A 55740-nucleotide genomic window follows, 5' to 3' on the forward strand; every position below is an offset into this window, starting at 1 on the left:
ACTCGTTGCTCCTTTTTTAATTTTATTATTTTTTACAGCTCCAGCTTCCTGAATCGCCCCTCCAAATAACAATAATTTTTCCGTTAATGTTGTTTTACCGGCATCGGGATGCGATATAATTCCAAATGTTCTTCTGCGTTGTATTTCTTTTAAAAAGCTCATATTTTGTATAAATAGGTTGCAAAAGTACTATTAATTACGGCTTAATAAAAATATTCAGTTCTTAAATTGAAAGTGATAAGTTTTCAAAACAATACTTTTTATAAAAAAATAAGGCTGTTTTTAAAAACAGCCTTAAGTTGATATCGAAAAATAAATTATTGATTAATTGACCAAATAGAATATCCTTTTGGCGGACATTGAATTTTTACCCATTTATCGGCCTGAGTTGTTGGGTACCAAGTCGAATTTCCTGTAAAATCTTTAATCTGAGTATTGGCCCAATTGGTTTGAATCCATCTTTCCTGCCAAGCATCAGAATTATTGATGTAAACCACCAATCCTGGATTTCCGTTATAACCGTTTCTTCTTGCCACATATTCGTCATTATCAGAATATAAAATAGAAGTTGTACCTGTTGCTTTATTGTTATGAATCCAGATCAAGTTGTTTAATTTCGCTTTATCCAGCCATTCTTCATAATCTCTGTAGAAAATTGTTGGATAACCTTCGTGAGTTAAAATATAAGAATACGCCAGCATTTTGCTCCAAATTTCATCTGTATCATGATTCGTTACAAAAGTCACCGCTTTATACGGATTTCTTTTCCACATCATATCATCATTCAAAAGCGCCAGATTATTGCCATCAAAAGCATCATTCATTTTATAATAACATGCAAAGTCAAAAACAGAGCTGTTTGCAGCATTTGCCCAGTCATTTAATATATTTACGTTTGAATCCCATAATTCTCCAACCGAAAATCCGCCTACATTAGCGTTCCATGAATTTACAACCCACGCGCCAAATCCTTTTACGTAGTCAAATCTCCAGCCGTCAAACTTCATGGTATTTTTGTAATATTTACCAACTCCGTCAGTTCTCAGCCAAAGCCAGTCCTGAACATGAGGGTTTGCATGGCATAAATCAGGGAAACCGCCAAAAGATCCTTCATCGTTATTTCCGTAGCTGTTTTTATAGAAGTCATTATAATTACGTGTAAATTTTCCAGAAGCAACACCGCTGAAATTTGTCCACGTGCTAGTGCCTGTATATGGATTTGCTTCAGATTGACCGCCGCTGTTATGATTAATTACGATATCGGCATACACTTTTATGTTTTCGGTGTGAGCAGACGTTATTAGGCTTACTAATTCTGCTTTAGAACCAAAACGGGTTTCGGTACTACCATTTTGATTGTAATCTCCAAAATCAAAATAATCCGTTGGATCATATCCCATAGAAAATGCTCCATTTTGAGCTTTAGAAGCGGGTGGAAGCCAGATAGAGCCAATTCCGGCATTTCCCCAGGCAGTCACTTTTCCTTTTACGGTATTCCACCAATTTCCGCCCGCAGGAACATCCCAATAAAAAGCCTGCATCATTACGCCTCCGCCCGGATTGTCTACATATTTTCCTGTAGGGGAAGATAAAGAAGCGCCGGTGCTAAAAGGTTTTCCATCGTGGTGAGTCACGTTGATAATTTTAAATTGCTGACTTTCTGCTTTAGCGTCAACATCATTCGTTTCATTTGTACAAGAATACAAAAAGGTTGTAATTGCAGTAAGAAAAAATAATCTTACAATAGGTTTTTTCATAATAGATTGTGGTTAAGGTTAAATTAATAAAGTTTGAAATTGTTAATTTTAGCACTTTAAAAACAAGATATTCTTATTTTTTGCAGCTATAAATTATTAATAACGCATCTAAAGTAGGAGTTTTTAGATTCGATTTGTTTTTGTAGGAAAATAGTTTTACAACGAAAACGTTGTAGTGTTTAAAACTTTTTTTTAGAGGCTTGAAAATCAGCTAGAATTGTTTTGACTCTTTTGGAGTTAACAGCTTTTTAAAAAAGAAAAAGATTGGAGAATTAAACTTCTTATCGTGAATTTAAATACGATCCACATAATTTTTTGTTAATACTATGGCTGATAGTTGTATTATGTAATTGAATTGTTATTTTTGTTCGTTTTATAAAAGAAAACAGAAGTTCATTATTTAGTTTTTCAGAATCGCTTTTGAAAATAAATAATAGCCAGTTAAATTTTAGAATACAGATCTTTACATCCAAAAATTAAATTTAAAATAATGTCATTAAAAAAATTGCAACTAAAAACAATTGATTATAAGGTAGTCTTAACAATGTGTTTTTTATTTTTTTTCAACTCAATAATTTCAGCACAGGAAATTATTAAGGATGTTGTAGCCGAAAAGCCGGTAGATACTGTACGCGGAAAACAAAAAATTGACGGTATCATTGCTACGGTTGGAGATTATATTGTTTTAGATTCTGATATTGATAAAGGTTATTTAGAGATTGCAAGTCAGGGTGGTAATATTAAAGATATTACAAGATGCCAAATGCTTGGTAAACTTTTAGAAGATAAATTATACGCACATCAGGCCATTCAGGATAGTATTATTGTAAGTGATGCTGAAGTTAGAGGAATGATGGAAGAGCGTTTGAATTATATGATTCAACAAGTTGGAGATATCAATAAAGTAGTTGAATACTATAAAAAAAGTTCTGTAGAAGAATTTAAAACGTATTTTGCTGACATCTTAAAAGAGCAAAAATTAGCCTCAGAAATGAGAGATAAAATTGTAAAAGATGTAGAAATTACTCCAGAAGAAGTTCGTAATTTCTTTAAAAAAATCCCTAAAGATGAATTGCCGACTTTTGGAGCTGAAATGGAAGTAGCACAGATTGTTACTGAACCTAAAGTTTCTAATGAAGACAAACAAAAAGTAAAAGATAGATTAAACGCTATTCGACAAGATGTTTTAGAAGGTTCAAGTTTTGCTACAAAAGCAGTTTTGTACTCTCAGGATCCGGGATCTGCGCCAAATGGAGGTTATTATAAAATGACACGTAAAACGCCTTTCGTAAAAGAATTTAAAGACGTAGCATTTAGTTTGCAGGAAGGTGAAATTTCGCAGCCATTTGAAACTACTTTTGGTTTCCACATTATAATGGTTGACAAAATAAAAGGACAGGAAGTTGAATTAAGACATATTTTAATTGCTCCTGTAGTTTCTGAAAGTGCTTTGAAAGAAGCTAAAGAAAGAGCGGCAAATATTAGAGAGAAAATCGTAAGCAAGCAAATTACTTTTGCAGAGGCTGCAAGAACAGAATCTGACGAAAAAGAAACTAGAGCAAACGGAGGAACTTTAATAAATCCAAATACTCAGGATACTCGTTTTGAATTAACTAAAATGGATCCAACTTTATATGGTCAGGTTTCTAATTTAAAAGATGATGAAGTTTCTCAGCCACTTTTAAATACGGATGATAAAGGTAAAAAAACGTATAAACTGATTACTGTTACCAACAGAATCGACGAACATACTGCTGACTATGCTAAGGATTACACGAAAATTAAAGAATTAGCATTAAAAGAAAAACAAATCAACGCAATTGCAAAATGGTTTGATACTAAAATTAAAGATACGTACATTAAAATCATTGGAGAGTACAGAGATTGTACGTTTGCTAATAACTGGTTGAAAAAATAATTTTTATTAAATAAAGAAAAAGAGTTAGTTTTATGAATTCATTTAACTAACTCTTTTTAATTTAAAATATATTCATAAATGTCTGACGTAACAGCAATTCATAACTTAGTTCAGAAACGCAACGAATTAAAAAACGAAATAGCAAAAATCATTGTAGGGCAGGATGCCGTTGTTGACCAAATTTTACTTTGTATATTTTCTGGAGGACACGCTCTTTTAATAGGAGTTCCTGGTTTGGCAAAAACCTTAATGATTAATACTTTATCTCAAGCTTTAGGTTTAGATTTTAAAAGAATTCAGTTTACACCGGATTTAATGCCTTCGGATATTTTAGGAAGTGAAATTTTAGATGAAAACAGACAATTTAAATTCATAAAAGGGCCAATTTTTTCTAATATCATTTTGGCTGATGAGATCAACAGAACGCCTCCGAAAACACAGGCAGCTTTATTGGAAGCCATGCAGGAACGTTCGGTTACAATTGCAGGACAAAATTACAAATTAGATTTGCCTTATTTTGTACTGGCAACACAAAACCCAATTGAGCAGGAAGGAACTTATCCTTTACCGGAAGCGCAATTAGACCGTTTTATGTTTGCTATTAAATTAGAATATCCAACTTTTGAAGAAGAAGTAAAAGTCGTAAAACAAACTACATCTGATAATAAAGTAGAAATTAACCCATTATTTACAGCGCAGGAAATTATTGATTTCCAGCATTTAATCAGAAGAATTCCTGTTGCCGATAATGTTATTGAATATGCAGTAACTTTAGTAAGTAAAACACGTCCTGATAATGCTTTGTCAAACGATTTTGTAAAAAATTATCTGGATTGGGGAGCAGGGCCAAGAGCTTCGCAAAACTTGATTTTGGCTGCAAAAGCTCACGCAGCTTTCAACGGTAAATTCTCGCCGGATATTGAAGATGTAAAAGCAGTGGCAACCGGAATTTTACGCCACAGAATTATTAAAAACTACAAAGCAGACGCTGAAGGAATAACGGAAGAAGTTATTATTAAAAAGCTGATGTAAGATATATCTAAAAAGCCTGATTTTTAATCAGGCTTTTTTTTATTTCAATTCTTTAATACTCGTTTCGTTTATCAACCGTACCGTTTTGTTGTGAAAAAGTTTTAGCAGTAAAACTTCTGTAAGCGACGTGTATTTTTTATTGTCATATTCGTACCACCAATAAGAGAAATATCTAATATTATTCTTTTCTAATTTTGTGAGCCATATTTTTTCATTACTTCTCATGATTTCTTTAGACTCAATGATTTTATATCCGTTTCCTGTCCAGCAAATTAAAGGCTTGTGAATAGGTGTTTTGATATAAATTAAGGTTTCTGGCGCTGCAATCTTAAAAACTTCATTATTGACCCAAACTCCTTTTTTAATATTATAATTAGGACTGAGATTTTCTAACAGCGAATAATTTTGTTCCTTTTTAATTTCTAAACTCGTAATAAACAATATTCCGGCAGCAATTATCATTGGTAAAAGTTTTGGAAAAAAGGAATTGCCGGCTATGCTTTCTTTTTTGGGATTAAAGAATCGTATTAGAAATAAAAGAGGAACAATTTGATAAAATACAAAACACATAATTCCAATAGTGTGATGCAGTATATTTTCTTCAGTACAATTGAATAAAACTAAAGTAATGATTCTGAAATAATTTGAAATAATATTCAGAACTACTATTACACAGCAAAATAATAAAATTTCCAGAATGTTGAAATACTTTTGGTTTTTACGTTCTTCTAAAGTCAATAAAAAAGCACCAAATAATAATCCCGTTTTAAACATCGATAACCCCATACAAGCGGTATCGATAGAAATTTTTGCATTATTGATATAGAAATTAACGCCTTCAATTTTAGTTATCGGAATGAATTTTTTTAATGTTAAATACACTCCGTAACAAAGCGCTTGTTTTATTTCGACAGTTAAATAGTTGAATAACTGATCAAAAATTGACGAAAACAAAAAGAGACAGATAAAAGCGATAAAAGAAAACTTTTGGGTAAAGCTGTAATAAACAAAACAGGCAAACAACAAAAGTGCATGAAAATGCAAAGACTTTGTATGCAGTCTGAAACTTATAAATTCTAATAAAAAAATTAATCCAAGCAGCGGATAACTAATCTTTAAAGCAGTTTTTCTTCCTGCGTAAAGAAATAGTAAAATAGAAAATATAACGCCAAAAAAATTATTGTCTAATCCTGTTGATACAATACTATAGTTTAGAACTATGAGCATAATTGTAGCAAGAATAGCGATTAATTTGGCGTGTGACTGCAGTAAAACTTTCATTAAGCTTTTTGTTTTTTGTTTCTTTGATAGTAAAATAAAAGTGTAGTCAGTCCAATAATAATCATTACCCATTCGTGAGGTTCCGGAACCGCACCGTCATTTTTAATTGAAGCGTTGCCAAGAGTATCCACATTTTTCTCAATTCCGTTATTTTCATAATCGGCATCCGTTTCCAAAACAATTAAAGACGAAATTGGTGTTACCACATTGGCATCTTTGGCAAGGGGTACGTATTTATTTGCGGCTAAAGTATCATTCTGAATTTTAACTTGTTCTTCTAAAACTTTTCCAAAAGCATACATTCTGTAAATATGATTTGGGCCATTACTTTTAGAAATACTGTCTTTGGCCGTTTCCTGAATCGAAATGTTTGCAGGTTCAATATTAACTGAGTTTTCATCGGTTTTGTACAATACAAACTGATTTTGATTTATCATTTGTAAACTCTTTTGAAGAGAAGCCTGATAATAGTCAAGATATTTTTGCTCTTTCACAGTCTGCCAAAACGGATTAATTTCTCCGGAAATATTAATCACTTTTAAATTTTGCTGTTTGGTTCCTGTTTTTATTTTGTTTAAATATTGAGACTCATTTAGTTCTTCAAAATTGGCCGAAAATGCACCAGATTTAGTAATAATCAAACTGTTTTTAGTAATCTTATAAAGCGGCAATAATGAATAATGAAGGTTTTTAAATTCCCATTGAATTTCTTTGAAGTTCTCTTTAGTTATTTCCTTTTTTTCTTTGTCGCTGTATGCATAAATTGATTTTTGTGGTAAGTTGACAAATGATTCTATCTCGTTTAATGTCCAGCTGCTGTTTAAATCTAAAATAATTTCTGAAGCAGTAAATGGAACATTCACTTTTTGGATTTCTTTTACTTTATAGGTCTTATCTTTCCATGTAAATGAACTCGAATTGATTTTATTTAAAGGTATGGCAGCTTCCCAGTCATCTAATCCTTTTGATTCGTTAACATAAAAATTATTTTTAAACTCAAAGTCTTTGCTTGTTCTGACTTTTGCATCGCCTGTAATCTGAATTCGGGAAAGAGTAGAAGCATTTGAAATATTTGGGCCTTTTATCGAAAGACTTTGATATTTCATTTCATTATTACCCGCTTGTAAAGGAGTAGTAAAACCACATTTAAAAGTTCGGGGTTTTTCGTAATTTACAGGAAAAACACGAACCACAATTTTGTTTCCTTCTTTCCATTGCATCAACGAGGGGTCACGGCTTTCTATTCCAACAATTTGTTTATAAGCTGCCTGAGCTTTTTCTTTGGTCGTTAAAACACCTTTACGTTCAATGCCGTTTACCCATAAAGAAAGTGAAGTGGCAACAGAACCTTCAGGAAGCTGAAAATAGTAAATTGCTTCCTTGTCTTGCCAGGATTCTTTTTCGCAGGCAATATTCATCGTAATTTCGGTGTAGGCTAATCTTGCTTCAGGATAAATTTTTACATCTTCTTTAATGTCTTTGGTAAACAAATCTTCGCCGCTCCATAATTGTTCTTCTGTTTCTAATCTTTTGTCAAAATTTGATTTCAGAATATTAATTCGGTCATCAGTACTTAAATTAAGTTCGTTGCAAAAAGCATAAGCAATGTTTATAAACGGGTTGTGAACTTTTCTCTCATTATACTTAGAACTTCCAAATGAATCCAGGCCTCTAAAACTAAAGAAATCATCACTGCTTTTGTAAACAATGCCTTTTTTAAGTAAAATTTCATTGAAAAAATTAGGCTCTAAATGCTGTGAAATCTTAATATAAGCTGGTAAATCATCATTATAATCAAATGATTTTGCAATTTCGTTTTGGCTGATTCTTTCACTTTCAATATTCAGTCGATAAGTAAAAACAAACAAAGCTATTAATACGCTTAAAATACCAGAGGCAAAAGAAATAAAGTATTGTCTGTCTTCCTCAAACAACTTTACTAATCGTATTAAATGTCCTATTGAAATTATTGCCGGAACTAAGCCGTAAAATCCTATTCCTAAAACTATAATTCCAATTACTGAAAGTAATGTAATAGGTAAGAGATATAAAGCGTAATATAGTATTAATGAATAAGATAATCCATTAATAAAGAAAAGAGCCAGGGCAGTATTGCTTTTGTTTTGTGTAGAATAGATAAAGAAATTTGAAATGCAAAAAGTCAAAGTAATGAGGTAAACCCAAACTGGCAGATCTTCAAAAATAGAGAAGAAAACGTTAAGACAAAAACATCCAATAAGCCAGTTTAAAAACAAAAAAGGAAGTAAATGAACATATTTTTCTCTTTTTCTTAAAAGAAAAAAAGAGAGTGTAACGCAGTAAGTAAATTCAAATATTAGACTTATTACGCATAAAGGCTCTGCACCGCGCGAGTCGAAAGCGGAACAAATTAATATAATGCAGAGTAAAAACAAGCAAAGTGATGAAACAACTAAGCTCATTATGACTCCTTCATTTTGAATGTATTCTTTAAATAACTGTAATTTGTTTTTCATAGAGTTTTATTTTTAAAAGAACTTTGAATTACAAAGTTAATAGAAAAATTGAATTACAATTGTTTTGTGCAATTTTTTTTAAGGTGAAATTTGATAAAACTTTAACTCGGGAAAAAGACTAAAAACAGACGTCAAAAATCGCAACTATAACGTTATAATTGTTTATTTAGAAAGATTCTTTGTGAAAATAGAGGTAAAATCTCACTTACTTTATAACGCCAAATTTCGACTTTGTTAAAGAAAAGATTTTAAAATATCAATAATTCATTTTTTTAATACAAAATTAATATTTTGACAAAAACAAGCAGTGAAAATCGTTTTTTAACAATAATAATTTTTGAAAAGGCGACTTCTATTATATTATTTTTAATTATCCGCATTAATGATTAAATTTGCGAACAAAAAAATAAATCTGCCTTAATTATGAATATTTATAAGGATTATATCCAAGAGATTGAAGAACGTAAAAATCAGGGACTTCACCCAAAACCAATCGATAGCGCTGAATTATTAAGCGAAATTATTGCACAAATTAAAGATTTAGATAACGAGTATAGAGAAGATTCTCTTAAATTTTTCATTTACAATACTTTACCGGGAACAACAAGTGCTGCTGGTGAAAAAGCAAAGTTTTTAAAAGAAATTATTCTTGGGCAAGCTGTAGTAAAAGAAATTACACCAGCTTTTGCTTTTGAATTATTATCACATATGAAAGGCGGACCTTCTATAGAGGTTTTGCTTGATTTAGCTTTAGGAAATGACGCTGCTATTGCAAAAGAAGCAGCTAAAGTTCTTAAAACACAAGTTTTCCTTTATGAAGCAGATACAGACCGTTTAATAGAGGCATTCAAAAATAATAATGCAGTTGCAAAAGAAATCCTTGAAAGTTATGCTCAGGCTGAGTTTTTTACAAAACTTCCAGAAGTAGCAGATACAATTAAAGTGGTTACTTTTATTGCTGGTGAAGGTGATATCTCAACAGATTTACTTTCTCCGGGTAATCAGGCGCACTCTCGTTCAGATCGTGAATTACATGGTCAATGTATGATTACACCTCAGGCGCAGCAAGAAATTAAAGCTTTACAAGCACAACATCCTGATGCAAGTGTGATGTTGATTGCTGAAAAAGGAACTATGGGAGTAGGATCTTCTAGAATGTCAGGTGTAAACAACGTGGCACTTTGGACAGGAAAACAAGCGAGTCCATATATTCCATTCGTTAATATCGCGCCAATTGTTGGTGGAACAAACGGAATTTCTCCAATTTTCCTAACAACTGTTGATGTTACCGGTGGTATTGGTTTAGACCTTAAAAACTGGGTTAAAAAGGTTGATGCAAATGGTAACGTTTTACGTAATGAAAACGACGAACCAATTTTAGAGCAAACTTATTCTGTTGAAACAGGTACAGTTTTAACAATCAATATTAAAGAGAAAAAACTTTATAATGGCGATCAAGAATTAATTGATATTTCTAAGGCATTTACGCCTCAAAAAATGGAATTCATTAAAGCTGGTGGTTCATATGCTATTGTGTTTGGTAAAAAACTTCAAACATTAGCAGCTAAAATTTTAAATGTTGAAGCTCCTCTTGTTTTTGCTCCATCAAAAGAAATTTCTATTGAAGGACAAGGTCTTACAGCTGTAGAAAAAATATTTAACAGAAACGCTGTTGGTGTGCCTGCAGGTAAAGTATTACACGCTGGTTCTGATGTTCGTGTAGAAGTTAATATCGTAGGTTCACAAGATACTACAGGTCTTATGACTGCTCAGGAATTAGAATCTATGGCTGCTACAGTAATTTCACCAATCGTTGACGGTGCATACCAATCAGGTTGTCACACAGCTTCGGTTTGGGATAAAAAAGCGCAGGCAAACATTCCAAAATTGATGAAATTCATGAACGATTTTGGTTTGATCACAGCTCGTGACCCAAAAGGTGTTTATCATGCAATGACAGACGTTATCCATAAAGTACTTAATGATATTACTATTGATGAGTGGGCTATCATCATTGGTGGTGATTCTCATACAAGAATGTCAAAAGGTGTTGCTTTTGGTGCTGACTCAGGAACTGTTGCTCTTGCTCTTGCTACTGGTGAGGCTTCAATGCCAATTCCAGAATCTGTAAAAGTGACATTCAAAGGAGATATGAAAGGTTACATGGATTTCCGTGATGTGGTTCATGCTACACAAGCGCAAATGCTTCACCAATTTGGTGGAGAAAATGTTTTCCAAGGTAGAATTATTGAGGTTCACATTGGAACACTTACTGCGGATCAGGCCTTTACATTTACAGACTGGACTGCAGAGATGAAAGCTAAAGCTTCTATCTGTATTTCTGAAGATGATACTTTAATCGAATCATTGGAAATTGCAAAAGGCAGAATCCAGATCATGATCGATAAAGGTATGGATAATGAGAAACGTGTTCTTCAAGGATTAATCAACAAAGCTGATAAGAGAATTACAGAGATTAAATCTGCTGAGAAACCAGCTTTAACTCCAGATGCAAATGCTAAATATTATGCTGAAGTTGTAGTTGATTTGGATCAAATTTCTGAGCCAATGATTGCCGATCCAGACGTAAACAACGTTGACGTTTCTAAAAGATATACTCACGATACTATCAGACCTCTTTCTTTTTACGGAGGAGTGAAAAAAGTAGATCTTGGATTTATCGGATCTTGTATGGTTCACAAAGGAGATATGAAAATCCTTGCTCAAATGTTGAAAAACGTAGAAGCACAAAACGGTAAAGTTGAATTCAATGCACCGCTAGTTGTTGCGCCGCCTACCTATAATATAGTAGATGAGCTTAAAGCTGAAGGTGACTGGGAAGTTTTACAAAAATACTCAGGTTTCGAATTCGACGATAATGCTCCAAAAGGTGCAGCACGTACAGAATATGAAAACATGCTATACTTAGAGCGTCCAGGTTGTAACTTATGTATGGGTAATCAGGAAAAAGCAACAAAAGGAGATACAGTAATGGCAACTTCAACTCGTCTTTTCCAAGGAAGAGTAGTAGAAGATGCTGATGGTAAAAAAGGAGAATCATTACTTTCTTCAACTCCGGTTGTAGTTTTATCTACAATTTTAGGTAGAACCCCAACATTAGCTGAATATACAACAGCTGTAGACGGTATTAACTTGACTAAGTTTGCGCCTTCAAATAAATCGTTAGTAATGTAATCTTACGATTATTAATATTTCAAAAGCCCGAGTGATAAACTCGGGCTTTTTCTTTTCTGGCACTTCTATTTTTTGTAACTTGTCATGTTCAAAATAAAAAAAAACAAAAACAATTATAACTTATGGCTTTTGATATTGAAATGATTAAAAAAGTGTATGAGAACATGCCAGGTCGTGTTGACAAAGCACGCGAGATTGTTGGTCGTCCACTTACTTTAACGGAGAAAATTTTATACAATCACCTTTGGGATGGAGATCCAACTAAGGCGTTTGGAAGAGGAGTTGATTATGTTGATTTTGCACCAGACCGTGTTGCATGTCAGGATGCAACGGCTCAAATGGCATTATTGCAATTTATGCACGCTGGAAAATCTAAAGTAGCTGTACCTACAACAGTTCACTGCGATCACTTGATTCAGGCAAAAATAGACGCTGCAACCGATTTGGCCAGAGCAAAAACACAAAGTAACGAAGTTTTCGATTTCTTATCGTCGGTTTCTAATAAATACGGAATTGGTTTCTGGAAACCGGGAGCCGGAATTATTCACCAGGTAGTACTTGAAAACTACGCTTTCCCTGGAGGAATGATGATTGGAACCGATTCTCACACTGTAAATGCAGGTGGTTTAGGAATGGTAGCCATTGGTGTTGGTGGAGCCGATGCCGTAGACGTAATGTCTGGTATGGCTTGGGAACTTAAATTTCCTAAACTAATTGGAGTTAAATTAACTGGTAAATTATCAGGATGGACAGCTCCAAAAGATGTTATTCTTAAAGTTGCAGGTATTCTTACTGTAAAAGGGGGAACTGGTGCAATCGTTGAATATTTTGGAGAAGGTGCAACTTCGATGTCATGTACTGGTAAAGGAACTATTTGTAATATGGGAGCAGAAATTGGAGCTACAACTTCAACTTTTGGTTATGACGATTCTATGAGTCGTTACCTGCGTTCTACAAACAGAGCAGATGTTGCTGATGCTGCAGATAAAGTAGCTTCATACTTAACAGGAGATACGGAAGTTTATGCAAACCCAGAGAAATATTTTGATCAGGTTATCGAAATCAATTTATCTCAATTAGAGCCACATTTAAACGGTCCTTTTACTCCAGATTTAGCTACTCCAATTTCTAAAATGAAAGAAGAAGCAATCAAAAACAACTGGCCATTACAAATTCAGGTTGGTTTAATAGGATCTTGTACCAACTCTTCTTACGAAGATATTTCTCGTGCAGCATCTTTAGCAAGACAGGTTGCCGCTAAAAACTTAAAAACAAAAGCCGAATTTACAATTACTCCGGGTTCTGAAGTAGTTCGTTCTACAATAGAAAGAGACGGATTTATTGATACATTCCATAAAATTGGAGCAACTGTTTTTGCCAACGCCTGCGGACCATGTATTGGTATGTGGGATAGAGAAGGGGCAGAAAAAGAAGAAAGAAATACAATCGTTCACTCTTTCAACCGTAACTTCTCAAAACGTGCAGATGGTAACCCTAATACATTAGCTTTCGTAGGTTCTCCAGAATTGGTAACTGCAATGGCGATTGCTGGTGATTTAGGATTCAACCCATTAACGGATACATTAATCAACGAAGATGGCGAAGAAGTAATGCTTGATGCTCCAACAGGAGACGAGTTGCCTGCCAAAGGTTTTTATGCTGAAGATCCAGGTTTTCAGGCTCCGGCAGCAGATGGTTCAAGTGTTCAGGTTGTAGTAAATCCTGCTTCAGAGCGTTTGCAATTATTAGCTCCGTTTGATGCCTGGGATGGAAAAAACATTACAGGTGCTAAATTATTAATCAAAGCATTCGGAAAATGTACAACGGATCATATTTCTATGGCTGGACCATGGTTGCGTTTCCGCGGACACTTAGATAATATTTCTAACAACATGTTAATTGGAGCTGTAAATGCTTATAACCAAAAAACTAACTCGGTTAAAAATCAATTGACAGGAGAATACGATGCTGTTCCTGCTGTTGCACGTGCTTACAAAGCAGCTGGAGTTCCATCTATCGTTGTGGGAGATCACAACTATGGTGAAGGTTCATCTCGTGAGCATGCGGCTATGGAACCTCGTTTCTTAGGGGTGAAAGCAGTATTAGTAAAATCTTTCGCTCGTATCCACGAAACAAACCTTAAAAAACAAGGTCTTTTAGGATTAACTTTTGCAAACGAAGCAGATTACGATAAAATTCAAGAAAACGATACTATCAACTTTACTGATTTAACGGAGTTTGCTCCGGGAAAACCATTAACATTAGAATTCGTTCATGCAGATGGTACAAAAGATATTATCTTGGCCAATCATACTTACAACGCCGGACAAATTGGATGGTTCGTTGCAGGTTCTGCATTAAACTTAATTGCAGCTGGGAAAGCTTAATCTTAAAGATTAATTATATACCAAAAACGCTCTGTGAAAACAGGGCGTTTTTTTATTTGTATTAAAGAAGATAAGCTAATTAATTAGTTTTAACCAAATCCGATTCCTGAAGTAAAGTTTTAACACGATTTGGTTTTGTATTTTCAAATTCCTCAATTGAAATACTATAGGTTTTATCAGATGGTGTTTTAGAATAATCATTATAAGTGTAGCCACCAATGATGTACAATTTATCATTGTAAAAATGCATGGCGCTAAATTTTAAAGGAAGATCAACGAGATATTCTTTTAATACTTTTGATTTTGTATCATAGACATACATTTTTTGATCTTCAAAAAAATAGATGACTTTATTAGAAGAAGTAATAGCAGGTCTTTCCAGATTCGAAAAAAGATGGCCTTCTGCCTGCCATTTTTCGGTAACTAAATCAAAAGTCTCAACTTCTGATAAAGGTTTTCCATTATTTCCTCCAATTAAAAATATCTTATCATCAATCACAATTCCATTTACTTCTTTAGCGGATGACATATTAGAAAGCTCATACCAATATCCTGTTGTAATGTTGTATAAATGCACTTTATTAGTGAAGTCTTTTTTGCCGCTTTCAGTCATTTTTACTGATCCGCCCATTACAATGATGTTGTCCTTATAAATAAAAGAAGCAAAATCAGATGCCTGATGTGGATTTGTATTATCAACTTTAATAGTTTGATTAGCAAGATTTAAAACCTCAATTTTGTCTTGCAAATATTCAAATTTTCCATTCACAGAAATTCTTTTTCCGCCTAATGCATAAATTGAATTGTCATATAAATGAATATTGTGATGCGCTCTTTTTGTGAATTTAATTGGCGAAATCTCCCAGATATCATTCTTGATGTCGTAAGCAGCAAAATCTCCTTTGTAAAATAGAAAAGTAGCATTTCGTCTCAATTCATCCTGAAGATCTTTTAATGTAGGTTCTACTTTTTCTGCAGCGAGTTTTTTCCAGGAATCAGATTCACGGGATCCATTTCCGCCCATAACATAAATTTTACCGTCTTTTAAGAATGATCCAAAAGAGAAAATAGGGTTTTTGAGTGGAGCTAATGACTCATAGCTTAATTTTGATTTTAGCTTTAACTCATGATTAGCTTTAATTGTTAATTCAGATAAATCTTCTGTCTTTTGTTTTAAAATAACTTTGAAATTTATTTTTCTAAGTTCATTTAAGGTGATTTTTGTTGTCTTGTAACTAATGTGAGAAAATTGCAGAGTGTCATTTTCAGGGAAATTAATTTCGGATTTTAAACTAAACTGCCCTTTATCATTAGTTAAAGCTGTTATGCTTTTAGATAAATAGGAAATGTTTACATCTTGAATGGGTTGATTATTGGCAGAAACAACAATTCCTTTTAATTCTTGTGCAATTGAAAATATCGGAAATAGAAGAAAAATAAAAAGTAGTTTTTTCACAAGTTTTAAGGTTAAGTTATTTTCAGTTTTTACAAATTTTATGAATATTCTTAAAAAACTGCGGTTCAAAAAGTTGGCTCAATTTTTATGCCGAGCTTGTTAATTTGAAGTAAATTAGTTGTTAAAAAAGGTTTGTTTTTTAGTTTAAAAAGTTAAATTCGCCTTTTAGGTAATATATTCGCGCTTTTTTGAGTTTGAATATTATCTAAACTTAAAAAAGGAGTAATAAACTTTAATAGGTAAATATGGTTTTTAGATTAATTATAGTATTGTTTTTTTTCAGTGTTGGCGCTTTTTCTCAGGAAAAATTTATCAAACATAAAATCTCAAAAGGAGAAAATCTTACTGTAATTGCTAAAAAATACGGATTAAAAGCTAAAGATATTAAAGAAGCAAATCCAGATGCACCTAAAGTTTTAAAACTCAACTCGATTTTATTAATTCCGAATAAAAACGCAAAACCTTCACAAAATACTCCTCAAACAATTGCTAATAATACCCCTGGTTCACATGAAGTTTTGCAAAAAGAAACACTTTGGGGAATATCAAAAAAATACAATGTTTCTGTCGATGATTTGAAAAAAGCAAATCCTACATTAGAAACAGAAGGGTTAAAAATAGGTCAGCAAATTATAATTCCATCAAATACTAATTTAGCAGTTTCTGAGAGTACAGTAAAAAATCCTGAAGTTGAGAAACCAGAGATAGTTTCTTCTACAGATGTTGATCTGGTTGTTGAGGTACAGCCAAAAGAAACAAAATACGCAATAGCTAAGAAATACGGAATAACGGTAAAAGAATTAGAGCGTCAAAATCCGTTTATAAAAGGAAAACTTCCAGTAGGATACGTTTTAAAAATAAGGACAACCAAAGAAAAAGCAGATGCTGCTGGTTCTATAGCTTCACTAACGCCTCAATTAGAAAATCCGACGACTGAAACTACAACTCAAGTTGCAGATAATACAGTAATTAAAAAAGATTCCACTTTTGTTTATAATGGTAATCACTCTGATTTAATTGACCAATTAATTCTAAATGCAACAGAAAATATCGGAACCCGTTATCGTTCTGGCGGAACTACAAAAGCAGGTTTTGATTGTTCTGGTTTAATGTTCTGCACCTTCGGAAATTTTGATATAAAACTACCAAGAAGCTCCATCGAGCAATCTCGCATCGGAACAAAAGTAGCTACTACAGAAGCGCAAAAAGGAGATTTAATTTTCTTTAAAACCAACGGAAGACGCCAGATTAATCATGTTGGAATGGTAGTTGAAAATACTGATGGCGAAATCAAATTTGTGCATTCTTCAACACATGGAGGCGTTATGATCTCTTCAACTAAAGAAGCGTATTATCAAAGAGCCTTTTCGCAAATAAATCGTATTCTAGAATAAAAATTTACTGGTAAGTTGTTTTTTTAACTCTTCGATCGGAAAAGGTTTATTTAAAAAATCCTTCACATATATATTATCTTTTATACGCTTAATTTCTTCCTGATCTAGAGTTGAAGACATTACGAAAATCTGAATTTCATTTTTGATTTCTTCGTTTAGTGTTTCGAATATATCCAGAAATTCAAAGCCATTCATTATCGGCATCTGAATATCTAATAAGATAATTAAGGAATGGCAGATTTTTTTATTTTTAATAATCCACTGCAGGCCCTCAAGTCCATTATTGGCAACAAAAACCTGATCTATATCCAGAACTTTTTTCAGCAGTTTTCTGGTAACAAGCTGATCAATCAAATTATCATCAATTAATAGAAATAAAGGTTTAAGCTCCATATGAAGTTGGTATTGTTACAATGAATTTGCTTCCAATATTGCTTTCAGAAAATACCGAAATATTTCCTTTAATGTTTTCTACAGCTTCTTTAACGATGTAAAGCCCTAATCCTGAACCTTTGTTTTTGTTTGTTCCAAAATACATTTCAAAAATATAATCCTTGCAGTCGTCATTAATCCCAATTCCATTATCAGAAACTTCAATTTTATTAAAACCTTCATGGATATAAGTTTTAATCGAAATAAACATTTCCTGTTTGGTATTATCAGCATACTTGATAGCGTTAGAAAGTAAATTGCTGATAATGATTTTTAAACGCAGGCCGTCACTTTCAATTTGGTCAACTAATAATTCCTGTGTAAAAGTTATTTTGCTGGCATTTTCAATATGCATCAATTGTGAAATGGCTTCATTAAAAATCTCCTGTAAGCTTACAGGTTCCATAATAATTTGTTTCCTTTTATTTTTAGAATAGTCAATAATATCACTGATAAATTGATCCTGCTTAGCAAGACTCTGATACATCAAACGCAGATAATCTTTTATTTGATCAACATCATCTTCCAGCTGTGTAATTTCAATCAAGCCTTTTAAAGAAGTTATAGGAGACCTTAAATCATGTGAAGCGCTGTATACAAAACGGTCTAACTCGTTATTGGCTAAAATTAGATTTTCATTTTTAACCTCAATTTCTTTTTTTGAAACAATTAAACGTTTTACCATTATCGAATAATAAGAGCAAACACTTAAAATGATTATTAAAGTAAAAATAATATTAGTAATGATAAGCAGGTTTTTGATTTTACGAGTTCCTTCTCCCAGCGTACTGGAAAAATTTCGTTCGTTAATGGTAAGTTTAGCGCTAATGCTGCTTATTTGATGAAGAAATTTTATTTGATCAGCAGCAGTTAAAGTGTTATGCTGGATTTTAGCATTAACTTGGGTGCCAATGATAAAAAGTTTCTCGATTAAGGCATCACCTTGCTCCCATTCGTGAATGGCCTTTGCTAAAAATGGAACATTTTTAAAATTTACAAACAACCAAACAAGGTCGTCTAAATCATCCTTATGATTTCGACCAATTGTAAAACCCTGCCTTGCTACTTTATTGTCGCCGGCCTTTAAAAGTGTTTTTCTGGCAATTCCGTCGCCTTGAGGTACTTTTAGTTCTTCTAAATATAATTTATATTGATTTGGATCTTTATTGTATAGATAGGTAATAAGATGGAGCGAAGCATCTTTTTGTCCTTTAGAGTAATGAGATTCTCCGTTTACATATGCTCTGTTAGCAGATAATATTTTAATCGTAAAAAAGTTGATGCAGATTAATAATGCACATGAAATAAAAACGATCAAAATTAAAATAAAAACATTAGGCAGACGAAAGCTCTTTAAAGATCGAATCTTGTCTATGATTTTCATATTAGTAGGTTAATATTAATATCCGGTCTATATCAAGCTTGTATGATTTTCTCTTTTTAGAATAGTATTGAGGCTGACTATTTTAAAGATTAAAAATAAACAATTGTTAATAAAAATACTTAAATTTTAAGACTTATTGAGTCTTTAACCAAATTTAGTAAAAAATATGTATCTTTTTACAAGCGGTTGTTTTTTTCTTATTTATTTTTATATTTTAAATTTAAATAATTGATAATTAAAATTTTATGTTTGTTTTAAATAATTGTAAATTTAAAGACATCATTTGATTATTACTTTATTTGATGAAAAATGTTATAGTAAAGAATGATTTTTTGTTTAATGTAAAAAAAGCTGTAAAATAGCTGTAAAATAGTATGTAGCTTAAATTATGAATATTAAAATTCGAATTCATGCCAAAAATGCCCGCAGCCATTTTTACATTCGGTATTTCTTCTTTCTGTATCTGTTATTTTAAAAATCCAGAGCATGGATGTTATCGTTTTTTTATTTTCAGATTCAGGAAGAAGAACTAATTTTTGTAATGCAATTTTTGTTGGATAAGTTTTAAGAAGTACAATTGGGGTATAAGTTGGCTTTAACGGAATAGTATTTATTGCAAGTTGATAAGCTTCTGAATTGTAATCGGTTTTGCTTGGAATAGCATTAATAATATAATTATTCAAAGTGATAAAAAGACTGTGAAAGTCATATTCATTATTATCTAACAGAAGATCTAATCCTACTTTGAAATCAATTTTATCTTGTGCAATTCGATTGATTAGTTTTTCTCTAGAATTCAAATCCACGGTGCAGTTTTATTTAAGTTTTGAATGCTTTAATTTATTATTTTTTTGCTGAATTTGTGTTTAAATCCCCGATTATAAGGTATAATTCTATTTAATTTCGACAATTTTTTCAGAAAAAAAAGAAAAATATTTTTGCACAGACAGTGATTCTTTTATTTTGGTTAATGTTTCAGATTTTATTTCGGAAGTGTAACTATCGCCTAAAAAACCAATTTTATCATAAGATACTAAAATTGAAATCAGATCAAGGAATGACTCAAAATCTTTTGAAATATAATTTACTACTTCAAAACTTTCTCCATCTAATAAAGCAATTTCGTTGGTTTCTTTTATTACAATTAATAACTCAGAATCACGAAAACCAATACTGACGAAATCTTTATGATCTTCATGATTTTTTAGTGTAAAACCAAAGAAAGAAAAATTTTTGAAATTTACATTTGTATTGAATTGCTCCAATAAAACTGTATTATCTAGGAATACTGCATTGGGTTTTATTGAGATTGAAAAATCAGAACTTATTTGTTCAGCATAGTCCTGATCAAAACCCTTTTTTAGAAAATCTTCGATTGTAGGGCAAACGTTTTTAATAGCGTCGATTTTGGTTTTAATGTAAGGCTCATAATGTGATTTAATATTAAAATAAAATTAATCTATAAAAAATGTTTACATTTTAAAAAGCAATATTTAGTAGCTAAAGTATTAATATTATTTTAATTTAAAGGAATACTATTATAAAACCAGACCTGATAAAATAATTGCTTCAGAAATGATTAATTATTATGTAGTTTTCAGATTGTTTTTATTACTATCTGCAGACTTAATTCAAATTTATACTCAAGAACTGATCCTGTTATAAATTTTTAATAATCTAAAATTTATAACAGAAAATCTAAAATTTCAGAAAAAAGTATATCTTTAACCAACCCAAAAACCAAAAAAATGCAAGAAGAAAACCAAGAACACTTTAAAAGAGAACTAGGATTATTAGACGGAACCATGCTTGTAGTGGGTTCTATGATTGGATCTGGAATATTTATTGTAAGTGCCGATATCGCCAGACAAGTGGGATCTGCCGGATGGCTTACTTTAATTTGGCTAATTTCTGGATTAATTACCATTATTGCAGCCGTAAGTTATGGCGAATTAAGTGCTATGTTTCCAAAAGCCGGAGGACAATATGTGTACTTAAAAGAAGCTTACAACAAATTAATTGCCTTTTTATACGGCTGGAGTTTTTTCGCCGTAATTCAAACCGGAACAATCGCAGCGGTTGGAGTAGCTTTCTCAAAATTTGCTGCTTATTTATACGAACCATTGAGTGATGAAAATATACTTTATGAAATTGGTTCATTCAAACTAAATGCAGCGCAGTTAGTATCGATTTTTACTATTATTTTACTGACTTATATTAATAGTCGCGGAGTTAAAAACGGAAAAATTCTTCAAACCGTTCTTACGATTATCAAAATTTTATCATTGCTTGGATTAATTGTTTTTGGATTAACGCTTGCAGCAAAAGCTTCGGTTTGGGATGCCAACTGGGCTGATGCATGGAATACACGTTCGTTTAATAAAGAAACGGGTTCTTGGCTGCCAATAGGCGGAACAGCTTTAATTACAGGAATTTCTGCCGCAATGGTTGGATCTTTGTTTTCAAGTGATGCCTGGAACGGTGTTACTTTTATTGCCGGAGAAATTAAAAACCCAAAACGTAATGTAGGTTTCAGTTTATTTCTGGGAACTTTTATTGTAACGATTATTTATGTTTTAACCAATATCATGTATTTGGCAGTAATTCCGTTAGACGAAATTGCAACAGCAAAATCGGATCGTGTGGCAGTTGTGGCTTCACAATATATTTTCGGAAATATTGGAACGTTGATTATCGCAATCATGATTATGATTTCAACTTTTGCCTGCAACAACGGATTAATTATGGCGGGTGCGAGAGTTTATTATACAATGGCAAAAGATGGTTTGTTCTTTAAAAAAGCGGCTGTTCTAAACGAATCCAGCGTTCCTGCATGGGCGCTTTGGGCACAATGTATCTGGGCTTCTGCTTTATGTTTGACTGGGAAATACGGCGATTTATTAGATTTCGTAATTATTATTGTTTTGATTTTCTATATTCTGACAATCTACGGAATTTTCATTTTGCGTAAAAAGATGCCGGATGCAGAAAGACCTTATAAAGCTTTTGGATATCCATTTTTACCAATGTTATATATTATAATAGCAGCGGCGATTTGTGTTTCATTATTAATCACAAAGTTCTCAACTTGTGGTTGGGGAGTTTTAATTATGCTAACAGGAATTCCGGTTTACTACTTAACAAAACCAAAAGAGTAAAAATTTGTTTCAAGTTTCAAATTGAAAACTTTAATAATACCAAAGCGCCTTGATAATCTCAAGGCGCTTTTTTGTGCAACAAATTTATAACCAAAAATAAAATAAAATTCCTCAAAAAAAATATGAATATGTCCACCGTTCTAATGGATTAAACGGGTTTACGCTGTTTTATTAAAACTATGCGATTGAATTAAAATAACCAGTAAAAACTCGGTTAATCCGTTAGACCCGTGGGCAAAAACTTTGTAAAGCGAGTTTATTTAACAGAATAAGGAAGTGAAAGATTTCCGCTGGCAACGGTATAAACTTTGTAAACGCCCAGCATTGGTTTTTTCCCTTCTCCTTCATGTGAACCTCCGGCACCAGTGCTGACTTCCATATAACAGCTTACAGCATCAAACTTGAAATTTGTTTTGTTATTGATCCTAAAATTGGGAACAATTACTTTTATTGAATTTCCTTTAGAAACGATATTAAAACCGGGACTGTCCATATACATTGCCATTCCGGGATTTGTTGGAGGTAAAATGACATTAGGATCACCTTTTGTAAATTCCTTAACCGAAAGCCCGCCCGCAACACGTTTATCTTCAACCAAAAGAACCCAGTGAGCATGCCAAACCAAACCGTCGTTAAGATAATTTCCGTCCAGATTTTCATCCCAAAGCGGAGTATCTTCAAAATCAGGATGTGAAGTCAGGGCAAGTGCTACAATTCCTTCGGCTTGACCGAAACCAATATCAGATGATTTTAAAGTGGTTGGAAAAACGTAAGCCAAAACAGGTGCTCCGTTTAATTGCCCAACAGGTTTAGGCATTGTTTTTCCGGCAGTTCCTTCAACCTTAATATCCCAAACCGTAATACCTAAATCTGCTTTATGAGTAATTGTGGCCGATTTTATCTTAAAGTCACTATTATTGTAAGTTCCGCATTTGTCACAGGCTTTTGAAACAGTGTAATTAAAAAAAATGAAGCATAAAATAAAAATTGATTTTTTCATAATTCATGTGGTTTAATGTTAATTGATTTGTAAGAAAACAATACATATGCCACACGAAAAATGCCCGAAAAACAAAGAGTTTCAGGCATTTTATGTTTTTAATAAGCTGTTATATTTCGAGAATCAAATTCTATTTCTTGAAATTTCGCTGCTTAATAGATTTTAGATAATCTCACGAAGCCACAAAAGTTTATTTTTCTTTTTGGTTTGGTATTTTATGTATTAAGAATCAAAGTTCTTTTAAATCGTTATTGATTCTTTCTTCTGTAGGTCTTAAGAAAATAAGATATATAATAATAAGGATTCCGAATAATACGAAATCAGGTTTTAAAAATAAGATTAAAAAAGCAGCGCCCTCTAAAATCGCCCATCGCATTATCGATGCTGTCTGATAAATGGGTAATTTGTCTTCGGTTTTTAGTTTTGGATCAATTTGTTTTAATTGTGATTTAAATAAAAAAGTGCTCAAAACAAAAGCTAAAACAGGAATAAAAACATACACCAATGATGATGAATCAATATTGGGAATATTTAGTTTTTCAACAGAAAGTTCGCCTAAAAAGAAATAAGCGACAATTGTTCCTGCACAAACGGCGAGGTGAATAATTTGAAGGGTTTTGATTTTTTCGGTCATGATTTGGTTTTTTATGCAAGGTAAAACTAAATCGAATACAAATAGAAAACTTTATGTTTTCGTGTTTTTGATGGAAAAACACAGCAAATAAAAACAAAAAAGACACTACATAATGCAGTGCCTTTATACGTAAAAATCTATGAGTGTTATAAATTATATAACAACAGCTTCAGTAGATGATTTTATAGTTGAATTAATAATAGATATTGTAAGCGGGTCTGATTCCCCAGAGAAAAAAGCATCTAAAATTTCCTGAAATATAGGATTCGTATTTTCGGCCATTGAAAAAAGCGTCATCGAAGAACGTAATTTTCTAGCGTCTAAATCACCAAAAATTCCGTCAGCTGATTTCCTTTTAAAAGTCAGTAAGATTTCAGAAATTTCAATAAGATGTTTTCCTAAAATAGGATGCTCCAAAAATTCTGAAGCTTCTTTTAGATCGGCAATCGCATAAAGATTTGAAGTATCACTAGTACCCAATCCTTTAATCTGAGGAAAAATAAACCACATCCAGTGTGTTTCTTTTTTTCCTTTTTTGATCTCAGCAAGGGCAGTAAGATAAAGTTTATTTTGCGCATCTAAGAAACGCGATAAATCATTGTTTGAATAAGCCATTTTGGTATTATATTTTAAAAAAGGGTTGCAAAACTAGTAAAAAAGAAAGGGTCTGCCTAATAAAACCTTCATACAATCAGTATTTTAACTTTTTTCGACAGAATTTTCCTCATCGTTATTAAATGGTGAAAAAACTCATTTTGAATTGATTATAAATCATACACTACGTTTGGTTTGTCTAAAAGTAAGGTTGATTCTGGGTAAAACATTCCGTGCTGTTTTAGGAACCTGATGCTGCCAAAAACTATTTGTTGTTCCTGCCATCAGTAAAAAAGATCCATGATGCAGCGGGATTTCGACCTGCGGAATTTCTTTGTTGAATTTATGGCGAAGCCTGAAAATTCTGGTTTCTCCAAAAGTCACCGAAGCAATAACCGGGTTTGGCCCCGTATTGTGTTCTTTATCGCTGTGCCAGCCCACGCCGTCATTTCCATCTCTGTATAAATTAAGTAAAACGGTATTAAAATCCAGCTGTGTTTCTTTTTCTACACGGCCTCTAATCTTTAGTAATTCATAATTCCAGTCAGGACCTTTTTGATCTGCTCCGGGATTATCCTTGTCTTCATACCAGGCGATCATTCTGGGAACCGTATAAGTTTTATCGTAAATTTCCATTTCGTACTCTCTCCATTTCGTTTTGCGAAGCAGTCTTTCATAAAAACGATCAGATTCTTCTTTGGTGAAGAAATTATCAATTAAAATCAATTCAGAATCAGGGATGTCAAATACTTTTTTTCCTGCCAAACCTGCGGTAAATAATTCGGTGTCGTTAAATAATGTCATTTTCCATTTATTTTTTGTCAATTTCAATCCAAACAGGAGCATGATCACTTGTTTTTTCCCAACCTCGCACATGACGGTCAACGCCGCCCGAACGTAATGCTGAAGCTATTTGCGGACTCAGTAAAAAATGATCAATTCTTAAACCGGCATCTCGTTCGTAAGCATTTCTGAAATAATCCCAAAAAGTGTAAATTTTCTCGTCAGGATATAATTTCCGAATCGCATCTGTCCAACCTTGCGAAACTATATCTGCAAAAGCTTTTCGAACTTCTGGCCTGAAAAGCGCATCGTTAACCCATTTTTCTGGTTTATAGACATCTAATTCTGTTGGCATAACATTAAAATCACCAATTAGAATTACAGGGATTTTTAAATCCAATAATGTTTGTGCACGTTCAGTTAAACGATCAAACCATTTTAATTTATAGTCAAATTTAGGTCCCGGCAGAGGATTTCCGTTTGGAAGATACAGGCAGGCAATCACGATTCCATTAATCAAAGCTTCGATATAACGACTTTGTACATCTTCATCATCTCCCGGAAGAATCCTCGTTACTTCCTCAATTTCCATATTTCTGGCAAGAATTGCAACGCCGTTCCATTGCTTTTGTCCGTGCCAAATCGCATTGTAACCGGCATCATTAATCGCTTTAAGTGGAAAATTATCCTGTGGCGCTTTTAATTCCTGAATGCAGACAATATCTGGAGCAGTTTCATCAAGCCAGCGTAATAATACAGGCAGGCGTCCGTTGATTCCGTTTACATTATATGTTGCTATTTTCATGGTACATTTAATTAGTTGTATTATTAAATTTACTGATTATTAAGCATTTAATCTAGATTGATTTAATATTCTTATTTCAGGAACTGTTTGTTAAAGAACACTTTACCCGGATGTTTTTCTGCGTAAGCAAAAATCAAATGTTCAATATATTGATTACTTTTATAAGGTTCAGTATAATTTTTTACTTCTAAAGGATCATGAATTGAAATATCTGACGGAATATATCCCATACCATGAAAATGTCCGTTTTCAATCCAAATGCAGCTTCTTTCGTCTTTAGATCTTCCTTTGTCAATAATCGCAAAAGTGGGTCTGTTGGTTAATAAAAAATCAATGGCATTATCAACTTGTTCGTTGTGAAGTACAACATCAGGTAAATCTTTTACTTCATTATTTTGAAAAAGCTCTCCTTCTTCTGGTCTTGTATATTTACAGAATCTATGATCGATTTCAAATTGTTCTGCCAGACTTCGCAATAAATTTATTCCATCATATTGGCTGTTAAATTCATGAATGCAGATTTGAAATTTGCTTACTTTTCCAATGGCGAGATATTTATAACCGTTTCGGGCTTCGTATTGGTAGATTCCAAATTTCGCTTCAAAGCGTTTTAAAGCTCTGTTGTAAGTTGGCCAGAGTTTTTTGATTTCGGTACATTCTAATAAAAGCGCCATTAATTCTGTACCGCAGATTTCGAAGGAAATTCCGTGAATATCCCTTAAAAAGTGCTGCCTTTGCGGATTAATATTGTTACCGCTGAAATGCGAAGCCACACGTTTTTTTACATTAATTGCTTTTCCAACATAAATCACTTTTTTCTGTTGATTATAAAAATAATATACACCAGGTTTTTCAGGTAAATTATTAAAATCATCAGGCGGAAGATTCGGCGGTAAACGCTGATCTTGTGCCGTTTTTTTGATCATTTTATCGATTTCTCCCGCATCGTCCCATTCCAGTAAAAGCGAAAATAAAATAGCAGTTGCATCTGCGTCTCCGCCCGCGCGGTGTCTGTTTTCTAAACCTATGTTTAAGGAATTGCAGAGATTTCCTAAACTGTAAGAACCTAAACCGGGTTTAATTTTTCTGGCCGCACGAACGGTACAAAGTTTTTTTGCCGACCATTTAAACCCTGCTTTTTCAAGTTGATGATGAACAAATGAATAATCGAAGTTGACATTATGGGCAACAAAAACACGATCAGTAAGCATTTCTAATACTTTCTCTGAAATATCGTCGAAAATAGGTGCATTAGCCACCATTTCATTATTAATACCGGTTAATCCAAAAATAGAAGGAGGAATGTCCTGCTCCGGATTTACAAGTGTTTCATAACGATCAAGTACATTTTTACCATCATGAATAATAATGGCAATTTCTGTAATGCGGCTGCCACTGGCGTTCCCGCCTGTGGTTTCAATATCGACTATGGCATATTCCGTATTTTTCATCTTTATATAACGTAAAACCGATTGTTTTTCTGTTGTTTATATTTAAACTTTAACCGTAATAACATCTTTGAGCAAAGTAGAAAATTTGGGAGATAATCTGTTCTGCTTCATTTTCCATTGCCGCCCCAAAGACTGCACACCGAATTTAATTTTATTGTTACCATAATTTTGGTTCATTTTATCAATCACACTCATTAAAGGCTGATGTTTAGGGTTTGAAGTTTCAAATAAATTAAGCTGTGTTTCACTATTTGGCGTTAAGCCCATTACAATTACACCTGCTTTTTTATAACGATAGCCTTTTTTAAAAATAGCTTTAAACCCCTTTTGTGCAGCCTCATTAAGTTCTATTGTCGAATTGGTCGGGAAATCTGTAGAGATGGTAATACTTCGTGAATATTGTGATTCTTCATTCTTTATAAAACTAGTCTGGATAAAAACGGTTACCATATTGCAATGACATTCCTGACGTCTTAATTTCTCTGCGCAAGAAGCTGTAAATGTGCTGATCCGTTCCGATATTTCTTCAAAAGTAGTATACCTTTTTTCAAAAGATCTCGTAGTAGCAATCATTTTACGGTCTGCGGCTTCTTCTAAATCCAAAGTTGGTTTTCCTTCTAATTCATGTTTTAACCGAAGTCCCACCACAGACATTTCTTTTCTTACCCAAGCATCGGGAAGCAGGATAAAATCATAAGCTGTAATTATTTTTTTTAATTTAAGACGTTTTGCATGTTTTCTTCCAATTCCCCAAACGTCTTCAATTTTAGTCCACTTTAATGCTTTAATTCTTTTTTCTTCAGAATCAATACAATAAACGCCCTGCGTACGATCTGCAAATTTTCGGGCAATTTTATTCGCTACTTTAGCCAAAGCTTTCGTAGGCGCAAAACCTATACTAACCGGAATTCCTGTTCCTTGCGTGACTTCTTTCCGCATTTTTAAGCCCAGCGTATTCAGGTCAAATAAATCGTAACCCGAAAATTTCAGGAAAGCTTCATCAATACTGTAAATCTCGATTTCGGGCGTATACATTTGAAGCAGGTTCATTACCCGATTGCTCATATCGCCGTACAACGGATAATTAGAAGAATAAACAAAAATGTTTTTTTCTTTAAAAACAGATTCATACTTAAAAGCCGGGATAGCCATTGGTATTCCCAAAGCTTTAGCTTCATCAGAACGCGAAATAACACAACCATCATTATTAGAGAGAATAACAATAGGTTTTCCTCTTAAATGCGGTTCAAATACTCTTTGGCAAGAAGCATAAAAATTGTTACAATCGACTAAAGCAAACATTTTCTAAATGTGTTTTTTATTTTATTTCTATTTCTATTTTGTCACCCTGAGCGAAGTCGAAGGGCTTCATCTTATAAAGGTCTTCGACTTCGCTCAGACTGACAATTGATTTCGCTCACACTGACAATGAACTTAAAAAGTTTTAATACAATGAACCACAATTCCCCAAATCACAAAATTATTTTCCGGGGTTACTTTTATAGGCTGATAATCTTCATTTTCGGCAATAAGCCAAATAATGTCTTTTTCTATTTTGATACGTTTTACAGTAAATTCCCCATCGATTTGGCAGACAGCAATTTTATTATTTTGAGGTTCCAGACTTTTATCAATAATCAATAAATCGCCATCATTGATACCAACATTTTTCATAGAATGTCCTTTAACTCTGGCAAAATAAGTAGTGTATTTATGTTTGATGAATTCTTTGTTGAGATCAATCGATAATTCGATAAAGTCATCAGCAGGCGAAGGAAAGCCCGCGCTGATACCAACGTCAAAAAAAGGTAGTTTTACTTTTGAACTTACATCCGGAATGTACAATTCTATTGATTTTGTGGTATTTATATTGCTCAATTTCATGATCACTTCAAAAAAATGTTTTTTTGTATAAAGCAAAATTAGTACAGTTGATAACATTTTTTTATATATTTGCTGTTCCAAATTATAACAAATTAATTATGTCCTTATTTTCAGATAACATCAGAGCATTGAGGGTTAAGCATAAAATATCGCAGGAGAAATTAGCTGAGAACCTTAGCATTACCAGAGGAAGATACGTTAAATACGAAGATGGAACTTCGGAAGCACCGTATGATATTTTAAAGAAAATTGCCTTATATTTTCATATGAGTATTGACTTGATATTATCTGTCGATATACGCAAAATTGATGTGCAAAATTTGATAAAACTGGAAGGCAATCGACTTATTTTACCCATTCAAGTCGATAGTTTTGGAGAAAACTTTATTGAAATTGTCTCTCAAAAAGCAAAAGCAGGTTATCTAAACGGGTATGCTGATCCGGAATATATTGAAAGTTTACAGCAGATTACACTTCCTTTTTTAGGACCGGGAAAACATCGCGGATTTCCTGTTGAAGGTGATTCAATGCCTCCACACGAAGATGGTTCTATTATTATTGGCCGTTATGTAGAAAAGCTGGGAGAGGTGATGGATGGTAAAACCTATATTCTTATCACTAAGAATGAAGGAATGGTATATAAGCGTCTCAATAAAAACAAAAAGAACGCCTTGGTTTTAGAATCGGATAATAGTTTTTATCCAAATTATGAAGTGAAAGCTTCTGATATTTTGGAGATTTGGGAATACGAATGTAATATCGGCCGTTCGGATAAAAAACAAGAAATAACAGAAACTGGAGCAATGAAGGATTTGCTTTTAGAATTAAAAAGAGAAGTTAGGGAGATTAAGAATAATACTTCGAATACGTAAATTTTTTTCGCCACGAAGGTACTAAGACACAAAGCTATTCAAAAATCTTTCAAATTCTTTAAATAAACTTTGTGTCTTAGTTCCTTCGTGGCAAGACAAAAAAACTAAACCTTCAAGGAAAACCAAAACGTGCTTCCTAAGCCTAAATTGCTTTCTACACCAACGCTTCCGTTTTGTGCCTCAATAAATTCTTTACTAATTGCCAAACCCAATCCTGTTCCGGATTTCTGACTTCCCGGAACCTGAAAATATTTATCAAAAACTTTGTCTTTATATCTTGTGTCAATTCCTTTTCCGGTGTCAATAACCTGAAATACGATTTGATTATTTTCTTTTTTTAATTTGATGAAAATCGTGCTTTTTTCAGAAGAATATCTTATCGCATTCGATAAATAATTAATCAAAACCCAGCCTGTTTTTTCACTGTCGGCTTTTACGTTTTGCAGGGTTTCATCAGCATCAATTAAAAGGTTTATTTGTTTTTGATCAGCTTGGACTTTTACAGCTTCGACAGCATAATTTACAATTTCATGCGGATTACTTTTTTCGATATTCAGCTGAATATTTCCGGTTTCTAATTGCGATAAATTAAGCAATTCGCCTGTAATTTTTAATAATCGCTGACTGTCATCTTTTATGCTTTCGACCAATTGTTTCTGGTCGTCGTTCATATCGCCTGTTTTCCCATTTTCAAGTAACTGTAGACTTAATTTTATAGACGCAATAGGAGTTTTTAATTCGTGGGAAACTGTGGCAATAAAGTTGGTTTTGGCAAAATCCAATTCTTTAAAAAGCGTAATATTTCGCAGAATAATAACATCGCCAATATTGATTTCTTTTTCTTCTCCCGTTGGAATTATGGTAATATTTAGAATTTCTTTTTCGAAATAACTTTCTTTTCCGTGCGCATAAATTTTAAGTGGCTGTTTTTTAGGAGAATCGGAATCTTCTTTTAAAATTAAAGAACGAATCAAATCATTTGACAAGGCTAGAGTAGAAGCTGATTTACCAATAACATCTTCCAGTTTCAGACCAACAATTTTTAGCGCTTCATCATTAGCAAACAAAACAATTCCTTCGTTGTCCAGACCAATAATAGGATCGTGCATATTATTAATTAAAGTTTCCAGTCGTTTCTTTTCGAAAAAAAGTTTGTATAGATTACTATCGCTGTATTCCTGAAGTTTCTGCGCCATCGTATTAAACGATTTTGCCAAATCTCCATATTCATTATGATTGGTAAAATGAACGCGTTCTGAATAGTTTTTGTTGGCAATTTCCTTAATACTCAGCGTCAATTCCTTAATCGGATTGGCTATATTATTTGGGAGATTGACCAGCAAATTAAAAGCAATCAAAAAGCATAAACTTCCCACAATGGCAATCCATAAATTAGCATTTTCAGCAGTTAGTTTTGCAATGTCGCTTTTCTGTTTTATCGCATCCAGATTCAGTTTCATAATAGCAAAAATATCCTGTCTGATTTTTGTTTTTATGCCTTCGTTTGCTCCGTTTTTTTCTAAAAGCATAAAACTTTTTTCCAGGTTTGCTGTTGCTTCTTTTTCTCCAGGTTCGGTAACATTTTTTGTTTGTTTTTCAAGATATTCCTTGAAAACATGAATCTTACTATCAGGAGTTGCTTTAATTTCATCCAAAGACAAAATCATATTTCGCGAATATTCCAGCGTATTATAATTCGCTTTCAGAATATTCTCTGTATCTGCTTTTATCAAAAAAACAGAATAACCACTAACTAACGAAAGTATAATGATCATTAAAAATAACAATCCAACTCCCAGATTCAATTTGGTTTTAATTCTCATGGCGTTTATTTAAAAACAAGTTTTTTTATTTGAACCATTAAGATATTAAGGAAATTAAGCTTTGAACTTAATGAAACTTACAAAGAGAGAATTAAGCAGAGCCTTTATTTTCTTAATATCTTAATGGTTAGAAAAATTACGACAGTATTACAAGATCAACATTTGACAACGACAGTTTGTTTAGCAAACGCCTAAAAATTGTTGTAGACAAAATTACTTTAAATAAATTCAAATGCGGTTTTCCGATGCAGACTGTTGTAATTTGTTTTTCTTCTACGGCTGCCAAAATTGCATCGGCAATATTTTTGTTTTCCAATTTAATAACTTCTGCGCCTAATTGTACGGCGAGTTTAAAATTATTAATTAAATGTCTTTGTTTGTCTAGAGCAATTTTTGTGCTGCTTTCCTGTGGCGTTTCTACATACAAAACATACCAGGATCCGTTGTAATAACTTGCGAGGCGTGCTGCTTTTCTAATTACAATTTTAGCCGTTTTATCATTACTGCTAATGCAGGCCAAAAGTTTCTCATGTCGCAAAGCATGAAGATTCGGAACTTCATTTTCAACTTTTCGAACGACCTGACTCGCTACTTCTTTCAAAGCCAATTCTCGAAGTTGTAAAATCTGTTCCGATTTAAAAAAGTTCGTTAAAGCCGTCTGAATTTTATCTGGAGTATAAATTTTTCCTTCCTTCAGACGCGCAATCAAATCTTCAGATGTCAAATCGATATTCACGACTTCATCCGCCAATCGCAAAACATTATCCGGAATACGTTCCTGAACATCAATGTTGGTAATTCTTTTTACAGATGAATTTAAACTTTCAATATGCTGAATATTGACAGCCGAAATGACATTAATTCCAGCTTCCAGAATTTCTAAAACATCCTGCCAGCGTTTTTCGTTTTTGCTTCCTTCAACGTTCGTATGCGCCAATTCATCTACAATAACCACTTCTGGTCTAAGGTTGATTATAGCCTGAACATCCAATTCTTCTAATTCTTTTCCTTTATAGAAAATGGTTCTCCTTGGAATTATAGGCAAACCTGCTAATAATTCATGCGTTTCCTTTCGCATGTGCGTTTCGATGTAGCCAATTTTTACATCGATTCCGTTTTTCAATAACGAATGCGCTTCCTGAAGCATACGAAAAGTTTTCCCCACACCGGCACTCATTCCAATGTAGATTTTAAACTTTCCCTTTCGTGATTTCTGAATTAAATCGAGAAAGTGCTGTGCGTTATTATTTTCGTTTTCCATAATTTTTGCCACGAAGGCGCTAAATCACAAAGTTTTTTTTAAGCCACAGATTTCACAGATTAGAAGGATTTTTTTCGCCACGAATTACACAGATTTTCACAAATTTTTATTTAATATAATTCGTGGAAATTTGTGTAATTCGTGGCAAATAAATCTACACAAAGACATTAAAAAATCCTTTTAATCTGTGAAATCTGTGGCAAGAAATATTCTCCTAGAAACTAATCGCCAAGGAAGTCGTTACAAACGTATTCGTATCCGTTGGAAGATTATCTTTATTTGTGAAAATTTCATCTTTACTTGAAAGATTTCTAGCTTCAATTCTAAATATAACATTATCAGTAACTAAGTAATCAAAGTTAGCTGAAAATCCGTAAGTTTTAAAACCATTTGGCGTTTCAGTTGCGATAATCACACCTTTTTCGTCGCTATAATATTCACCGCGCGCTGCAAGCTGAATTTTATCTGTTGGTTTGTATTGCAGAATCAAAACTGGCGAAAACCAAGTATCGTATTTGTTACTATTTTTAGCCGATTGCTGAGATCCAACATCAAAACCAGCCGTTACGTTTGTTTTCTCCGTTACTTTAAACTGTCCGTAAAAGTTGTTAAAATGACGCCATTTTTTGTCAATATCTGGCTGTTCATTTCCAACATAAGTACTCCAATTCAAAGTAACCCGATCAGATGGTTTGTAGGTAACCTGAGTTCCAAAAGCAGGCGTTTGATTTCCTTCTACTTTCTCAATTCTTTGCCAGCCATTTAAGTACATACCAGCGATATACCATTCTCCAGATTCAGATGTGTAACCAATTTTAACTCCTGCTTCATAATAAGGAGAATTCTCAGCCAGAATACTTCTTGATAGAGTCTGGCAGTCTTTTCCGATGGCACTTTCAAAACCAATGTGAGCAGGCATAATCCCTGCATCAATCCATAAATTATGGCTTTTCGAAATTTTCACGCCCACATTTGCCTCGTATATATTTTTCAGCAAACCTTGTTCTGCCGACATATTATATTCAGCATACGTTCCGGCCATTAAGGCAAAGTTTCCACGAACATTTTCTTTCGTATAATTTACTTTTGCCAAACCCAAATTAATGTTAACTTCATTGCTTTTATTAAAGTTGTAAAAAAAGCTAGGACGAGTATGATTCTCAGGTTTCCCGAAATCATAACTATAATAAGTTTCTACATATCCTGAAAACGTCAGCGGACTTTTAGATTCTTCTTGTGCATGTAAATTGCTAAAACCAAAAGCGATTAAAGCGGTAAGTAATATTTTTTTCATTTTTGTGGTATTCAATTATTTATTAGTAGATTTTTTAGGAGCTAATCCCGCTATCCGTTTCAATCTTTTGTGTCTCGTTAAAGAAACGAGACACAAAAGGATTTCCACTACTATCGGGGCTAGGGCATTTGGAGTAAAAAGGCGTTTTGTATTTTAATAGGTTTTTATATCCTAACAGGTTTCCAAAACCTGTTAGGTATTATTGTAAGTGTAGTTTTTCAATTCCAATTCTCGCCATTTTTTGTAATCCCGAGAAACGAGGGATCTCCGCAAGTAGCTCGACAAAGATTGGCGATTATGTGGACGAAGTTTCGAGTGTGATCCTTCGTTCCTCAGGATGACAAACTGTGTGGTTACTCTGTTTATAATACCTAACAGGTTTTGGAAACCTGTTAGGATAAAAACCTTAGAAACTTAGCGACTCAGAACTTCAGAACCTTGTTTTATCGAAGCACATCCAAAGCCGCATTCAATTCCAAAACATTCACCGTTTCAGGTCCAACAACAGCAGAATTAATTTTAGATTCAACCAAAGATTTTACTTTCGCTTCGTCTAGTTTTCTTTCTTTAGCAATTCGTTTTACCTGAATCAAAGCGCCTTGCGGAGAAATATTTGGATCCAAACCACTTCCTGAAGCCGTAACCATATCTGACGGAATATCAGATTTTTTCAAGTACGGATGAACCAATAAAAGCGTATCAATTCTTTTTTGAACTAAAGCCAAATAATCAGCATTACTTGGCCCTTTGTTGCTTCCGGCACTTCCGGCGGCATTATAATCAACAGCTGAAGGTCTTCCCCAGAAATAATTCGACTTATCGAATTTTTGACCAATTTTTTGATAACCAACAACTTTTCCGTTAACCGAAATCGTTTCTCCTTTTCCTTGGTTTGGAGCCAATTGTGCGATTCCGTAAATCGCTAAAGGATAAATAACCGCAAACAAAATCAAAGTAAGTACGGTAAGTTTTAATAGTGAAAATAGATTTTTCATTTTTTTTATTTTTAGAGGTTCTAAGGAGCTAAGATTTTAAGGGACTAAGAAAAAACTTAGCACCTTAGCATCTCAGAACCTTAGCAACTTTTTTTACATAAAGAGAGCAACAATTAGATCAATAACTTTAATTCCGATAAAAGGAACAATTAGACCGCCAAGACCATAAATCAAAAGATTTCTTTTTAAAATGGCACTTGCTCCAATTGGTCGATAATCAACACCTTTCAGCGCAAGCGGAATCAATATCGGAATGATAATCGCGTTGAAAATTACAGCCGATAAAATTGCACTTTCAGGACTATGCAAATGCATAATATTTAAACCTTGCAGCGCAGGAATCGCAGTAATAAAAAGAGCAGGAACAATAGCAAAATATTTCGCAACGTCATTTGCAATAGAAAAAGTAGTTAAAGTACCTCGAGTCATTAAAAGCTGTTTTCCAATTTCAACAATCTCAATTAGTTTCGTTGGATCATTGTCAAGATCGACCATGTTTCCTGCTTCTTTTGCCGCTTGAGTTCCGCTGTTCATGGCAACTCCAACATTGGCTTGGGCAAGGGCAGGAGCATCATTTGTTCCGTCACCCATCATTGCTACTAAACGCCCTTCAGCTTGTTCTTTTCTAATGTAATTCATTTTATCCTCAGGCTTAGCTTCGGCAATAAAATCATCAACACCGGCTGCTTCGGCAATAAATTTAGCCGTAAGCGGATTATCTCCTGTAACCATAACCGTTTTGATTCCCATTCTGCGTAAGCGCTCAAAACGTTCTTTCATTCCGGTTTTGATAATATCCTGAAGTTCGATAACACCTTGCACTTCATTGTTTTTGATTACTACTAATGGAGTTCCTCCGTTAGACGAAATGGTAATGACTTGTTGAGCAGTATCTTCTGGAAAAGAATTTCCGGCTTGCTGTGCAATGTTTTTTGCAGCATCTTGTGCGCCTTTTCGAATATTAGTTCCGTCTTTTAATACGACTCCAGAAGTTCTGGTTTCGGCAGTAAATTTTATAGTGTGTGAAATGTTATCTGTAAAATGTGAAATGTCTTCCTGTATTTTACCATTTAAATTGATCGTTTTGCTCAACTCAATAATACTTTTCCCTTCCGGAGTATCATCAGCAAGTGAACTTAAAACAGCCGATTTTACAAAATCATCAAAAGAAATTCCTTTTGTTGGATAAAAATTGGTTGCTTTTCTGTTTCCAATTGTAATCGTTCCTGTTTTATCCAAAAGCAGTACATCAATATCTCCGGCAGTTTCAACCGCTTTACCCGATTTTGTAATTACGTTAGCACGCAACGCTCTGTCCATCCCCGCAATACCAATCGCAGAAAGCAGACCTCCAATTGTAGTAGGAATCAAACAAACGAACAAAGCGATGAAAGCCGCGATCGTGATGGGTGCGTTGGCATAGTCGGCAAACGGTTTTAGCGTAACGCACACAATTACGAAGATTAAAGTAAATGCGGCTAATAAAATGGTTAAGGCAATTTCGTTTGGTGTTTTCTGACGGCTTGCACCTTCAACCAAAGCAATCATTTTATCTAAAAAGCTTTCGCCTGGTTCAGAAGTTACTTTTACTTTAATTTTATCAGATAACACTTTGGTTCCTCCGGTAACCGAAGATTTATCTCCGCCAGCTTCCCGAATTACAGGAGCACTTTCTCCGGTAATGGCACTTTCGTCGATTGTAGCCAGACCTTCGATAATTTCACCATCGGCTGCAATTAAATCGCCAGCTTCGCAAACAAAAATATCGTCTTTTTTTAATGCCGAAGAACTAATGTTTTTTATTTCTCCGTTTGGAAGAATTTGTCTTGCGGGAGTTTCTTCTCTTGTTTTTCGCAAACTATCGGCTTGTGCTTTTCCTCTTGCTTCAGCAATTGCTTCGGCGAAATTGGCAAATAAAAGCGTTGCAAGTAAAATGAAAAATACAATTAGGTTATATGTAAAACTTCCTTGATCGGTTGCGCCCATTAATATTGAAATGCAGACAGCAAACATAATTGCGGTTCCAATTTCTACGGTAAACATTACCGGATTTTTGATCATCATTTTTGGATTAAGCTTCACAAAAGACTGCACTAAGGCTTCTTTTACCTGTTTACTTTCAAACAATGATGTGGATTTATTAGTTGTCATTTTTTATATTATTTTAAAGTAAAGAATTCTGCCAATGGACCTAAAGCCAACGCTGGGAAGAATGATAAAGCAGCGATAATTGCGATTACGGCAAAAGTCATGATTCCGAAAATTGATGTGTCGGTTTTTAAAGTTCCTGCACTTTCCGGAATGTATTTTTTACCTGCCAATAAACCTGCAATTGCCAATGGCCCAATGATTGGAATAAAACGGCTTAGCAGTAATACAATTCCTGTAGTAATATTCCAGAACGGATTATTATCTCCCAAACCTTCAAAACCAGAACCGTTGTTAGCAGCACTCGAAGTGTATTCGTATAGCATTTCTGAGAATCCGTGATTTCCGGGATTGTTTAACCAGCCTGTTGCGTTTCCGTTAAACCAATAACCCATTGCAGTATCATGCGCAGCAAAATAAGATGCTAAAGCAGTTCCTGCTAATATTAATAAAGGGTGAAGAATAGCTATAAAAGCAGCAATTTTAACTTCCCGCGCTTCGATTTTCTTACCTAAAAATTCAGGAGTTCGACCAACCATTAATCCGGAGATAAATACAGCCAGAATAATGAAAACATAGTAGTTCAAAATACCAACACCGCATCCGCCGTAAAAGGCATTTACCATCATAGATAATAATTGCATAGCACCAGAAATTGGCATAGAACTATCATGCATACTATTTACAGAACCTGTAGAAATTACCGTTGTAGCAATACTCCAGAATCCTGACATTGCGGGTCCAAACCGAACTTCTTTTCCTTCCATCGCTCCAGTTGTTTGTGCGATGCCCATTTTTTCGATGGCAGGATTTCCGTTGATTTCACTCATAACTGTTGGAACAACCAGAAGTAGAAATCCGATCGTCATTACACCAAATATGATATTTGATAATTTTCTTTTGTTGAGGTAAAATCCAAGAGCGAAAATCATGGCAAACGGAATAATCATTTGTGCCCAAAGCTCAACTCCATTCGTAAAGTAAGTTGGATTTTCTAATGGATGTGCTGAGTTGGCTCCAAAAAAACCACCACCATTTGTACCAATATGTTTAATGGCAATAAATGCAGCAGCTGGTCCGCGAGAAACTTCTACATGATCACCTTGAAGCGTTGTAATAGCATCTTTTCCTTCAAAAGTCATTGGAGTACCGCTAAATACTAGTGCAATAGCTACAATTGCTGAAAGTGGTAATAAAATACGAGTACAGCTTTTGATGAAATAATTGTAAAAATTACCTAATTGTTCTGTCGTTCTTTCTTTCATTGCTGTAAAAATCATTGCAGCAGCAGCCATACCGATACCTGCAGAAACAAATTGAAGGAACATCAAGACGATTTGTGAAAGGTAAGAAACCCCGCTTTCGCCTGAATAATGCTGTAAGTTACAATTGACTAAAAATGAAATAGCAGTATTAAATGCCAAATCAGGCGTCATAGAAGGGTTGTTATCCGGGTTAAGAGGTAAAGAACCCTGAAACAATAAGACAAAAAAGCAAAGAAAGAACCAAACCATATTAATACTTAAAAGTGCTTTTAAGTGTTGTTTCCAGTTCATTTCTTCAGTGGAATTGATACCACTGATTTTAAAGATAAATTTTTCAATTGGATTGAAAATCGGGTCAAGAAGTGTTTTATCTCCTAAGAAAACTTTAGCAATATATTTCCCTAAAGGAATCGCTAAAACAATGGTTAGGATAAAAATACCAATGACGCCTAATAATTCTGTGTTCATATATTTAATATTAGATTGTTGATTTTAGATTTTAGATTTCTTTGAGACAATCTTAAATTCTAAAAATTCATATTTTAAAATTTTTCAGGTTTGATTAATACATAAACCAAATACACGAAAACGGCGATTGAAATAATAAATAGTGCAGTCATGATTTAGATTTTTTCAAAAAATTCAACAGAAAGGAAACAAATGGTAAACAGCACTACGGCCAGCCCGAGTAAAAGAAAAGTGATCATAGGATTTATTTTAGATTTTAGAGTTCAGATTTTAGATATGTTGGAGCGATTAAACGATTAAATAGTTAACCAATTAAACGCCAGAGGCATTAACCTGTTTGATATATTCCGCTTTAAGTGTTTGTGGAAAAAGATGTGAAATATTGCAGTGACGTACTTCCATAAAAGAAGAAACCGAAAAAACATACACATTAGAAATGGCGTTTTTAGTTTCGATGCTTCCGGTTATAAACAAACGTTCGGCAAGAGCCAGACATTTCTTTGCTCTCACAATATTGCCTGAAATAATTGATTTTTTGGTGATTTCGGCAAACCGTTCAGCTTGTTTGTAGATTGAGGTAACTTGAGTTTTCATTTGGAATGAATTTTTAATGTTCTCTCTCCCTATGCCAAAATATGTTCCGAAAAAGTCAAGTTACAGCTAAAGTGCTGTCAATAAAAGGAAAGTAGTTTTGTGCCAAAAAATAGGCATAAAAAAAGCCTATCAAAATGATAAGCTTTTATTGAAATGATAAGGTTAATTATTAATTGTTAATTATTAATTGTGAATTGTTAATGGTAAATTGTAATTTTCTTGTAATTTGAATTTGCCATTGATATTGTTATTGAATTTGATATTCTTCCAACTTTCGATACAAAGTCGCAATTCCAATTTCTAATAATCGAGCCGTTTCTGCTTTATTTCCTTTGGTATAATTTAAAACTTTTTGAATATGTAGTTTCTCAACACTCTGCATAGAAAAAGCCGACATTGGTTTTGAGTTATTTTCAGCTTGATGCTGCATTTCGTAAGGCAGAACATCTGATGTTAGAGTATCGTCATTACTCAAAATAACCGATCTTTCGATGATATTTTTAAGTTCGCGGATGTTTCCCGGCCAGGAATAATTTTCTAATTTTTGAAGAAAATCATCTGAGATATGTAATGTTTTTTTATTCGTTTTTTCAGAAAACTGTTTAACGAAATGATTCGTCAATACGGCAATATCTTTTATTCTTTCTCTTAATGAAGGCAGTTTAATTTCGAAGATATTCAAACGAAAATACAAATCAGAACGGAAACGATGTTCGTCGCTTTCTGTTTTTAAATCTCGGTTTGTAGCCGCAATTAATCTGAAATTTGATTTTTTTGGAGTTGTGTCGCCAACTGGAATATATTCGCTGGTTTCTAAAACACGTAATAATTTCGCCTGAAGATCAATTGGCATTTCACCAATTTCATCCAGAAACAAAGTTCCGCCATTGGCTTCTTCAATAAAACCTTTTTTATCTTTTAAAGCTCCGGTAAATGCACCTTGTTTATGACCAAAAAGTTCGCTTTCTAGAATTTCTTTACTAAAAGTGCTACAGTTAAGAGCAACAAAAGATTTGCCTACGCGATTGCTGTTTTCGTGAATCGCCTGTGCGAAAACTTCTTTTCCGGTTCCTGTTTCTCCTGTAAGCAAAACAGTCGAATCTGTTTTAGCTACTTTTTGTGCAAGATCAATAACCTGTTCAATCCCTTTCGATTTTCCTATAATAGTGCTGAAAGAATATTTATCGTTGATGCGTTTTTCAAGTTGCTGTACTTTTTTCTGTAAATGCACTTTTTCAACCGCTTTATAAAGTAGCGGAATAATCTTGTCGTTGTCGTCGCCTTTTACAATATAATCGAAAGCACCATTTTTCATCGCCTGAACGCCGTCTGGAATATTTCCAAAAGCTGTTAATAGAATAACTTCTGTAAGTGGAAAACTTCCTTTTATGTTTTGAAGAAAATCAACGCCATTTCCGTCAGGCAATTTCACATCACATAAAACAACATCAATATCCGTTTGTTCGAGTTTCTTAAAACCTGATTTTAAATCTTTGGCTTCGATAACTTCAAATCCTTCCGATTTTATAATACGAGCCAGCAGACTTCTCAGTTTTTCTTCGTCGTCTATAATTAAAATTTTGTGTGTCATTTGCAGATAAGCTAAAACCGAATTGGTATTTTGAGGTACAAATTTAGGTTTTAAATCACTTTCCTTTTTTGATTCAACGGAAATTCTTGCGAAAATTCAATTTTCAAAATCGTTCCGTTATTATTTTCCATTGTTAATTTTCCGTCAAGATCATCCGTTAAACCTTTTATCAAACTCATTCCGAAAGAGTTTGCTTTTTTATTGCTGAGGTTCAAATCAAAACCAATTCCGTTATCAGAAATAGTCAATATATATTGATTTTCAGCTTTGGTTTCAAGCGTTATATAAATCATTCCGGTTCGATCTTCGGGAAAAGCATATTTAATAGAATTCGTAATCGCTTCATTTAAAATCAATCCCAACGGAACAGCGTGCGCAACATCTAATTCCAGCGGATCGATTTTTACTTCAAAGCGAATTCTCTGTCCAAGCGAAAAAGAATCTCGTAAATATTCGACTAATTCTTTAATATAATTTGGCATATTGATTGTCGAAATATTTTCAGAATTGTATAATTTTTGATGAATCAAAGACATCGAATGAATTCTGTGCTGGCTGTTTTTTATAGCGGATAAAGCCATATCATTTTCCAAATAAGCCGATTGTGAATTGAGCAGACTAATTACAGTTTGAAGATTGTTTTTTACACGATGGTGGATTTCTTTCAACAGCCATTCTTTCTCATCCAGTAAATGTTTCAGATTGATATTTTTCTGGTTGATTTCTTTTTCCTTGATTTCAAGTTTGGCGTGATTTCGTTGTTTTAAACGATATCGGTTAAACAATAATGCAATTACAACCAGTAACAATACTAAACTCCATATAGAAACACTATTTAAAAGTTTTGATTTTCGCAATTCGCTTTTTTGTAATTTATCCTGATCATTTAAAAGTTTAATTTTTTGTTCCTTATTGGCCGTTTCATATTGAATTTTGAGTTCGTCAATTTGTTTGTTTTTATCTACTCCATGAACTGAATCCATTATTTTTTTATAATCTTTAAAACGTTCTAGCGCACCTTTAAAATCACCATTGATCGAGTCTGTTTTGTACCGTAAAAGTTGTAATGCATGCGAATCGTATTTGTCATTGTTTTTTAAAAGCGCGGCAGCTTTATCAGAATAAAATTTAGCTTCCTGAGGCTTATTTATTTTGATATAAAAAAGAGCTATTATAATATATTCGTGAACAACTTCCCTAAAAGTTTCCGGACCATTTAACTGCTGTGCATAATAAGCGGTTTCTTTAAAGTATTTTTCAGCTTTAACAAAATCCTTTATTTCGTCATAAGAATTGGCTTTAACATACGCAACAGACATTTTATCAAAAGTACTTTTAGGAGGATGTTTTTCTGTCATTGAATTAATATAAACAATCGCTTCTTTAGTTTTTCCTTTTAGAGATAAAGCTGCTACAGCACTATAAAAACTTTTGTACCAAGTGCCGGTATCAATAGTATGCTGGCCTATTTCGATACTCTTTTTGTACAATTCCAAGGCTTCTTCGTGATGGCCATAATGATTATATACATCTCCCAAACGCATATAAAAAATGTCACCAAAAGTATAATCCTTTTCAGCATCCATTCTTTTTACACTTTTTAGGGCATAATATAATGCGTTTGGGATATTGTGCATCGCCATTTCAATATAAGCAATTGTTGTTTCCGCAAATTGCTCATGTGTAAAACCAATTTTTCGTAAATCAGCTAAATTTTGATACAATCTTTTTTTAGCTTCATTTACTTTATTTGTCCAAAAATAGATTGTCGTGATTTTGGTGTAATTCTCTATTCTCTTTTCTTCTAAACCTAAAGAAGCATAAAGCGAAACGGCTTCTTGCAGTATTTTTTCTTTTTCGGGATCAAGATTGAATAAAAGAGTTCCGTAAGCATCTAAAGCTTCGGCAAGACCTAATTTGTCATTTTGTTTTCGGCATTCATCTATAACCTGCAAAAATATTTTTTTTCCTTCTGCCGGATTATTGGCCTGATAATAATATTTGCCTAATAGCAGTAAACTTTGATGCTGCCATTTTTTTATTTTACTTTGATTACTTGCCAAAACTGCTTTATCAATATAAAGTTTTGCGTTTTGTAAATCCTGTGGTTTTGTTCCCGGTTTAAAAAGATAAAAACTCCCTAATTGAAGTAATAATTTAATTTGGTCTTCACCTTTTGATTTAGCCAAAAGCTTTAGTACAGAAGTGATGTTTCCTTTATCTATGAACTCACTTCCAATTAATTTTGTGCCATCATTAAAACCTTCAGTATAGCTTAATGAAACAGGCAATTTGTAAGCTTTGCAGGCAACAACTACAGCGCTGTCAACATCTATTGCACCTTGATTGGCATTAAATAAATATGTGGAACAGCTTTGTATTAATAGTCTTTTTTTAGCAAGATCATATTTAGCAACGGCAGGGGCTATTTGTGCAAATAATGAATTGGTAATTAACAAAATCAAATAGAAAGTATGCGGTCGTTTCATAATTTGTTAAAAATTAGTTTTTTGGATTGGTTTTAGTAAACAAATATAGAAATAAAGAAGTGTGGTTTTTTTGAAAAATATCAAGAAAATTCACATTAAATGTGATTTTTTTGATTTAATTTTTTCAAAACACTGAAATTACTGGCGATATTTAACTAATTTTATGCCAATGAATTATGAGATTATAATATAAATAATACTACATTTATGGGAACCTTGTCTGATAAAAGCCCTCAATCTGACGAAAATGAATATCAAAAACAAATTTTAATTGTTGAGGATCAATTTATCGAAGCACATGATTTACAGTTGATTCTCGAAAAAGCAAACTATAAAGTTATCGGAATTGTACGTTCTGTTGATCAGGCTTTGGATGTAATTCAGACCCAGAAACCAGATTTGGTATTTTTGGATATTATGCTCAAAGGAGATAAAAACGGAATAGATCTGGCGCATATTTTAAAGGAAAAAAATATCGGTTTTATATTTATTTCTGCAAATTCAAGTAAGAGAATTTTAGATCAGGCCAAAACTACACATCCGTATGGATTTATTGTAAAGCCATTTCGGGAACAGGATATTTTAACAACGCTTGAAATTGCTTTTTACAGACAAAAATACAGTCTTGAATCTCAGTTAATGCAGCAGTTAGATTTAAAGAGTGAGATTTCAGAATTAATCAATTCAAACCTAAAACTCGAAGATGCTTTACTATCTTTTGCTAAAATAATTCAAACATTTATTTGTTTTGATTACCTGGAAGTTGGATTTGTAAATGCAGAACAATATTCGAACCTTGGAATCATCCGAAAAAATATCGATCAATATCAAATCATCAGCGTACAGAAGCTTTCGCAAATTGCCGATATATCGATAAGAGAATTAAATGAAACCTATATAAAATCTCAAATAGACATAAAACCAATTATTTACAGCGAAGAATCGTTGATTAATAATTTTCAGGCCGCACCCATAAAAGGAATTATTTCGCATAATTTCGGAATCAAATCTTATCTGGTTTTTCCACTTTCAATTGCAGCCTCACAGCGTTTTTGTTTCACTTTCTACAGCCGTAATTTCAATGTTTATTCAAATGAAAACCTGAAATTATTATCCAATCTGGAAAATACATTTTCACAATTTATTTCCCGTTTTTATTCTGCAGAAAAAATAATTGTTGAACCAAAAGAAATTCCGCAGAAAAAAGAAAAAACAGAAAACATTAAATCCGGTTTTGAAGGCATCATTGGAAACAGTTCACAAATGGTAACGGTTTTTAACTACATCAAAAAAGTAGCGCCATCAGATACTTCCGTTTTAATTTTAGGCGAAAGCGGTACCGGAAAAGAAAAAATTGCCAAAAGCATTCACGATTTATCGCCAAGAAAAGACAAACCATTAATTATTATAAACTGTGGTGCCATTCCTGAAAACCTTGCCGAATCTTTACTTTTCGGGCATGAAAAAGGTGCTTTTACGGGAGCTTTAGAAAAGCGAATCGGGAAGTTTGAATTAGCAAACGGCGGAACAATTTTTCTGGACGAAATAGGAGAGATGCCGCTAGAACTTCAGGTAAAATTATTGCGTGTTTTACAAGAACGTGAAATAGAACGTGTCGGCGGATTGATGCCTATAAAAATCGATGTTCGTATAATTGCAGCAACGAATAAAAACCTTGAAGAAGAAGTCGCTGCCGGACGTTTTAGAATGGATTTGTATTACCGACTTCATGTTTTTCCAATAATGGTTCCATCATTAAAAAAGAGAAAAGAAGATATTCCTGAACTGGCAGATTATTTTATAAAAGTTTACAGCGAAAGAATGAATCGAAAAGTACCAACACTTTCCGATAATGCCTTACAGCAAATAACAAATTACGACTGGCCGGGAAATATCAGAGAATTGGAACATTTGATACAGCGTACTTTATTGCTTACAGAAGGAAATACAATTAAAACAATTGAATTTTCGCCTTCATCCAAAATACACGCACAGCAAAATACCGATTCATTTTCGATTAAAACCATTTTAGAAAATGAACGCGATTACATTTTATATATTCTTAAAAAATGTAACGGAAAAATCTCAGGCGCCGGCGGTGCTGCAGAAATTCTGGATATTCATCCGTCAACTTTAAACTCAAAAATCAAAAAATTAGAAATTAAGCGGGAAATAAGTTAATATTTTTAGCACCGAAAATTGCTCGCAAAGTCGCAAAAATTTAATCTTTAAAAGAAAAACTTAGTGACTTGGCGACTTTGCGAGATTCAAAGACAAAGAATAAAATAAATTTAAGTAACCTTCTCAATCCATTTTGCCACAGATTCTGCAACTTCCTGCCATTCGTTCTGAAGAATTACAAAATGATTTTTGTTTTTAAATTCTTTGTAACAAGTTATAGAATATAGATTTCTATGCTTTCTGTAATTCCAATAAACCAATTTTGGAGAAATAATTTGATCTTCAGAACAGGAAATAAAAAACAGTGGAACGTGTTTTTTCCTGAAATTGATTTTTGCATTTTTTGAAAATAAATTCCGCAAAGCTTTTTTAGATTCGGGAATTATAAACTTCTCATATTCATTTTTTTGTTCTTCGATAGGAGCAATGTTGAAAAATGCTGCTTTCCAATTTTCGAAGGTTAAAATGAAAGTTTTTTTTAAAGAAAAAATACCGAATGAAAAAGGTATAATATTTTTATAAAAGGGAAACTTTAAAGTCGTAAAGCCTTTTGGCGGAAAAGAATTGATGCAGATCCCTGCTTCGGCTAAATCTTTCTGAACCAATAATTGTACTAAAAGCCCGCCATAAGAATGTCCCACTAAAATAGGTTTCTCGGGAAGTTTCTCAATAATTTCGGTATAATAACACAAAAGATCAAATAAACTAATCGATCCAATTTTTACACATGGATTTTGTTTCCTTAAATTTAAGGCCGAATCATTTTTATGAAGCCAGGGCGGAGCTACAACTTTGTATCCTTTATTTTCAAAAAAAGCAATCCATTCTTCCCAATAAAAATGGCTCACAAAAGCTCCCGAAATAAACACAATCGTTTTTGTATTAGATAGATACATAGCAGGATTTTTTAGTTGTATTTTAAAATACAATCTGCATGCCCTTTTGCGAAGTATTGATTATAAAGGATTTCCTGCTATTTTGAATTATGGAGAACTATTATATTTCGTTAAATACCTTTAATGTGTTGAAATATCATTCTTTTTAAATGTTTGAAAGTTATTAGAATCGGCTAAAATTAGACGCTGATTTTACGAAGTGAATCCGTTTTATCCGCGTTCAATTATTACACTCAACAATTATCAATTTATTTTAAAGTATATGTATCTTTAGAATCTCTAATTCTAACTTTAAAATGAAAATACCACATTCCCGAATAAAATCTTTTTTATTCATTTTTGTTCTCCTGATTAATTCAGTTTCACTTTGTTTCGCAAATGATTTTAATACTAAAACAGATTCCTTAAAAGCGAAAATTATTTCCTTTAAAATCAAATTAAAATCAGACAATAAAGTCACAATAAAACCTGCTTCTTTAAAATTCAACAAACATTTCGCCTACAGTTTTACACTTGATGATGGATATCGATCTGCTTATTTAACCGCTTTTCCGTTATTGAATGGCGGAAAAATAAGCAATCCGGATAAAAACGAATGGAAAATCGATCAGGGCGGAGACGGAACAACTTCAAAAGGTCTTTTTTATTCAGACGGATTAGGAAATAAAATTCCGTTTAAATTGGCTTTGGCAGTTAACGGCGGCGCAATTCGTGATTTACCGGCAAACCGCGGACATCTTTCGTGGCCGGAAATTAAAGAAATGTACAATGCTGGCTGGGATATTTTGAATCATGGTTTTCACCACGCAACAAAACACGGCACAAATTATTTGACTGAAGTAACCGAAAATACAACCTCAATAAAACAAAACCTTGATTTTACCATGTCGCATTTTGTGGTTCCGGGCGGAGAAGGTGATGAGAAATATTATTTGGAATATGAAAAAGAGGCACTTAATAACGGACATTTTTCGGTAGCGTCTTATTATGGTGTTGGTCCTGTTTTTAATGTTGATTCAAAAGTAAATCTAGATAAAATGATTACAGCCAGAACTTTTGTGCAGAGTTCAAAAGATACAATCGGTTTTAAAACAATGGATCGCTATTTAAAAACTTTAGATTCAATTGTAAAAGAACCCAATAAAATTTGGTTTAACGAATTTACACACGGAACAGGAAATACAAACTTGTGGAATCTAAGCATGCGTTTTCCTGATTTTAAATACTATATGACAGCGCTTGCCAATAAATACGGCGTAAAAGGAAACGATTCCATTTGGATGGCGTCGTGGCAGGAAGTTTACGAATATATTTGGTTAAGAGACAGAATTAAAGTTGATTACAAACAAAATAATAAAGAAATTGATGTTAAAATTGAACTGCCTGAAATTCCAGAAAATTTTAGATATCAAGATATTTCATTAGCAATAGATACTTCTTCAAAATTTGAAATCGAATCAAATAAAGATTTAAAAATTAAAGACGACGGAAAAACAACTCACAAACAGATTTTAATTCAGCTGAGGTAAAAGTTTTTTGCCACAGATTAAAAAGATTATTTGGATTATTTATTTTGAGGATAAACTTTAGGGCAAGCAAAAAATCATTTTAATCCTTTTAATCTGTGGTAAAAAAATATTAGTGGAAATTCGTGGAATTCGTGGCAAAAAAACTAATCAATTTCTTTCTCGTTGTCCTTTATAAAAGTATCAATATTCATTAAATAGGGATCAATAACAATGCGTTGAGGTTTTGTTTTGAGTTTAACTTTGCCTTCAATTTTATTGTTTTTGATATCAAAAGGATAAAGAGACAACTTTCCGTTTTCATCATAAATACCAATATCTATAGTGGCATCGTTTGCAATTTGTTTTCTTTCTCCAGTTGCATTTTCTCTAAATTTTTCAGAAACCGCTTTAAAAGAAACCTCATAAAAACCATTTTGTTTAATACTTAAAACCGATTCTATTTTTGAAGAATAAGTAATAATCTGCTTAAACATTTCATCTAATTTAGCATGCAGTTTTTGATCTGTCACAGCATAAATCTCTTTTAATAAATCTTCAGAATCAGGAAACGGGTTTGGATATTTATAATGATTCAGGAAATTTTTCAAAGCAAGATTTACTTTTTCTTCACCAATTAAAACCCGAAGCTGATGCATTACCAACATTCCTTTATCATAAGGTAAATGCGAAGTTTCGTAATTTGTTTTATACAAAGGCGTTTCAGGATCATAACTTCGGCTGCTCAAATATAAATCGAGATGAATTTTTAAAGTTTCGAGTGCTTTTTCCAAACCATGTTCTTTTTCATAAAACATCAATTCCGTGTATTGCGCCAAAGTTTCGGTTAAAATCCAGCTTCCTTCTTTTTGTTCCGGACTTATTTGTGAATTTCCCCACCATTCATGCGACAATTCATGAGCCGTTAATTGATTAATTACATCTTCCTTATCCTTGTTGTTAAGGTTGCTGTAGAATCCGAAATTCTCTTTCATAAAAACTGTCGACGGATAAGAAGTTGCAGCAAATCCATCGGCGAAAGCAGAAACTTCGGCATAACGAATTGTTTTGTATGGATACTTTCCAAAATTATTTTGGCAGTAATCTAAAGTATTTTTTACATCCTGAATTAGTTTTTTAATGTTTCTCGAATGTCTTTTATCATAAAAAACTTCAATCGAAATACCTTTATAATTCGTTTTTTGAATTCCATATTCGGCAGAAGAAAAAGCAAATCGAAACGGAATCTTTCCATTAGATTTATAATGAAAATAATTGCGGTCGTCTTTTTTCCAATTCCCAATTAAATCTCCAACGCCAATCGCCGTTTGATTTTTAGAAGTCGAAACCACAGCATCATAATCAACAAAATCATATTTAATTTCCGATTTGTCTTCTAGTTTTTTAAGAGGCGCCTGCGGTTTCAAATGTCTTTTTGCCCGTTCTTTTTTACTGCTGATTTCATTCGATTCCTGATAACCAAAAAGCGGAAAGTAACGGCTTATTCGCATAAACGAACCATTTTCGATTATAGAATTAAAAGCAGTATGTCCTTTAAATGGCGACCACGAAGACTCAAAAGAAAAATTCATTTTTATTTTCTGCTGAGGTTCTAAAGGTTTTTCTAATCGATACCAATAATGATGAAATGCCGAAACATCGTTCAAGTTTTTAGAATTCGGAATTTCAACAGAAGTCAACTTTGAATTTCTATCTATATATAGGAGTAAACTATCAATAGGTTTTTCAGAATTATTAATCAATTCATAAGTGCCTTTTACTTCATAACGATTTTCCTCAGGAAATAAATCGACTTTACTTTTTACAGAAATAATCGTGGGCTGGGCAAGATTGGTATATTTTTTAAATTGAGTTTCATATTTTTCGCTCCAGTTATTCTGATCTTCTTCGGTCAAATATGGATATTCAATATTCGTTTTATAAAAAAGATAACTTCCAAAACCAATAAAAAGAATAATTCCCAATGCAAAAGTCATTTTCTGACTGCCATTAAATGAATTTCTTCGAAAGGTTTTTAGGATTGAAGCATTTCTTTTCCACAAAATCCCAGTCAAAGTAAGAAGCAGTAAAGCCAATCCGAAATTGTATAACATCGAAATATGAAACGGAAAAGTATATTTTCCGAAACCATTCAAGTCAAAATACTCTCTTTTAAAAGCATCTCCAAATCGAAGTAAAGGATGAGAAATTCCCAATTGCTCTCCAATTCCGGTGCAAAATAGAAGACATATAAAAGAAGCAACGGAAAGTCCGATATATTTATTTTTAATAAAAGTCTGAATCGCAATTACCAAAATCGAGATCAACAATAGCGGAAAACCGAGATAATAAAACAAAGAAAGATAAAGACCAATTTCGATTGGAGCATTTGCATTCGCAATCTGAAATATACATCCAATCAAAATACTAATGCTGATTATGATTAGTGGGATAATAAAAAGTGCCGTCAATTTCGAAAGTAAAACGACAAATTGAGAATACGGTGCAGTATTTTCGAGCATTTCAAATCTCGAATTTTCGCTTCGGTTTACTAATTCACTGCTGTAAAAAAGGAGAATTAGAATCAGAATAAACGGCAGACGATCCATTATCGTGGAAATCATTAAAGCCGTATCTGTAATTTTTTCAGCTAATCGGATTCCGCCATCAATTTCATCCGAAATTTCGATTGCCAATAATCCCGAAAACAAAAGAACAATCAATAAAAACGGAATTCCTTTTAGAACTAAAAAAATATCCAGCTTGATATTGCTTTTAAAAACAGCAAAATTATGTCTGAAAGTTTTGAATTCGATGTTTTTTGGAATTTCCGAAGAAAGAATTTTTGTTTCTTTTGAAATAGTTTTTGAAGTTTTAACCTTTTTAGTTTTTGTTTTTCGGAAGGAAAACAATCGATAGGAAACAAAAAGTAAAAGCAAGGAAACCGAAATCCACAATAATCGGTTAAATAAAAAGTTTCCCGAAAGTGAAACTAATTCAGTATTTTTTTCAATCGAAGTCCAATATCTCGTTTGTTCTAAAAAAGCCGCCAACCCAAACGGATCTATTTTTGCTGCCAAAGACATGGCTTTCGCCGAAGACGGAGAAGCATTTGCAAAGATGGGAGAATTAGAAAAAATGGAACCCGCTATATATAAGATGTAAATTAATAAACCCCCAACATAAATAAAAAGTTTACTTCGCGTAAGCCACGCCAAAGCGGTCAATATAGAAAGGCACAGAAAAATATTCGGAATCACAATTACAAAATAAGGCCAGAGATAATTTATAATTTCAAAAGGACCAATCTCGCTTTTAGAAAGCCACGACATTTGGTGTCCAACGATCATTCCGACAATAAACATACCAAAAGAAACTACGGCGATTGCAAATGCAGTAATAAATTTAGGCGCCAAATAATGAAACTTAGAAATAGGAGAGGAGAAAATAATCGAATCAAATTTCGTTTCATATTCCTTTAAAAAACCCTGTGCGACTTGAAGTGTAATCGAAAATATCGTCATCAGCGAAATCAGACCAATCGCATAAGTCAATACATACGGACTATTTTTGTAAGCACCTGAAAAAGAAAAGTTCGCAAAAGCACTCACAAAAAATCCTAAAACCAAATAAATAATAAACGTGGCATAAAAAGTCCAGCTTCTGGTGTTGTTATGCCATTCAAATTGAATTAATTTAGAAAGCATAACACTAATTTTTAAGTTGATTTTGAGCTAAAACACTAAAATAAACATCGCTCAAATCTGGCGATATCAATTCAAAACCAGAATCTGGCCGTACATCCGAAAAAACATGAATATTGATTTTCCCTGAATTTAAGTTGGACGAAATGATATTAAAGTTCGATTGATGATCCTTCAGTTCTGCTTTCTCAATCGCCTTCATCCAGATTTTACCTTTTAAAGAATCGATTGCTTCATTTGGTTTTCCTTCCAAAATCAATTTTCCGTTAGAGATAATTGCCATCTTAGGGCATAAATCGCGAACGTCTTCTACAATATGAGTTGATAGAACTACAATAATGCTTTCGCCAATTTCACTCAGTAAATTATTAAATCGGTTTCTTTCTTCCGGATCAAGTCCCGCAGTGGGTTCATCGACAATAATAATTTTCGGATTTCCCAGTAAAGCCTGAGCAATTCCAAACCTTTGACGCATACCTCCGGAAAAAGAATGAACCGCTTTATCTTTATGCTGTAACAAATTCGTCTGCTGTAATAAATACAAAATTTGATCGTGACGTTCCTTTTTATCAACGATTCCTTTTAAAACCGCCAGATGATCGAGCAGGCGATAAGCCGAAATTTTAGGATAAACGCCAAATTCCTGAGGCAGATAACCCAGATTTTGCCTAATAAACATTGGGTTTTCCAGAATATTAATTCCGTTAAATTCAATAATTCCCGCAGTAGGTTCCTGCAAAGCGGCAATAGTCCGCATTAAAGTCGATTTTCCTGCACCGTTTGGGCCAAGTAAACCAAACATTCCGTTTGTAATTTCAAGCGATAAATCGTCAATCGCTTTTGTACCGTTCTCATACGTTTTGCTGAGATTTTTGATTGATAAACTGTTCATTTTTTGATTGATTTTGATGATTGAATTAAACTATAATTTGAAAAATTTAGGCAATAGAATACCTGTCGGCTTCAAAAACCGATTTATTTATGAGTGAAATAAGATTTAAAAGAAAGCTATTCTGCCACGTATTCTAAAATATCCCCGGGCTGACAATCCAATATTTTACAAATAGCTTCGAGAGTATCAAACCGAATTCCTTTTGCTTTTCCAGTTTTTAGAATCGATAAATTGGCAGGCGTAATATCTAGTTTTTCTGCCAACTCTTTACTCTGCATCTTGCGTTTAGCAAGCATTACATCAACATTTACAATTATTGGCATAGTTATATAAATAAGTCTTGTTCGTTCTGAAGGTTTAAACCTTGTTTAAAAATGGCCGCTAAAAAGTAAGCAAAAACACCCAGCATTCCGTGTAACAGAATAAATAGCGAAACTTCATTATCCAGCGGAACAAAAAAGAAAGCCACAAATATTACAATACTCGGGATTAATAAATTGGATAAATAGAAACGCCTTAAATGAGAAATTCCATTTTGCGTAAATAATTTAGGCTGAAAAAATACTTTAAAAACATTACTGCTCAATAAAAAGAAAAGCCCATACAAACTCAGCGGTGCCAAAAAATCAAAAAGAATATACGGCAGATTGTAATCGCCTAACATTATTGGATGAGTAGTAAACGGATAACAAACCTGAAAATACTTTCCACTATCTTTAAATGTCAAAAACAATCCTGTTGTTAAAGTAAAAACAGAATATCCGGCCAAAAAGAAATAAACCACAGACAAAAAACGGGTAAAATAAAATAATATTCTAGATACAATATGAGTTGTCTTCATATAATGAAAAGTTAGGTTGATATTGCAAATGTATAATTAATTATCGTAAAACAATAATTAATTATTAAAATTTACATTTTTCGAGATACTTACAAATATTATAAATCTATTAACATTAGAAAACAAAAGGCATCCGTATAAATGAGTTAATTTTGTAGACTAGCATTTTTTTATATGAAAAACCCAATTTCAGTCTCATTATTAGACCTCGCTATCATCACTCAGGATAGCAACGCTTCAGAAACATTTCAAAAAACAAAAGATATAGCGCAATTAGCAGATACTTTAGGATACAAGCGATTTTGGCTTGCTGAACATCATAATATGGCACACGTTGCGAGTACAGCAACAGTGGTTTTAATTGGGTATGTAGCAAGTCAAACTAAAAATATCCGCGTAGGTTCTGGCGGAATCATGCTTCCGAATCATTCTCCTTTAGTAGTTGCCGAACAATTTGGAACTTTGGAAACCCTTTATCCAAACCGAATCGATTTAGGTTTAGGAAGAGCACCAGGAACAGATCAACCAACTGCAGAAGCAATCAGAAAAGACTTTTTTGAGCAAGCACAGCGTTTTCCGCAAAATGTAAGTAAGCTTCAAGAATATTTTTCAAGCGAAAATGAAACAGGAAAAGTACGCGCGTTCCCAGCCGAAGGCTTAAAAGTGCCAATTTGGATTCTAGGTTCAAGTATGGACAGTGCAGCTTTGGCAGCAGCTTACGGATTACCTTATGCGTTCGCCGGACACTTTGCACCAAAGCTAATGATTCAGGCATTTGAATTTTATCGTCAAAATTTCCAGGCTTCAGAGTTTCTAGATAAACCAAAAACAATGGCCTGTGTCAATATCATTGCCGCTGATACAAATAAGGAAGCAGAACTATTGTCTACAAGTTTGTATCAAATGTTCCTGAACTTAATTAGAAACGATCGCAAAGGTTTGCAGCCACCCGTTCCGTCGTTAGATGATATTATGAACGAACAAGAACGTTTCCATGTCAATCAAATGACAGCCGGAACCTTCACAGGAAACAAAGAACAATTAAAAACTGATTTGAAAAAGTTTATCGACTACGCCAGAATCGACGAACTAATGGTAACAAGCCCAATCTTCGATCATCAGGCAAAACTAAAAAGCATTCAAATCACAAAAGAAGCAATCGACAGCCTAAACGAAAGTATACATATATAAGTATACATATATATAAGAGTGTAGATTTCATTCTCATAACCCGACAGGTTTCAAAAACCTGTCGGGTTTATTTTTTATACATATATGTATAGAATAAATTAAAGATCCAATTCTCCGTAGAAACGCACAGCAGTGTGTCTACGTCACGTATAAAGAAAATTTAATTCATGATACTATATTATATAGTAATGTCCAGCTGAGCGAAGTCGAAGCCTTTTTAAGATTGGAATTTGGAATTTAAAAGATTTGGAATTTGTTTTTAATAAGGAGCTTAATCCCGCTATCCGTTTCAATCTTTTATTTTGAACCCCAAAATAAAAGGATTTCCACTTCTATCGGGGCTAGGAGATCAGTTTTTCAGAAGAAAATTTCCGAAGGAAAAGACGTTTCCAGAAGAAAAACCACAGAAAAAACCAGACTTCGGGCCTTAGTGCCTTCGCGGCAGAATCAGGCACAGCGAAGCCAAACCGCCAAAATCCCCAATAAAGATAAAACCACGAAAAAAACTTTACCTTGTAAAAAGCAAGATACCAGTGACTTATAAAAAAGATGGAAAAAATATAAAAAAAAGGCTTGTAAATGTAAATAAAGGTGCTACTTTTGCACCCGCAACAACGAAAGAGGTTCACTGAAAGACTGGCAGGAAAAGAAATCAAAACTGAAAAATTTTTCAGAAAAAAGATTAGAAAA

The 55740-nt window shown here is 33.3% G+C and carries 42 protein-coding genes (1 of these 42 only partly in view); 10 read left to right on the plus strand and 32 right to left on the minus strand.

Annotated elements, in window-relative coordinates; translation table 11 throughout:
• Positions 1 to 162, minus strand: the start of a protein-coding gene (locus J2Y38_RS20685) for a peptide chain release factor 3 (protein ID WP_053472300.1). The gene continues 1431 nt to the left of window position 1, outside the view; only the first 162 of its 1593 coding nucleotides appear in the window; it begins with the start codon at positions 160 to 162; its stop codon lies beyond the left edge, outside the window.
• A 155-nt stretch (positions 163 to 317) separates the two neighbouring features.
• Positions 318 to 1757: an alpha-amylase gene (locus J2Y38_RS20690; protein WP_309846381.1), complete on the minus strand. Its 1440-nt coding sequence runs from the start codon at positions 1755 to 1757 to the stop codon at positions 318 to 320.
• Positions 1758 to 2247: 490 nt separating this feature from the next.
• Here J2Y38_RS20690 and J2Y38_RS20695 point away from each other — a divergent pair, with 490 nt between their 5' ends.
• On the plus strand, positions 2248 to 3675 hold the full coding sequence (locus J2Y38_RS20695) for a peptidylprolyl isomerase (protein ID WP_309846383.1): 1428 nt from the start codon (positions 2248 to 2250) through the stop codon (positions 3673 to 3675).
• 78 nt (positions 3676 to 3753) lie between these two features.
• The gene (locus tag J2Y38_RS20700) at positions 3754 to 4707 is read left to right on the plus strand and encodes a MoxR family ATPase (RefSeq protein ID WP_309846385.1); all 954 of its coding nucleotides are present in this window, start codon (positions 3754 to 3756) and stop codon (positions 4705 to 4707) included.
• Between the two features lie 39 nt (positions 4708 to 4746).
• Here the strand turns inward: J2Y38_RS20700 and xrtN are convergent, their stop codons facing one another.
• Positions 4747 to 5988 (minus strand): exosortase N, encoded by a 1242-nt coding sequence (xrtN, locus tag J2Y38_RS20705; RefSeq protein ID WP_309846389.1) that lies wholly within the window; start codon positions 5986 to 5988, stop codon positions 4747 to 4749.
• On the minus strand, positions 5988 to 8483 hold the full coding sequence (locus tag J2Y38_RS20710) for an XrtN system VIT domain-containing protein (RefSeq protein WP_309846390.1): 2496 nt from the start codon (positions 8481 to 8483) through the stop codon (positions 5988 to 5990). The genes xrtN and J2Y38_RS20710 overlap by 1 nt, the downstream gene beginning before the upstream one ends.
• Positions 8484 to 8906: 423 nt before the next feature.
• Between J2Y38_RS20710 and J2Y38_RS20715 the strand changes: the two genes are divergently transcribed.
• A complete protein-coding gene (locus J2Y38_RS20715) occupies positions 8907 to 11678 on the plus strand; it encodes a bifunctional aconitate hydratase 2/2-methylisocitrate dehydratase (protein ID WP_309846392.1) in 2772 nt (923 codons plus the stop codon).
• Positions 11679 to 11800: 122 nt separating this feature from the next.
• Complete coding sequence (locus J2Y38_RS20720) at positions 11801 to 14065, plus strand: aconitate hydratase (protein ID WP_309846393.1); 2265 nt, start codon at positions 11801 to 11803, stop codon at positions 14063 to 14065.
• A 79-nt stretch (positions 14066 to 14144) separates the two neighbouring features.
• Here the strand turns inward: J2Y38_RS20720 and J2Y38_RS20725 are convergent, their stop codons facing one another.
• Positions 14145 to 15521 (minus strand): carboxypeptidase-like regulatory domain-containing protein, encoded by a 1377-nt coding sequence (locus J2Y38_RS20725; protein WP_309846395.1) that lies wholly within the window; start codon positions 15519 to 15521, stop codon positions 14145 to 14147.
• A 245-nt stretch (positions 15522 to 15766) separates the two neighbouring features.
• Between J2Y38_RS20725 and J2Y38_RS20730 the strand changes: the two genes are divergently transcribed.
• Positions 15767 to 16915: an NlpC/P60 family protein gene (locus J2Y38_RS20730; RefSeq protein ID WP_309846397.1), complete on the plus strand. Its 1149-nt coding sequence runs from the start codon at positions 15767 to 15769 to the stop codon at positions 16913 to 16915.
• Here J2Y38_RS20730 and J2Y38_RS20735 read toward each other — a convergent pair.
• The 4 genes from J2Y38_RS20735 to J2Y38_RS20750 all read right to left on the minus strand — a co-directional run bounded on the left by J2Y38_RS20735 (position 16907) and on the right by J2Y38_RS20750 (position 19996).
• Positions 16907 to 17308, minus strand: coding sequence for a response regulator (locus J2Y38_RS20735; RefSeq protein ID WP_309846400.1), 402 nt, complete (start codon positions 17306 to 17308; stop codon positions 16907 to 16909). The two genes, J2Y38_RS20730 and J2Y38_RS20735, sit on opposite strands and share 9 nt — an antisense overlap.
• Positions 17298 to 18731, minus strand: coding sequence for a HAMP domain-containing sensor histidine kinase (locus J2Y38_RS20740; protein ID WP_309846401.1), 1434 nt, complete (start codon positions 18729 to 18731; stop codon positions 17298 to 17300). Before J2Y38_RS20740 ends, J2Y38_RS20735 begins: the two co-directional genes overlap by 11 nt.
• A gap of 395 nt (positions 18732 to 19126) precedes the next feature.
• Positions 19127 to 19531 carry a DUF5958 family protein gene (locus tag J2Y38_RS20745; protein ID WP_309846403.1) on the minus strand — a complete coding sequence of 135 codons (405 nt, stop codon included), beginning with the start codon at positions 19529 to 19531 and terminating at the stop codon, positions 19127 to 19129.
• 93 nt (positions 19532 to 19624) lie between these two features.
• Positions 19625 to 19996 (minus strand): hypothetical protein, encoded by a 372-nt coding sequence (locus tag J2Y38_RS20750; protein WP_309846408.1) that lies wholly within the window; start codon positions 19994 to 19996, stop codon positions 19625 to 19627.
• Between the two features lie 483 nt (positions 19997 to 20479).
• On the opposite strand from J2Y38_RS20750, the gene J2Y38_RS20755 reads away from it, so the two are divergent.
• Positions 20480 to 21889 carry an amino acid permease gene (locus tag J2Y38_RS20755; protein WP_309846410.1) on the plus strand — a complete coding sequence of 470 codons (1410 nt, stop codon included), beginning with the start codon at positions 20480 to 20482 and terminating at the stop codon, positions 21887 to 21889.
• 256 nt (positions 21890 to 22145) lie between these two features.
• On the opposite strand, the gene J2Y38_RS20760 is transcribed toward J2Y38_RS20755, so the two are convergent.
• The 8 genes from J2Y38_RS20760 to J2Y38_RS20795 all read right to left on the minus strand — a co-directional run bounded on the left by J2Y38_RS20760 (position 22146) and on the right by J2Y38_RS20795 (position 29040).
• Entirely contained in the window at positions 22146 to 22889 is a 744-nt protein-coding gene (locus J2Y38_RS20760) for a hypothetical protein (protein ID WP_309846412.1), read from the minus strand.
• A 229-nt stretch (positions 22890 to 23118) separates the two neighbouring features.
• The gene (locus J2Y38_RS20765; RefSeq protein WP_309846413.1) at positions 23119 to 23523 is read right to left on the minus strand and encodes an MFS transporter; all 405 of its coding nucleotides are present in this window, start codon (positions 23521 to 23523) and stop codon (positions 23119 to 23121) included.
• 153 nt (positions 23524 to 23676) lie between these two features.
• A complete protein-coding gene (locus J2Y38_RS20770) occupies positions 23677 to 24138 on the minus strand; it encodes a DUF1810 domain-containing protein (RefSeq protein ID WP_309846414.1) in 462 nt (153 codons plus the stop codon).
• A 156-nt stretch (positions 24139 to 24294) separates the two neighbouring features.
• On the minus strand, positions 24295 to 24921 hold the full coding sequence (locus J2Y38_RS20775) for an alpha-ketoglutarate-dependent dioxygenase AlkB (protein WP_309846416.1): 627 nt from the start codon (positions 24919 to 24921) through the stop codon (positions 24295 to 24297).
• Between the two features lie 7 nt (positions 24922 to 24928).
• The gene (xth, locus tag J2Y38_RS20780; protein WP_309846417.1) at positions 24929 to 25705 is read right to left on the minus strand and encodes an exodeoxyribonuclease III; all 777 of its coding nucleotides are present in this window, start codon (positions 25703 to 25705) and stop codon (positions 24929 to 24931) included.
• A gap of 71 nt (positions 25706 to 25776) precedes the next feature.
• Complete coding sequence (locus J2Y38_RS20785; RefSeq protein WP_309846419.1) at positions 25777 to 27156, minus strand: exonuclease domain-containing protein; 1380 nt, start codon at positions 27154 to 27156, stop codon at positions 25777 to 25779.
• A gap of 42 nt (positions 27157 to 27198) precedes the next feature.
• A complete protein-coding gene (locus J2Y38_RS20790; RefSeq protein ID WP_309846421.1) occupies positions 27199 to 28458 on the minus strand; it encodes a Y-family DNA polymerase in 1260 nt (419 codons plus the stop codon).
• 132 nt (positions 28459 to 28590) lie between these two features.
• On the minus strand, positions 28591 to 29040 hold the full coding sequence (locus J2Y38_RS20795) for a LexA family transcriptional regulator (protein ID WP_256637470.1): 450 nt from the start codon (positions 29038 to 29040) through the stop codon (positions 28591 to 28593).
• A 98-nt stretch (positions 29041 to 29138) separates the two neighbouring features.
• Between J2Y38_RS20795 and J2Y38_RS20800 the strand changes: the two genes are divergently transcribed.
• The gene (locus J2Y38_RS20800) at positions 29139 to 29912 is read left to right on the plus strand and encodes a LexA family transcriptional regulator (RefSeq protein WP_053472327.1); all 774 of its coding nucleotides are present in this window, start codon (positions 29139 to 29141) and stop codon (positions 29910 to 29912) included.
• 104 nt (positions 29913 to 30016) lie between these two features.
• Here the strand turns inward: J2Y38_RS20800 and J2Y38_RS20805 are convergent, their stop codons facing one another.
• From J2Y38_RS20805 to J2Y38_RS20850, 10 genes are all read right to left on the minus strand, one after another.
• Entirely contained in the window at positions 30017 to 31735 is a 1719-nt protein-coding gene (locus J2Y38_RS20805; protein WP_309846424.1) for an ATP-binding protein, read from the minus strand.
• A gap of 136 nt (positions 31736 to 31871) precedes the next feature.
• Entirely contained in the window at positions 31872 to 32996 is a 1125-nt protein-coding gene (locus tag J2Y38_RS20810) for a sensor protein KdpD (protein ID WP_309846427.1), read from the minus strand.
• A gap of 214 nt (positions 32997 to 33210) precedes the next feature.
• Positions 33211 to 34290: a porin gene (locus J2Y38_RS20815; protein ID WP_309846429.1), complete on the minus strand. Its 1080-nt coding sequence runs from the start codon at positions 34288 to 34290 to the stop codon at positions 33211 to 33213.
• Positions 34291 to 34733: 443 nt separating this feature from the next.
• Positions 34734 to 35285, minus strand: coding sequence for a K(+)-transporting ATPase subunit C (locus J2Y38_RS20820; protein WP_309846432.1), 552 nt, complete (start codon positions 35283 to 35285; stop codon positions 34734 to 34736).
• A gap of 93 nt (positions 35286 to 35378) precedes the next feature.
• A complete protein-coding gene (kdpB, locus tag J2Y38_RS20825; RefSeq protein ID WP_309846434.1) occupies positions 35379 to 37436 on the minus strand; it encodes a potassium-transporting ATPase subunit KdpB in 2058 nt (685 codons plus the stop codon).
• Positions 37437 to 37444: 8 nt separating this feature from the next.
• The gene (gene kdpA, locus J2Y38_RS20830) at positions 37445 to 39166 is read right to left on the minus strand and encodes a potassium-transporting ATPase subunit KdpA (protein WP_309846436.1); all 1722 of its coding nucleotides are present in this window, start codon (positions 39164 to 39166) and stop codon (positions 37445 to 37447) included.
• A 74-nt stretch (positions 39167 to 39240) separates the two neighbouring features.
• Positions 39241 to 39318 (minus strand): K(+)-transporting ATPase subunit F, encoded by a 78-nt coding sequence (gene kdpF, locus J2Y38_RS20835; protein WP_081909388.1) that lies wholly within the window; start codon positions 39316 to 39318, stop codon positions 39241 to 39243.
• Positions 39319 to 39478: 160 nt separating this feature from the next.
• Complete coding sequence (locus J2Y38_RS20840) at positions 39479 to 39760, minus strand: hypothetical protein (protein ID WP_071636641.1); 282 nt, start codon at positions 39758 to 39760, stop codon at positions 39479 to 39481.
• A gap of 247 nt (positions 39761 to 40007) precedes the next feature.
• Complete coding sequence (locus tag J2Y38_RS20845) at positions 40008 to 41351, minus strand: sigma-54 dependent transcriptional regulator (protein ID WP_309846438.1); 1344 nt, start codon at positions 41349 to 41351, stop codon at positions 40008 to 40010.
• Positions 41352 to 41401: 50 nt separating this feature from the next.
• Positions 41402 to 43840, minus strand: a complete 2439-nt coding sequence (locus tag J2Y38_RS20850) for a sensor histidine kinase (RefSeq protein ID WP_309846440.1) — start codon at positions 43838 to 43840, stop codon at positions 41402 to 41404.
• A gap of 207 nt (positions 43841 to 44047) precedes the next feature.
• Between J2Y38_RS20850 and J2Y38_RS20855 the strand changes: the two genes are divergently transcribed.
• Complete coding sequence (locus J2Y38_RS20855; RefSeq protein ID WP_309846443.1) at positions 44048 to 46021, plus strand: sigma 54-interacting response regulator; 1974 nt, start codon at positions 44048 to 44050, stop codon at positions 46019 to 46021.
• Between the two features lie 110 nt (positions 46022 to 46131).
• On the opposite strand, the gene J2Y38_RS20860 is transcribed toward J2Y38_RS20855, so the two are convergent.
• Positions 46132 to 46917, minus strand: coding sequence for an alpha/beta hydrolase (locus tag J2Y38_RS20860; RefSeq protein WP_309846445.1), 786 nt, complete (start codon positions 46915 to 46917; stop codon positions 46132 to 46134).
• Positions 46918 to 47213: 296 nt separating this feature from the next.
• On the opposite strand from J2Y38_RS20860, the gene J2Y38_RS20865 reads away from it, so the two are divergent.
• Positions 47214 to 48446, plus strand: a complete 1233-nt coding sequence (locus J2Y38_RS20865) for a polysaccharide deacetylase family protein (protein ID WP_309846448.1) — start codon at positions 47214 to 47216, stop codon at positions 48444 to 48446.
• Positions 48447 to 48589: 143 nt separating this feature from the next.
• Here the strand turns inward: J2Y38_RS20865 and J2Y38_RS20870 are convergent, their stop codons facing one another.
• The 4 genes from J2Y38_RS20870 to J2Y38_RS20885 form a co-directional block, all read right to left on the minus strand.
• Entirely contained in the window at positions 48590 to 52129 is a 3540-nt protein-coding gene (locus J2Y38_RS20870; RefSeq protein ID WP_309846451.1) for a M1 family aminopeptidase, read from the minus strand.
• A 4-nt stretch (positions 52130 to 52133) separates the two neighbouring features.
• A complete protein-coding gene (locus J2Y38_RS20875; protein WP_309846454.1) occupies positions 52134 to 53018 on the minus strand; it encodes an ABC transporter ATP-binding protein in 885 nt (294 codons plus the stop codon).
• 116 nt (positions 53019 to 53134) lie between these two features.
• Complete coding sequence (locus J2Y38_RS20880) at positions 53135 to 53341, minus strand: helix-turn-helix transcriptional regulator (RefSeq protein WP_012024053.1); 207 nt, start codon at positions 53339 to 53341, stop codon at positions 53135 to 53137.
• A 2-nt stretch (positions 53342 to 53343) separates the two neighbouring features.
• Positions 53344 to 53859, minus strand: a complete 516-nt coding sequence (locus J2Y38_RS20885) for a DUF2975 domain-containing protein (RefSeq protein WP_309846458.1) — start codon at positions 53857 to 53859, stop codon at positions 53344 to 53346.
• Positions 53860 to 54033: 174 nt separating this feature from the next.
• Here J2Y38_RS20885 and J2Y38_RS20890 point away from each other — a divergent pair, with 174 nt between their 5' ends.
• A complete protein-coding gene (locus J2Y38_RS20890) occupies positions 54034 to 55050 on the plus strand; it encodes an LLM class flavin-dependent oxidoreductase (RefSeq protein WP_309846460.1) in 1017 nt (338 codons plus the stop codon).
• Positions 55051 to 55740 lie beyond the last annotated feature (690 nt).

Origin of the sequence: Flavobacterium sp. 2755 (assembly GCF_031455715.1) — a bacterium.
Lineage (GTDB): Bacteria > Bacteroidota > Bacteroidia > Flavobacteriales > Flavobacteriaceae > Flavobacterium.

Excerpts from the sequence above, each read along its gene's own strand:
- kdpA (WP_309846436.1), bottom strand. The coding sequence starts at position 39,166 with ATGAACACAGAATTATTAGGCGTCATTGGTATTTTTATCCTAACCATT.
- J2Y38_RS20815 (WP_309846429.1), bottom strand. The coding sequence starts at position 34,290 with ATGAAAAAAATATTACTTACCGCTTTAATCGCTTTTGGTTTTAGCAAT.
- kdpB (WP_309846434.1), bottom strand. The coding sequence starts at position 37,436 with ATGACAACTAATAAATCCACATCATTGTTTGAAAGTAAACAGGTAAAA.
- J2Y38_RS20805 (WP_309846424.1), bottom strand. The coding sequence starts at position 31,735 with ATGAGAATTAAAACCAAATTGAATCTGGGAGTTGGATTGTTATTTTTA.
- J2Y38_RS20690 (WP_309846381.1), bottom strand. The coding sequence starts at position 1,757 with ATGAAAAAACCTATTGTAAGATTATTTTTTCTTACTGCAATTACAACC.
- J2Y38_RS20840 (WP_071636641.1), bottom strand. The coding sequence starts at position 39,760 with ATGAAAACTCAAGTTACCTCAATCTACAAACAAGCTGAACGGTTTGCC.
- J2Y38_RS20770 (WP_309846414.1), bottom strand. The coding sequence starts at position 24,138 with ATGGCTTATTCAAACAATGATTTATCGCGTTTCTTAGATGCGCAAAAT.
- J2Y38_RS20710 (WP_309846390.1), bottom strand. The coding sequence starts at position 8,483 with ATGAAAAACAAATTACAGTTATTTAAAGAATACATTCAAAATGAAGGA.
- J2Y38_RS20865 (WP_309846448.1), top strand. The coding sequence starts at position 47,214 with ATGAAAATACCACATTCCCGAATAAAATCTTTTTTATTCATTTTTGTT.
- J2Y38_RS20700 (WP_309846385.1), top strand. The coding sequence starts at position 3,754 with ATGTCTGACGTAACAGCAATTCATAACTTAGTTCAGAAACGCAACGAA.
- J2Y38_RS20885 (WP_309846458.1), bottom strand. The coding sequence starts at position 53,859 with ATGAAGACAACTCATATTGTATCTAGAATATTATTTTATTTTACCCGT.
- xrtN (WP_309846389.1), bottom strand. The coding sequence starts at position 5,988 with ATGAAAGTTTTACTGCAGTCACACGCCAAATTAATCGCTATTCTTGCT.
- kdpF (WP_081909388.1), bottom strand. The coding sequence starts at position 39,318 with ATGACTGCACTATTTATTATTTCAATCGCCGTTTTCGTGTATTTGGTT.
- J2Y38_RS20730 (WP_309846397.1), top strand. The coding sequence starts at position 15,767 with ATGGTTTTTAGATTAATTATAGTATTGTTTTTTTTCAGTGTTGGCGCT.
- J2Y38_RS20855 (WP_309846443.1), top strand. The coding sequence starts at position 44,048 with ATGGGAACCTTGTCTGATAAAAGCCCTCAATCTGACGAAAATGAATAT.
- J2Y38_RS20775 (WP_309846416.1), bottom strand. The coding sequence starts at position 24,921 with ATGACATTATTTAACGACACCGAATTATTTACCGCAGGTTTGGCAGGA.
- xth (WP_309846417.1), bottom strand. The coding sequence starts at position 25,705 with ATGAAAATAGCAACATATAATGTAAACGGAATCAACGGACGCCTGCCT.
- J2Y38_RS20875 (WP_309846454.1), bottom strand. The coding sequence starts at position 53,018 with ATGAACAGTTTATCAATCAAAAATCTCAGCAAAACGTATGAGAACGGT.
- J2Y38_RS20720 (WP_309846393.1), top strand. The coding sequence starts at position 11,801 with ATGGCTTTTGATATTGAAATGATTAAAAAAGTGTATGAGAACATGCCA.
- J2Y38_RS20755 (WP_309846410.1), top strand. The coding sequence starts at position 20,480 with ATGCAAGAAGAAAACCAAGAACACTTTAAAAGAGAACTAGGATTATTA.
- J2Y38_RS20800 (WP_053472327.1), top strand. The coding sequence starts at position 29,139 with ATGTCCTTATTTTCAGATAACATCAGAGCATTGAGGGTTAAGCATAAA.
- J2Y38_RS20735 (WP_309846400.1), bottom strand. The coding sequence starts at position 17,308 with ATGGAGCTTAAACCTTTATTTCTATTAATTGATGATAATTTGATTGAT.
- J2Y38_RS20810 (WP_309846427.1), bottom strand. The coding sequence starts at position 32,996 with ATGGAAAACGAAAATAATAACGCACAGCACTTTCTCGATTTAATTCAG.
- J2Y38_RS20860 (WP_309846445.1), bottom strand. The coding sequence starts at position 46,917 with ATGTATCTATCTAATACAAAAACGATTGTGTTTATTTCGGGAGCTTTT.
- J2Y38_RS20845 (WP_309846438.1), bottom strand. The coding sequence starts at position 41,351 with ATGACACACAAAATTTTAATTATAGACGACGAAGAAAAACTGAGAAGT.
- J2Y38_RS20850 (WP_309846440.1), bottom strand. The coding sequence starts at position 43,840 with ATGAAACGACCGCATACTTTCTATTTGATTTTGTTAATTACCAATTCA.
- J2Y38_RS20785 (WP_309846419.1), bottom strand. The coding sequence starts at position 27,156 with ATGAAAAATACGGAATATGCCATAGTCGATATTGAAACCACAGGCGGG.
- J2Y38_RS20790 (WP_309846421.1), bottom strand. The coding sequence starts at position 28,458 with ATGTTTGCTTTAGTCGATTGTAACAATTTTTATGCTTCTTGCCAAAGA.
- J2Y38_RS20795 (WP_256637470.1), bottom strand. The coding sequence starts at position 29,040 with ATGAAATTGAGCAATATAAATACCACAAAATCAATAGAATTGTACATT.
- J2Y38_RS20715 (WP_309846392.1), top strand. The coding sequence starts at position 8,907 with ATGAATATTTATAAGGATTATATCCAAGAGATTGAAGAACGTAAAAAT.
- J2Y38_RS20695 (WP_309846383.1), top strand. The coding sequence starts at position 2,248 with ATGTCATTAAAAAAATTGCAACTAAAAACAATTGATTATAAGGTAGTC.
- J2Y38_RS20820 (WP_309846432.1), bottom strand. The coding sequence starts at position 35,285 with ATGAAAAATCTATTTTCACTATTAAAACTTACCGTACTTACTTTGATT.
- J2Y38_RS20890 (WP_309846460.1), top strand. The coding sequence starts at position 54,034 with ATGAAAAACCCAATTTCAGTCTCATTATTAGACCTCGCTATCATCACT.
- J2Y38_RS20760 (WP_309846412.1), bottom strand. The coding sequence starts at position 22,889 with ATGAAAAAATCAATTTTTATTTTATGCTTCATTTTTTTTAATTACACT.
- J2Y38_RS20740 (WP_309846401.1), bottom strand. The coding sequence starts at position 18,731 with ATGAAAATCATAGACAAGATTCGATCTTTAAAGAGCTTTCGTCTGCCT.
- J2Y38_RS20880 (WP_012024053.1), bottom strand. The coding sequence starts at position 53,341 with ATGCCAATAATTGTAAATGTTGATGTAATGCTTGCTAAACGCAAGATG.
- J2Y38_RS20765 (WP_309846413.1), bottom strand. The coding sequence starts at position 23,523 with ATGACCGAAAAAATCAAAACCCTTCAAATTATTCACCTCGCCGTTTGT.
- J2Y38_RS20870 (WP_309846451.1), bottom strand. The coding sequence starts at position 52,129 with ATGCTTTCTAAATTAATTCAATTTGAATGGCATAACAACACCAGAAGC.